Annotated in this window: 51 protein-coding genes and 1 pseudogene (2 of these 52 cut by a window edge); 22 read left to right on the top strand and 30 right to left on the bottom strand. The window is 71.1% G+C overall.

Features of this window, described 5'->3' with window-relative positions:
* Positions 1-29, top strand: the 3' end of a protein-coding gene (selB, locus tag ACFVWW_RS06490) for a selenocysteine-specific translation elongation factor (RefSeq protein WP_384186919.1). Its footprint begins 1,759 nt before the window's first position; the window shows 29 of its 1,788 coding nt (coding positions 1,760-1,788); its start codon lies off the left edge, out of view; the stop codon is at positions 27-29.
* Between the two features lie 435 nt (positions 30-464).
* Here the strand turns inward: selB and ACFVWW_RS06485 are convergent, their stop codons facing one another.
* The 6 genes and pseudogenes from ACFVWW_RS06485 to ACFVWW_RS06460 form a co-directional block, all read right to left on the bottom strand.
* Positions 465-1,430 carry a ScbA/BarX family gamma-butyrolactone biosynthesis protein gene (locus ACFVWW_RS06485; protein WP_386876259.1) on the bottom strand — a complete coding sequence of 322 codons (966 nt, stop codon included), beginning with the start codon at positions 1,428-1,430 and terminating at the stop codon, positions 465-467.
* Positions 1,431-1,584: 154 nt separating this feature from the next.
* The gene (locus ACFVWW_RS06480) at positions 1,585-3,228 is read right to left on the bottom strand and encodes an FAD-dependent monooxygenase (RefSeq protein WP_384186913.1); all 1,644 of its coding nucleotides are present in this window, start codon (positions 3,226-3,228) and stop codon (positions 1,585-1,587) included.
* Positions 3,225-3,902: an HAD family hydrolase gene (locus ACFVWW_RS06475; RefSeq protein WP_384186910.1), complete on the bottom strand. Its 678-nt coding sequence runs from the start codon at positions 3,900-3,902 to the stop codon at positions 3,225-3,227. Before ACFVWW_RS06475 ends, ACFVWW_RS06480 begins: the two co-directional genes overlap by 4 nt.
* A 264-nt stretch (positions 3,903-4,166) precedes the next feature.
* On the bottom strand, positions 4,167-6,518 hold the full coding sequence (locus ACFVWW_RS06470; protein WP_384186908.1) for an MMPL family transporter: 2,352 nt from the start codon (positions 6,516-6,518) through the stop codon (positions 4,167-4,169).
* A gap of 159 nt (positions 6,519-6,677) precedes the next feature.
* A complete protein-coding gene (locus ACFVWW_RS06465) occupies positions 6,678-7,715 on the bottom strand; it encodes an SMP-30/gluconolactonase/LRE family protein (protein ID WP_384186905.1) in 1,038 nt (345 codons plus the stop codon).
* Between the two features lie 250 nt (positions 7,716-7,965).
* A pseudogene (locus tag ACFVWW_RS06460) lies at positions 7,966-8,052 on the bottom strand (IS5/IS1182 family transposase); the annotation flags it as partial.
* Between the two features lie 205 nt (positions 8,053-8,257).
* Here ACFVWW_RS06460 and ACFVWW_RS06455 point away from each other — a divergent pair.
* Both ACFVWW_RS06455 and ACFVWW_RS06450 read left to right on the top strand, forming a co-directional pair.
* A complete protein-coding gene (locus ACFVWW_RS06455; protein ID WP_384329146.1) occupies positions 8,258-8,521 on the top strand; it encodes a hypothetical protein in 264 nt (87 codons plus the stop codon).
* A gap of 53 nt (positions 8,522-8,574) precedes the next feature.
* Positions 8,575-8,931: a helix-turn-helix domain-containing protein gene (locus ACFVWW_RS06450; protein ID WP_384187082.1), complete on the top strand. Its 357-nt coding sequence runs from the start codon at positions 8,575-8,577 to the stop codon at positions 8,929-8,931.
* A gap of 141 nt (positions 8,932-9,072) precedes the next feature.
* On the opposite strand, the gene ACFVWW_RS06445 is transcribed toward ACFVWW_RS06450, so the two are convergent.
* The 16 genes from ACFVWW_RS06445 to ACFVWW_RS06370 all read right to left on the bottom strand — a co-directional run bounded on the left by ACFVWW_RS06445 (position 9,073) and on the right by ACFVWW_RS06370 (position 28,436).
* On the bottom strand, positions 9,073-12,267 hold the full coding sequence (locus ACFVWW_RS06445) for an amidohydrolase family protein (protein ID WP_386876256.1): 3,195 nt from the start codon (positions 12,265-12,267) through the stop codon (positions 9,073-9,075).
* An 86-nt stretch (positions 12,268-12,353) separates the two neighbouring features.
* Entirely contained in the window at positions 12,354-13,196 is an 843-nt protein-coding gene (locus tag ACFVWW_RS06440) for an amino acid ABC transporter ATP-binding protein (protein ID WP_384192073.1), read from the bottom strand.
* A 4-nt stretch (positions 13,197-13,200) separates the two neighbouring features.
* Positions 13,201-14,004, bottom strand: coding sequence for an amino acid ABC transporter permease (locus tag ACFVWW_RS06435; protein WP_384192126.1), 804 nt, complete (start codon positions 14,002-14,004; stop codon positions 13,201-13,203).
* A 41-nt stretch (positions 14,005-14,045) separates the two neighbouring features.
* The gene (locus ACFVWW_RS06430) at positions 14,046-14,873 is read right to left on the bottom strand and encodes a transporter substrate-binding domain-containing protein (protein ID WP_384329137.1); all 828 of its coding nucleotides are present in this window, start codon (positions 14,871-14,873) and stop codon (positions 14,046-14,048) included.
* A gap of 80 nt (positions 14,874-14,953) precedes the next feature.
* Entirely contained in the window at positions 14,954-15,805 is an 852-nt protein-coding gene (locus ACFVWW_RS06425) for a 2,3,4,5-tetrahydropyridine-2,6-dicarboxylate N-succinyltransferase (protein ID WP_384192077.1), read from the bottom strand.
* 41 nt (positions 15,806-15,846) lie between these two features.
* Complete coding sequence (locus ACFVWW_RS06420; RefSeq protein WP_386876253.1) at positions 15,847-17,310, bottom strand: metallopeptidase TldD-related protein; 1,464 nt, start codon at positions 17,308-17,310, stop codon at positions 15,847-15,849.
* Positions 17,307-18,815, bottom strand: a complete 1,509-nt coding sequence (locus tag ACFVWW_RS06415; protein WP_386876251.1) for a TldD/PmbA family protein — start codon at positions 18,813-18,815, stop codon at positions 17,307-17,309. Before ACFVWW_RS06415 ends, ACFVWW_RS06420 begins: the two co-directional genes overlap by 4 nt.
* Positions 18,808-20,100, bottom strand: a complete 1,293-nt coding sequence (locus tag ACFVWW_RS06410) for an MFS transporter (RefSeq protein ID WP_386876249.1) — start codon at positions 20,098-20,100, stop codon at positions 18,808-18,810. The genes ACFVWW_RS06415 and ACFVWW_RS06410 overlap by 8 nt, the downstream gene beginning before the upstream one ends.
* Positions 20,097-21,080 (bottom strand): GNAT family N-acetyltransferase, encoded by a 984-nt coding sequence (locus ACFVWW_RS06405; RefSeq protein ID WP_384329125.1) that lies wholly within the window; start codon positions 21,078-21,080, stop codon positions 20,097-20,099. Before ACFVWW_RS06405 ends, ACFVWW_RS06410 begins: the two co-directional genes overlap by 4 nt.
* A 7-nt stretch (positions 21,081-21,087) precedes the next feature.
* Positions 21,088-22,191, bottom strand: coding sequence for a GNAT family N-acetyltransferase (locus ACFVWW_RS06400; protein ID WP_386876780.1), 1,104 nt, complete (start codon positions 22,189-22,191; stop codon positions 21,088-21,090).
* A 74-nt stretch (positions 22,192-22,265) separates the two neighbouring features.
* Positions 22,266-23,447, bottom strand: a complete 1,182-nt coding sequence (locus tag ACFVWW_RS06395; RefSeq protein WP_386876779.1) for an aminotransferase class I/II-fold pyridoxal phosphate-dependent enzyme — start codon at positions 23,445-23,447, stop codon at positions 22,266-22,268.
* A 67-nt stretch (positions 23,448-23,514) separates the two neighbouring features.
* Positions 23,515-24,789 (bottom strand): ATP-grasp domain-containing protein, encoded by a 1,275-nt coding sequence (locus ACFVWW_RS06390; RefSeq protein ID WP_384329123.1) that lies wholly within the window; start codon positions 24,787-24,789, stop codon positions 23,515-23,517.
* The gene (gene lysA, locus ACFVWW_RS06385; protein WP_386876247.1) at positions 24,786-26,114 is read right to left on the bottom strand and encodes a diaminopimelate decarboxylase; all 1,329 of its coding nucleotides are present in this window, start codon (positions 26,112-26,114) and stop codon (positions 24,786-24,788) included. The genes ACFVWW_RS06390 and lysA overlap by 4 nt, the downstream gene beginning before the upstream one ends.
* A 133-nt stretch (positions 26,115-26,247) precedes the next feature.
* The gene (locus ACFVWW_RS06380; RefSeq protein WP_384192096.1) at positions 26,248-26,967 is read right to left on the bottom strand and encodes a class I SAM-dependent methyltransferase; all 720 of its coding nucleotides are present in this window, start codon (positions 26,965-26,967) and stop codon (positions 26,248-26,250) included.
* 21 nt (positions 26,968-26,988) lie between these two features.
* A complete protein-coding gene (locus ACFVWW_RS06375) occupies positions 26,989-27,666 on the bottom strand; it encodes a class I SAM-dependent methyltransferase (RefSeq protein WP_384329114.1) in 678 nt (225 codons plus the stop codon).
* A 20-nt stretch (positions 27,667-27,686) separates the two neighbouring features.
* Positions 27,687-28,436, bottom strand: coding sequence for a hypothetical protein (locus ACFVWW_RS06370; RefSeq protein WP_384329111.1), 750 nt, complete (start codon positions 28,434-28,436; stop codon positions 27,687-27,689).
* Positions 28,437-28,999: 563 nt separating this feature from the next.
* Between ACFVWW_RS06370 and uraD the strand changes: the two genes are divergently transcribed.
* From uraD to ACFVWW_RS06350, 4 genes are all read left to right on the top strand, one after another.
* Complete coding sequence (gene uraD, locus ACFVWW_RS06365) at positions 29,000-29,554, top strand: 2-oxo-4-hydroxy-4-carboxy-5-ureidoimidazoline decarboxylase (RefSeq protein ID WP_384329108.1); 555 nt, start codon at positions 29,000-29,002, stop codon at positions 29,552-29,554.
* On the top strand, positions 29,551-29,940 hold the full coding sequence (uraH, locus tag ACFVWW_RS06360; protein WP_386876244.1) for a hydroxyisourate hydrolase: 390 nt from the start codon (positions 29,551-29,553) through the stop codon (positions 29,938-29,940). Before uraD ends, uraH begins: the two co-directional genes overlap by 4 nt.
* 5 nt (positions 29,941-29,945) lie before the next feature.
* Entirely contained in the window at positions 29,946-30,869 is a 924-nt protein-coding gene (gene pucL, locus ACFVWW_RS06355; protein WP_386876242.1) for a factor-independent urate hydroxylase, read from the top strand.
* Between the two features lie 89 nt (positions 30,870-30,958).
* Positions 30,959-32,335 (top strand): 8-oxoguanine deaminase, encoded by a 1,377-nt coding sequence (locus ACFVWW_RS06350; RefSeq protein WP_386876240.1) that lies wholly within the window; start codon positions 30,959-30,961, stop codon positions 32,333-32,335.
* Between the two features lie 102 nt (positions 32,336-32,437).
* On the opposite strand, the gene ACFVWW_RS06345 is transcribed toward ACFVWW_RS06350, so the two are convergent.
* From ACFVWW_RS06345 to ACFVWW_RS06335, 3 genes are all read right to left on the bottom strand, one after another.
* Complete coding sequence (locus tag ACFVWW_RS06345) at positions 32,438-33,280, bottom strand: chitosanase (RefSeq protein ID WP_386876238.1); 843 nt, start codon at positions 33,278-33,280, stop codon at positions 32,438-32,440.
* Between the two features lie 39 nt (positions 33,281-33,319).
* A complete protein-coding gene (locus ACFVWW_RS06340) occupies positions 33,320-34,228 on the bottom strand; it encodes a chitosanase (RefSeq protein WP_386876236.1) in 909 nt (302 codons plus the stop codon).
* Between the two features lie 81 nt (positions 34,229-34,309).
* On the bottom strand, positions 34,310-35,752 hold the full coding sequence (locus ACFVWW_RS06335; RefSeq protein ID WP_386876777.1) for an MFS transporter: 1,443 nt from the start codon (positions 35,750-35,752) through the stop codon (positions 34,310-34,312).
* 153 nt (positions 35,753-35,905) lie between these two features.
* Here ACFVWW_RS06335 and ACFVWW_RS06330 point away from each other — a divergent pair, with 153 nt between their 5' ends.
* Both ACFVWW_RS06330 and ACFVWW_RS06325 read left to right on the top strand, forming a co-directional pair.
* Positions 35,906-36,307 carry a winged helix-turn-helix transcriptional regulator gene (locus ACFVWW_RS06330; RefSeq protein ID WP_384192120.1) on the top strand — a complete coding sequence of 134 codons (402 nt, stop codon included), beginning with the start codon at positions 35,906-35,908 and terminating at the stop codon, positions 36,305-36,307.
* Positions 36,308-36,360: 53 nt separating this feature from the next.
* Positions 36,361-38,511, top strand: coding sequence for a hypothetical protein (locus ACFVWW_RS06325; RefSeq protein ID WP_384192123.1), 2,151 nt, complete (start codon positions 36,361-36,363; stop codon positions 38,509-38,511).
* Between the two features lie 121 nt (positions 38,512-38,632).
* Here the strand turns inward: ACFVWW_RS06325 and ACFVWW_RS06320 are convergent, their stop codons facing one another.
* The 3 genes from ACFVWW_RS06320 to ACFVWW_RS06310 all read right to left on the bottom strand — a co-directional run bounded on the left by ACFVWW_RS06320 (position 38,633) and on the right by ACFVWW_RS06310 (position 41,842).
* The gene (locus tag ACFVWW_RS06320; protein WP_386876234.1) at positions 38,633-39,247 is read right to left on the bottom strand and encodes a TIGR03086 family metal-binding protein; all 615 of its coding nucleotides are present in this window, start codon (positions 39,245-39,247) and stop codon (positions 38,633-38,635) included.
* Between the two features lie 119 nt (positions 39,248-39,366).
* On the bottom strand, positions 39,367-40,998 hold the full coding sequence (gene aceB / locus ACFVWW_RS06315) for a malate synthase A (RefSeq protein WP_386876232.1): 1,632 nt from the start codon (positions 40,996-40,998) through the stop codon (positions 39,367-39,369).
* A gap of 232 nt (positions 40,999-41,230) precedes the next feature.
* On the bottom strand, positions 41,231-41,842 hold the full coding sequence (locus ACFVWW_RS06310; RefSeq protein ID WP_384337441.1) for an NTP transferase domain-containing protein: 612 nt from the start codon (positions 41,840-41,842) through the stop codon (positions 41,231-41,233).
* A gap of 249 nt (positions 41,843-42,091) precedes the next feature.
* On the opposite strand from ACFVWW_RS06310, the gene ACFVWW_RS06305 reads away from it, so the two are divergent.
* Entirely contained in the window at positions 42,092-42,412 is a 321-nt protein-coding gene (locus tag ACFVWW_RS06305; protein WP_384191015.1) for a DUF5955 family protein, read from the top strand.
* A gap of 34 nt (positions 42,413-42,446) precedes the next feature.
* On the opposite strand, the gene ACFVWW_RS06300 is transcribed toward ACFVWW_RS06305, so the two are convergent.
* Positions 42,447-43,250, bottom strand: coding sequence for an IclR family transcriptional regulator (locus ACFVWW_RS06300; RefSeq protein WP_384191012.1), 804 nt, complete (start codon positions 43,248-43,250; stop codon positions 42,447-42,449).
* Positions 43,251-43,640: 390 nt separating this feature from the next.
* Between ACFVWW_RS06300 and allB the strand changes: the two genes are divergently transcribed.
* The 5 genes from allB to ACFVWW_RS06275 all read left to right on the top strand — a co-directional run bounded on the left by allB (position 43,641) and on the right by ACFVWW_RS06275 (position 49,396).
* The gene (allB, locus tag ACFVWW_RS06295; protein ID WP_386876230.1) at positions 43,641-44,978 is read left to right on the top strand and encodes an allantoinase AllB; all 1,338 of its coding nucleotides are present in this window, start codon (positions 43,641-43,643) and stop codon (positions 44,976-44,978) included.
* 2 nt (positions 44,979-44,980) lie between these two features.
* Positions 44,981-46,108: an allantoicase gene (gene alc / locus ACFVWW_RS06290; protein ID WP_386876228.1), complete on the top strand. Its 1,128-nt coding sequence runs from the start codon at positions 44,981-44,983 to the stop codon at positions 46,106-46,108.
* 180 nt (positions 46,109-46,288) lie between these two features.
* Positions 46,289-47,512, top strand: coding sequence for a sensor histidine kinase (locus ACFVWW_RS06285; RefSeq protein ID WP_384191004.1), 1,224 nt, complete (start codon positions 46,289-46,291; stop codon positions 47,510-47,512).
* Positions 47,509-48,198, top strand: a complete 690-nt coding sequence (locus tag ACFVWW_RS06280; protein ID WP_386876226.1) for a response regulator — start codon at positions 47,509-47,511, stop codon at positions 48,196-48,198. The genes ACFVWW_RS06285 and ACFVWW_RS06280 overlap by 4 nt, the downstream gene beginning before the upstream one ends.
* Before the next feature lie 4 nt (positions 48,199-48,202).
* On the top strand, positions 48,203-49,396 hold the full coding sequence (locus ACFVWW_RS06275) for a cytochrome P450 (RefSeq protein WP_384337433.1): 1,194 nt from the start codon (positions 48,203-48,205) through the stop codon (positions 49,394-49,396).
* 85 nt (positions 49,397-49,481) lie between these two features.
* On the opposite strand, the gene ACFVWW_RS06270 is transcribed toward ACFVWW_RS06275, so the two are convergent.
* Entirely contained in the window at positions 49,482-50,486 is a 1,005-nt protein-coding gene (locus tag ACFVWW_RS06270) for a Gfo/Idh/MocA family oxidoreductase (protein WP_384190995.1), read from the bottom strand.
* Positions 50,487-50,656: 170 nt separating this feature from the next.
* On the opposite strand from ACFVWW_RS06270, the gene ACFVWW_RS06265 reads away from it, so the two are divergent.
* The 7 genes from ACFVWW_RS06265 to ACFVWW_RS06235 all read left to right on the top strand — a co-directional run.
* Entirely contained in the window at positions 50,657-51,394 is a 738-nt protein-coding gene (locus ACFVWW_RS06265) for a GntR family transcriptional regulator (RefSeq protein ID WP_384191027.1), read from the top strand.
* A gap of 113 nt (positions 51,395-51,507) precedes the next feature.
* Positions 51,508-52,506 carry a substrate-binding domain-containing protein gene (locus ACFVWW_RS06260; protein ID WP_384337431.1) on the top strand — a complete coding sequence of 333 codons (999 nt, stop codon included), beginning with the start codon at positions 51,508-51,510 and terminating at the stop codon, positions 52,504-52,506.
* A gap of 176 nt (positions 52,507-52,682) precedes the next feature.
* Positions 52,683-53,669, top strand: coding sequence for a sugar ABC transporter substrate-binding protein (locus ACFVWW_RS06255; RefSeq protein WP_384191024.1), 987 nt, complete (start codon positions 52,683-52,685; stop codon positions 53,667-53,669).
* Positions 53,666-54,733 carry an ABC transporter permease gene (locus ACFVWW_RS06250; protein ID WP_384190990.1) on the top strand — a complete coding sequence of 356 codons (1,068 nt, stop codon included), beginning with the start codon at positions 53,666-53,668 and terminating at the stop codon, positions 54,731-54,733. The genes ACFVWW_RS06255 and ACFVWW_RS06250 overlap by 4 nt, the downstream gene beginning before the upstream one ends.
* The gene (locus tag ACFVWW_RS06245; protein WP_386876224.1) at positions 54,730-55,545 is read left to right on the top strand and encodes an ATP-binding cassette domain-containing protein; all 816 of its coding nucleotides are present in this window, start codon (positions 54,730-54,732) and stop codon (positions 55,543-55,545) included. Before ACFVWW_RS06250 ends, ACFVWW_RS06245 begins: the two co-directional genes overlap by 4 nt.
* 229 nt (positions 55,546-55,774) lie before the next feature.
* Positions 55,775-56,932: an ROK family glucokinase gene (locus tag ACFVWW_RS06240; RefSeq protein WP_384190986.1), complete on the top strand. Its 1,158-nt coding sequence runs from the start codon at positions 55,775-55,777 to the stop codon at positions 56,930-56,932.
* On the top strand, positions 56,929-57,360 hold the 5' portion of the coding sequence (locus ACFVWW_RS06235; RefSeq protein WP_386876222.1) for a hypothetical protein. It continues 147 nt past the right edge of the window; the window shows 432 of its 579 coding nt (coding positions 1-432); the start codon lies at positions 56,929-56,931; the stop codon falls past the right edge of the window. Before ACFVWW_RS06240 ends, ACFVWW_RS06235 begins: the two co-directional genes overlap by 4 nt.

Genomic DNA, 57,360 nt, shown 5'->3' with positions numbered 1-57,360 from the left:
GGCCGGCGCCGGTCACCACACCGCCCTGAACCGAGCTGTCGCCAAGACGGGAAGCTTGGCCACATCTGGCTTCAGGAACTCACCGAGGACCACGTCGAGACGTGGATGACGGGCGCTCCAGGCGGGGCGCGTCCGTTCACCGCGACTTCGCCAAGGCATGCCAGTCGCGGGGCGCTCTCGGGTCACTGCCCAGGGCTTCGGCGTAGTCGGGCCTGTCTCGTTGCTTCGACGTGCTGAGCGCCACGTGGTCACGCCCAACCAGGAGGAACCCGCAGTCTCCGGCACCGCGGAACCCGCCACGCCAGCCGCCGCGCACCCCTGACCAGCACCGCCCTCGGACAGGGAACAACGCGACATCACGGGCACAAGATCGATCTACCCGACCCCGAGACACCGGCCGGACAGCATCACCGCAGGCCGGAACAGCCCCAGACACTCACCCGAGTTTCCAGCGTCCGAGTAATTCAGACCCACTGTGCCACCTCGAGCCGCATGGCCGTGCTGATGGTGTCCTCCTGCACGGCCTCCACCACGACGGGAGTGGTGAAGGTGCACAGGTCTTCGTCCCAGCGGAATCCGTCGACGGTCGCTCGCAACCTGGTGAGGCGGTCGAGCTCCACGTAGTCGGCGAAGTCGGAGGTGATGGAGGCGACCGACAGGCTGTAGGGGTCCAGGGCGTGCAGCCGGGCGACGGCGGCGACGGCCAGCTGACGCGCGGCCTCCATCTGCAGATGGCCCGGCACGTGGTCCAGCGGATGGTCGAAGACGTGCGGGTGGCTGGTGTCCACCACCAACTGGCAACTGAACCGTCCCGCGTCGGCGACGGGCTCGGTGACGAACACGTTCCGGGAGTCTCGCCGTCCCACGTGGGAGGGCTCGGCCGCCGTGAACCGCGGCAGCAGGAAGCCGGGGTGGTCGGGCGACAGCCGTCTGCTGCGCATGGACCGGTAGGCGGCCTTGGACAGGATCAGCAGCCCGCCCTCTCCCTTCATCGCGGGCCGTCCGTCGACCTCGATGTCCCCGATGAAGCTGAACCCCTGCAGGCGGCCGGCCCTGTTGCGCCGGGTCCGCACGCTCACGGTGATCCGCGCGTTGGCGGGTCGCGAGCCGATGCGCAGGGATTCGAAGGCGGTGGTACGGAGTGTCAGGTTCCGGAAGATGAACGCGGAGCCCAGTTGCACTTCCAGGTGGCGGTGGGCGATCAGGACCCCGGCCTGACGCACCACTTCGACCATCAGGCTGAAGTCGTACAGCGGGAAGCTCTCCCCGATCATATGGGCGCGCGGGAGCTGTGCGGCGACGACGAAGGTGTCCTCGCCCGTCTCGGTCGAGTCGGTGACGAACACCTCGGCTATCGAGGATCTGTGGACCAGGGCGCGTGGAACGGTCGCGTCGTAGCTCAGCTCCACATGGTCATTCCCGGGTGGCATGGGGGCCGTCCCGGACGCGGGGGTGGAGGCGGGTACGGCCATGGGGATTGGCGTGGGCGCATGCGAGGAAAGGGACGGGGACGCGGACATGGGGATGGTCATGGTCGGGGTCGATCCTTCCAGGGGGATAGCACGAGCGGTGTGCTGAACCTCGTCAAGGCCCTACGGCCGGTACCGGGGTGATGCGAGGCGGCCGGGACGGGAGCCGGGAGAGGAGCGCGTCGAGGTCGGCCGGGCCCGAGCGGGCCGCGACGACCCCGTCGGGCCGCAGGTACGCGCACCACGGGGTACCGGCTCCGCCCAGCGCGTCGTCCGTCTCCCGCGCCACGGCGAACCCGGCGCCGTCCTGCGGGAGATCGGCGGGAGCCGTGTCGGCAGGCTGGATCCACAGCACCCGCACGATGTCCCCGGTACCCCGTTCCCCCACGGTCGCCGCGGCTCGCGCGGCGAGTTCCCCGGCGGCCAGGTCGCCGTGAACCAGCACGGTGTGCCGGCCGGCCGACAGGTGGGCGTGGAGCGACTCCGCCTCAGTGCCGTGCACCGGGGCGAGCGCCAGGTCGGGGGCGCGTCGGCCGAGCCGCAGTGCGCGCGGTACGGACGGGGCACCGTCGAGATCGGCCACCGCCGGGCTCCCGGAGTGGTCCAGGTCGAGCTGGGCGAGCAGGGGGATCACTTTCTTCTCCAGCAGGCCGGTGGCGGACAGCAGCCGCAGCACCGTGTTCCGCAGGAGCCGCGCCGCGGGATTGCGCAGCAGCCACATCCGGGTCTGCTGATCACCGTTCGCGACCGCCCTGACGGACGCCGGGCGGCGTTCCGCCTCGAAGCTGTCGAGCAGCGCCGGATCAGTGCCGCGTACGACGCTCGCGAGTTTCCAGCCCACGTCGTAGCCGTCCTGGACACCCGTGTTGAGTCCCTGGCCGCCGGCGGTGGTGTGGGCGTGCACCGCGTCGCCCGCCAGCAGCACCGGGCCCTCCCGGAACCGGGGGGCGACCTTGGCGTGCACAAAGAAGCGGCTGGCCCACCAGGTGCCGTGCAGGCGCAGCCCGCCCGGGCCGCGTTCGTCGAGGAGCCGCTGCAGCATCTCCTCGGAGGGCGGTTCGGTCTGCCCGTCCGGCTCCATGTCGAAGAAGACGCGGTGGCCGTCGGGCTGGGGGACGATGACCAGTACGCCGTCCGGTGCGACGTGGTGCTGCACCTCGGCCTCGGCGGGCATGCCCTCCAGCCGGCCGTCCCCGATCAGGAACATACGGTCGAAGGTGTGGCCCTCGAAGGGGATGCCGACGCTGTCGCGCACCAGGCTGCGGGCGCCGTCGGCGGCGATCAGCCAGGGCACCGTGAGGGTCTCCTCGCCACGGGCCGAGCGCAGCGTCACTGTCGCCGACTCCGCGGGGCCGCCACGGTTCACGGTGACCGCCGTGACCTCGGTCTCCCACTCGACGGTGCCGCCCAGTTCCGTCAGCCGGGCGTGCAGCGCCCGCTCGGTCACCGGCTGCGGTACGCAGAGGGGGCCGGGGAAGGCGGTACCCGTCAGCCCGCCGAAGCGCGCCCCGGCGAGGCGCCGGCCGTTCGACCAGTACGACGCCCCGGTCAGCGGCAGCGCCGTCTCGGCGATTTTCTCGGCGACGCCGAGGCGGTGCAGGCACTCCAGGGCGCCGCTCCACAGCACCAGCCCCTTGGGGGCGATGCCGGGCCCCGGGCGCCGGTCGACGACGCGGCAGGGCACGCCGAGGTCCCGCAACACGGCGGCGGCGGTGAGCCCGGTGGGCCCGGCGCCGACGACCAGAACCGGAACAGTCAATTCAGCTCACCTCTCCCGGCGTCGGCGGCCATGGCCAGGGGGCGGTCGAGCAACGCGGAGATCTCGCGGACGGCGCCGTCGGTGTCGGCGAACCGCACCGAGCGGATGCCGAGTTCCGCCGCGGCCACGCAGTTCTCCTCCGTGTCGTCGACGAACAGGCAGCGCTGCGGGGTGGTGCCGAGCCGTTCGAGCAGGATCCGGTAGATGGCCGGGTCGGGCTTGCGTACGCCTTCCCGGTGCGAGTCCACGACGACATCGAAGAGTTCGTCGACGGGGAGCTGGGCGCGCCACAGCGGTTCCCACTCGCGGACGTTGTTGGTGAGCAGGGCGAGCCGGAACCCGTCGCCGCGCAGGCCGCGCAGGAACTCCAGGAACGGCTCGTTGGGGCGCCGGCCGCGGAACCACAGCTCGCCGAAGCTCCGCCCGTCCGCCAGGATGCGGCCCGCGTCCTCGGGGAGTTCGGCCAGGATCCGGTCCACCATCTGGCGCTCCGTGATCGCGCCGGTCTCCAGTGCCGCCATCGGCATCTCCCCGTGGCGTTCCGTCGACGCGAGGAGCGCCTGGGCGAGGTCGCCCGCGTCGATCCCGGCCAGTTCGGCGAAAGCGACGAAGGTCTCCACGAGCGGGTTCGTCAGCACGCCCCCGTAGTCGACGACGATCGTGTCGAAGGTCATGTCGTTCCCTTCTCCCAACACGACGCGGCGTACCGACCGCGACCGTGGCCCGAACGGTTGAGTGGCTGTCATCGAACCCCCTTGCTCAGGGGTGCTCCGGGTTGCTCCGGCGTCCGCCCGATGTGGTGCTCCGGACGCTAACAACGAGGACTTGCGCCGTGCCAAAGCCGCTGCGCCCCGCCAGGACGAGTGCACCCCGCCAAAGCAAGTGCGGGAGGACCTGTTGGGGTCCTCCCGCATCCCGAACTCGCCTCGCCGCAGTCGTCAGTCGGCCGGCTTTCCGACCACCGCGCCGACCGCGGGCGCGGGTTCCTCCCGCCTCGCCGCTGCCGCGTCCGGCGTGCCGGTCGCGTCCGCCACGGGCGCAGGGCGTTCCGAGCCGCCCTCTCTGATGCCGAACCGCGCGTGCAGTCGGCGCAGCGGCCCGGGTGCCCACCAGGCCGCCCGGCCGGTGAGCGCCAGCACCGCGGGCACGAGCAGTGTGCGGATCACCATCGCGTCCATGAGGATCGCCAGGGCGACCCCCAGTCCGAGCATCTTCGTGTTGGTGATCCGGGACGTGCCGATGGCCACCATGACGACGGAGAGGACAAGTGCGGCGGCGGTGATGACGCCCCCGGTGCTGCGGATGCCCTGCACCACGGCGGCCTTGTGGTCGAGGACGCGCTCGTGCTCCTCCTTGATCCGGGAGAGCAGGAAGACCCCGTAGTCCATGGAGAGCCCGAAGGCGAGGCAGAACATCAGCACAGGCAGCGCCGTCTCGATGCTCCCGGTCGGGGTGAAGCCCAGCAGCCCCGACAGGTTCCCGTCCTGGAAGACCCACACCACGGCCCCCAGCATCGCGGTCAGGCTGAGCGCGTTGAGCAGCACCGCCTGGACCGGCACCAGCACACTGCCGGTGAGCAGGAACACCAGCACCAGCGTGGCGAGCACGATGATGCCGAGGGCCCACGGCAGGCCTCGTCCGATGGCCGCCTGGCTGTCGATCATGGCCGCGGTCGTACCGGAGGTGTACGTGGGGAACGCCGCGTCCACCGCCCGTACGTCCCGTACCAGGTCCTTGCCCTCGTCGGAGACCGCCTCCGCGGCGGGCACCACCGTGAGGTACGAGACGGCGCCGGAGGTGAGGCCGGGCTGCGCGGGCCCGGCGGCCTTGCCCTCGGTGTAGCGACCCGTCGGGGCGTCCACCCGCAGCACCCCGGGAAGCCGGGACAACTCCTCGGCGTAGCTGCCGAGTTCAGCGGGGGACGCCTGCTTGGTGACGACCTCGATCACTCCGGTGGGGTTGCCCTGGAAGCCGTCCTTGATGTGCTGCTGCACCACCCGGGGCTCGGCCGACGCGGGGAGCTGCCGGTAGTCGGCGGTGCCGAAGTCGACGTTCAGGAAGGGCGCGCCGAGCAACAGCAGGACTGCGAGGGTGCCGGTGGCCACCAGGGGCGCGCGCCGCATCACCCACCGCGCCAGCCGGGCCCAGCCCGCCCCGGCCTCGGTGGCCCGCCGCTGCTCGCGGGAGCGGCGCCGGAACAGCTTGCGGACGTCCAGCGCGTCGATCCGGCGGCCCAGGACGGCGAGCAGCGCGGGCAGGACGACCAGGGCCGCCACGGCCGCCAGGACCACCACGCTGATCCCCGCGTACGCGAGGGAGCGCAGGAAGTACAGCGGGAAGACCAGCATCGCGGCGAGCGAGACGGCGACCGTGGCGGCCGAGAACAGCACGGTCCGCCCTGCGGTGTTGAGGGTGACAGCCAGCGCGCCGGGCATGTCCCGGCCGTTCGCGAGTTCCTCCCGGTAGCGGCGCACGATCAGCAGCGCGTAGTCGATGGCCAGGCCGAGGCCCAGTGCGGTGGTGAGGTTGGTGGCGAAGACGGAGACGTCGGTGAAGGACGTCAGGACGCGCAGCACCGCGTTGGTGCCGAGGATCGCGATGATGCCGATGCCCAGCGGGAGCAGGGCGGCGACGGCGCTGCCGAACACGATCATGAGGATGATCAGCGTGATCGGCAGCGCGATGGCCTCGGCGCGCAGCAGGTCCTCGCTGATGAGGGTCTGCTGCTCGTGCTGGACGGCGACGCTGCCCCCGATCCGGACGGTGAGGTCGCCCTGCCGTCCGTCGAAGTGTCCGGTGATCCGCTCCTCCAGCGTGCGCTCGGCCTCCAGGTCGCCCCCGGTGAGCCGGGCCACCACCAGGGCCCCCTGGCCGTCCTCGGAGCGCAGCGCCGGTGCCCCGGTGTCCCAGTAGGAGGTGACCCCGGTGATGCCCTTCTCGTCGGCGAGGCGGGCGGCGAGTTCCCTTCCCTGACGTGCTGTGTCGGCGTCGTCGACCCCGCTGCCGGCCCGGGCCAGCAGGACGAGGTTGGGGCGGGCGCCGGGGAACTCCCGCTCCAGGATGTCCGCGGCGTGCGAGGACTCGGAGGCGGGGTCGACGACGCCGCCGCTGCCGCCGCTGCGCAGCCGGTCGGCCACCCCGCTGCCCAGGACGACGGCCCCGGCCAGGAGGATCACGGTGAGGACGAGCAGCAGCCGGGCCCGGGCGCCGGTCAGCCGGGCGAGGGCGCTGAACAGGCCGCGGGGCGGGGCCGTTTCGGGCGGCGGGGTGTCATGGGCTACGGGTGACATGGGGACTCCCGGGAGGTCTGAGCTGGTGAGGTGCGTACGGAGCCGTACGCGGCGAGCGCCGCAGGCAGGGCCGTATGTGCCGTAGATACAGAGCCGTGCGTACGGAGCACCGCGTGCAGAGCCGTGCACGCGGACTCCGGTCGAGGCGCCGGCGCGCCGTCAGAAGCGACGCAGGTGGAACTGGCCCGGCGTGGTGGAGGGGACGCCGGTCAGGATTTCGCGGAGCCCGCCGCTGACCACGTAGTCGCCGTACGGAGTCACGGCGATGGTCGTGGGGTCCTCGATCGGCCAGGTCTGGTCCTTCACCGTGCGCGCGGTACGCCAGTTGTCGGTGGACCGCAACACCACGACCGCGTCCCTGCCCGTGCGTCCACCGGACAGCGACAGGTCGTTGGCCGCGGCGACCAGAGAGCCGTCCTTGCGCAACGCGAGACCGTCGAGGGAGAGCGGCGCGCGGTCGAGCCGTACCTCGCTGACCACCGGCCGCGCCGACCGGGGACGGTCGATGCGGAAGAGCCGGCCGCCGTCGTACTTGCCCATGAGGAGGAAGCCCGCGGGGTGGGCGACGATCCCGTTCGGTCCCGTTTCGGAGGTGACGAAGCGGTCGTCCTGGATCACCTGGATCACCTTGCCGGCGCTGCTCACCACGCTGACGGTGTCGACCCCGGTGTCGGTGACGTAGATGGTGCCGTCGTCGTCGACGGTGACGTCGTTGGCGCGCGGCTCGGCCTGACCGGCGGACAGGTCGACCAGGTGCTGTACGGCACCGGTGGTCAGGTCGAAGACACCGACCCCGGACACCGGGGGCAGCGAGGGGTCCACCATGCCGAGCAGCCGGAGGAAGTAGTCGGTGTAGGCGGCCAGCACCCGGTTACGGGCGGCGTCCACCGTGATGCCGAGCACCGAGACCTGGGCGAACGGGGCGACCAGCGGAGTCACCGAACCGTCCGCCCTGACCACCGAGATCGTGCCCTGCGCGCTCGACCCGACGAGGAACGCCTTCCTCCGCGGATCCCAGGCGACGCCCTCCGGGTACACGCCCGGGGCGGTGACGGAGAGGGTGCGCGGCAGCGGGCAGCCTGCGGACCGGGACACCGCGAACGCCGGCAGGGGGGTGGCGGCGAGTGTGCCACCCACGGCACCCGCGGCGGCGAGTCTGAGCAGAGTACGGCGGGAGGCCGGAACTGGCGCGTTCAATGTGTGTTCCTTCAGGCGGTGGTTACGACCCTGCGGTGGCAAGGCCGGAGGTCGGGTGATCGGCTGGCCGACATAGGGCACGGCAGAAGAGCCGGGCGGCCGCCCGGCGCCGGGCGAAACCACCGAGCCAGGCTGCCTGACGGCTTGAAAGAGCCTCTCAATACGCGCTGAAGAACCGCTGAAACGGTGCTGTGCTTGGGGAACACCGTCCTGGGCGGGAGCGGGAGCGGCCGAAGAGTGCGCTGTGGTCGGCTGCCGACTTCGACACCCCGGACACTGGTGCCAGTTGGCGCAGCGTCAGGTTGCCGCGCCAGTACGCGGCGACCAGGAGCACGCGTCCTCCGGCGGCCAGCAGTACGCATCTCTGCTGATCGCCGCGGGAGAGTCCGTTAAGGTCGTGCCGGAGCGACTGGGGCACACCAGCGCTGCGATGACCCTGAACGGGCGTTCGGTGCCCTGAAGGGGGAATGTGCCCCGGATGTGCCCTCTCAGCCGGAGGGCTGAGAGAACGCGCAGGTCAGAGCCGACGCCAGGGGCACACAGTGCGATTGAGAGTGGAGTTCACGACCGAGCCCTTCGATCTCGACGAGGCACCCGCTCACGCGGTCGTGGCCCGCGAGGTCGTCCAGGGCGCCGCGCTGGACGCCGTCGACGTCGGCCCGTTCGGCAATACGGCGGAGGGCGGCGCCGACGCCGTGCTGACCACGGTGGACGCACTGCTGCGCGCCTCGCTGGCCGCCGGCGCGACGCGGGTCTCCCTCCAGGTCAGTGTGATCGGCGACGCGGACGGGGAGGGCGGCCGGTGACCGAGCCGCGCGACCACCCCTTCGTCGCGGCGGTCAAGCCGTTGGTCGACGCCATGGGCGGCGAACTGATGGCGCCCCACGAGGCACAGCCCGACGATGTCGTCCTCACCTGGGAGGGCGAGGACCTGCTGGCCGTACGGCTGCCGCAGCTGTCGGACTCCCTGGATCACATCCTGGCGGCGCTGGAGCGCCAACACGGCATGCCGCTCGCCGCACTGGACCGCAAGGTCAAGCAGTCGGTCGTACGAACACTGGAAGCGCGCGGCGCCTTCTCCGTACGGCACGGCGTGGAGACGGTGGCGAGCGCCCTCGGCGTCAGCCGCTTCACCGTCTACAACTACATCAATTACGCCAACGAGCGCCGAGCCGAGGCGCGAGGCGGCGCCGAACAGCCGCAGCAGGACGGCTGACCGGCCGCACCACGGCCACGCTGCCGTCAGACCGCGGCGTGCACGGCCGCCGGCCCCCGGTCAGGTGCCTCGCGGACGAGCCGCCGGCCGGTCACCGGCGGGGAGACCGATGGGCCTGCCCGCCGGTGACCGGCCGGCCGGTCAGCCGGCGCAGCAGGTGTCCTCGCGCATCCGACGAGAGACCGCGAGCCAGCGCTCCCGGTCGTCATGGCCGGCCGCGGGCCGGGCGGCCACCAGGTCCGTGCGCCGCACGAGCGTCCCGGCGGTGAGTACCGCGTGGGTGCGTACGAGCGAGTCGAAGTCGGTGAAGGGATCTCCGTCAACGATGGTCAGGTCGGCGATCTTGCCCGGCTCCACCGTGCCCAGGTCTCTGTCCAGGCCCAGGACACGGGCGGGCAGGACCGTGGCCGTGCGCAGTGCTTCGACGGGTGAGAGGCCGTAGCGGTGCAGGGCACGCAGGGCCATGTGGAGCTGGAGTCCCACCGGCGTCAGCGGCGAGTCCGTCCCCAGGGCCACCAGCCCGCCACCGGCCAGAACACGCCGGTAGGTGGCCACCTCGGTACTCATCAGGGTCAGCTCGGCCGGGCTCGGCGGCCGGGACGCGAGCTGACGGACCATCTCGATGTCCCAAGGGGGCATGAGACGGGTGACCCGGTCGTCGGCGGCCAGGGCGGGATCCGCTCCGATCAGCGGCGACGCCGAGAAGGGAGTGGCGATCATGGTGAAGTCGCCGGCCGTGTAGATCTCCGTGAGGTCCTGGTAGGAGTGACCGGTCGCGGAGATCGCATGCCCGAACTCCGCGCGTTGGGTGGCGTGCAGATGCGTCGTCAGGTCCTGGCCCGTCTGGATCCCGGGTGCGCAGAGGTGGCTGCCCGCGCGCACGCCGAGTTCATGGGCGGAGCGGGCGGCTTCCGCCATGAATCCGGCGGAGGCGCGGACATAGGTCTTGACGAAGTCCCATTCCAGCGCGGCGCCCCGTGCCAGGGAACGCCGAAGCCCCTCGGAGGTCCGGTGGGCACGGCCCATGGTGTACGCGACGCGTGACCCGTCGAGCAGCTCCCCGGTGGTGAGCAGCCGGGGCCCCGCCATGCGTCCGGCGACGACGGACTCGCGGATACGGGCCTGTTCGTAGGCGAATCCGCCGAGCGAGACGGCGGTGGTGATTCCGTAGGCGAGCTGGAGGAGGGTCTGCCGGCCACCGTAGGTGTACTGCCAGGGATGGGTGTGGGCGTCCCAGAGGCCGGGGATCACCGTACGGTCCGAGGCGTCGACGGTCCGGCCGGTCCCGCGCCGGGGGCGGTGGCGTTCGATGCCCGTCACCCGGCCGTCGCGCACGATGATGTCCACGTCGTCCTGGCGGGTTTCCCCCGTGCCCGTCCAGAGCTGCCCCGCGTGCACGACGGTGTCGGCCGGCGCGGGCCGGTGGTAACCGAGGGACAGGGGTACGGTGCGGGGCTTGCCGTCCGTCTCCTCACCCACATCGAGCAGTCGCAGCCGTCCCGAGGAGAGATACAGGACGGTGCGCGAGTCCCCGGACCAGGAGGGGTGGTCGGCGGGCTCGTCGGTGACGCGCCGTGCGACGCCGTCCGGCGTTCCGTCGGACCGTACGGGGAGAAGCCACAGCGCGGACTCGCAGATGAGGGCCATCGTCGCGCCGTCCGGGGACCAGACGGGGCCGGAGTCGTAGCGGTCGGAGATCGACGCGTGCGGTGCGACGGCGTGCAGCCGGTCCGCACCGGTGGTCGCGTCCACCACCCGCACGACGTTGTATCCCTCGCGGAATCGGTGGTTGAGACGGTTGCGGTCGCACAGGGCGAGATGCCGGCCGTCCGGCGCCCAGGTGGGCCTGCCGGGCAGTCCGCCGCCGCCCAGAGGCGCGGCGAGGGTGTGGTCCGTGCCGGTCGCGAGATCGCGGACGATCAGGTTGCCCGAGATGTCGAGGTGGGCGAGCCGGCTGCCGTCGGGCGAGAGCGCGGGGTGAATCCGGCCGCCGGTGGCGAGCACGCTCTCCTGGTGGGTGGCCAGTTCGTGCCGTCGGATCGCGTACTGCCCGTCGCGGTCGTCGGCGTACAGGACGGCGCTGCCGTCCGGCGTCCATACCGGGGCCTGGACGTAGTGGGTGGGCGCGGCCTGGACGAGTCTGCGCGGGGCGCCGCCACCGGAAGTACCGGCGGTCCACAGGGCGTTGAGCGCGGCGAAGACCACCTGCCGGCCGTCCGGGGAGAGCGCCGGCAGATGGATGCCCCGGACAGGCCGGGTGCGGGTGGAGTCCAGGTCGTGGCGCTTCACGCGGTAACGGGGGCGGCTCACCGGGAGCCGCGCGCTGAAGGGGATTACCTTACGGTCGCCGCTTGCCGGCTCCAGCAGCACGAAGGCGCCGGCGACATTGAGCAGGAGTTGCCCCGAGGGGGTCCAGCGCGGCGGCACCGGCAGCACGTCCCCGGACACGGCGACGTCCTCGCCGTCGATCACCAGCGTGCTCGACGAGTTGGGTTCGTCCGACTCCGAGGTGGTGCGCAGATACGCGAGCCGGTGGTCCCGGGAGAGGGCGGGGGCCAGGATCCTGGCCCCCGCCACCGCATCGGTGTGGACGGTCCGCACCGCGCCGGCGCCGTCGGCGAGCACCGAGGCGATGGTGCGGGCCTGGAAGGCGCCGTCGGTGAACCGGCCGCGCACGAAGAGCACACGCGTGCCGTCCGGTGACCACACGGGATCGAAGTCCTCCACGGGGCCGCCGTCGCCGGGACCGTCCTGACCGGTGAGGCCGGTGATACGGGCGAGTGCGCCGGTGCGGATGTCCAGGGTCCAGATGCGGTAGGCGCCGCCCGTCGCCGGGCTGCCGCCGCGCTCGGAGGCGAAGGCGATCCGGCTCCCGTCGGGTGACCACGAGGGGCCCCGGTCGTCCCACGGCCCGTCGGTGAGCTGTCGCAGCTCGGAGCCGTCCGGGCGCAGGGTCCAGATGTGGAACCCGCCGCCGCGGTAGGCGCACACCGCGAGGAGCTTTCCGTCCGGTGAGTGGACCGGACGGACGGGCTCCAGATCGGGCGGCGTGAGGGCGACGCCGTCACCGCCGCGCCGGGGGATGTCCCAGAGCACGCCCTGGATCTCGGCGATGAGCCGGTCACCGGAGGGAGCGAGGCTCGCGGTGCCGTTGGTGGCCGCGGTGAACGTCAGCAGGGTCCGCCGGTCCTGGCCGAGCGCCCGAGCGGCGGGGGTGCTCGCCAGCGGGGTGAGAGCGGCGCCGGCGGTCACTCCGGCGGCCTGCAGGACGCTCCGTCGTGACGGTCCCGCGAGGTGCGGCAACGCCCGGTCACTGTGGGTACCCGTGGGCTCCAACGGTCCTCCTGGAAAAGGGGCTTGGGTGGTGTCGGCGTGGCGGACGGTGGGACCGGGGTGGCGGACCCCGGACACCCCCGGACGGCTCAGGCGGGCTCCGGCTCCCTGGGTACGGCCCGGAGCCCGCCCGCCGGCCGGGCAGGCGCCGCGGTGGTGGCGACGGGGTCGAGGAGACGGCGGAGGAAGCGCCGGGTGCGCTCGTGCCGGGGGGCGTCGAGGACCTGCCGCGGACAGCCTTCCTCGATCACGGCCCCGCCGTCCATGAAGGCCACCCGGTCGGCGACCTGGCGGGCGAAGGACATCTCGTGCGTCACGACCATCATCGTCATGCCGTCCGTCGCCAGCCCGCGCATGACCCCGAGGACCTCGCCGACGAGTTCGGGGTCGAGGGCGGACGTCGGCTCGTCGAAGAGCATCAGCTCCGGTCCCATCGACAGTGAGCGCGCGATGGCCACGCGCTGCTGCTGGCCTCCGGAGAGATGGGCCGGATAGGCGGACGCGCGGTCCGCCAGCCCCACCCGCTCCAGATTCTCCAGGGCGATCCGTCTGGCCTTGTCGCGGCTGTGCCGGAGGACCCTGCGCTGTGCGATGGTCAGGTTCTCCTCCACGGTCAGGTGGGGGAAGAGGTTGAACTGCTGGAAGACCATGCCGATACGGCGGCGGATCCGGTCGATGTCCGCGTCGGGGCCGGTGACCTCCTCACCGCCGATACGGATGCTGCCGGAGGTCGGTGTCTCCAGCATGTTGACGCAGCGCAGCAGCGTCGATTTCCCGGACCCGGAGGGGCCGATGACACAGACGACCTCACCCGCCGCCACGCTGAAGTCGATGGATGTGAGGACGTTCACCGCGCCGAAGGACTTGCTCAGCCCGCGGATCTCGATGGCGGGCCGGCCGTCCGCCGGGGTGTGGTCTGACGGTGTGCGCATGGTGTCACCGGGCCTTGCGTGTGTGTGTTTCGAGCCTGCGGACCAGGATTCCCAGCGGTATCGTGATGAGCAGGTAGCAGAGTCCGGCGACCAGGATCGGTGTGGTGTTGGCCGCCGAACTCGCCGCGTCCTGACCGAATTTGGTCAGCTCGCGGTCCTGCAGAGTGACGCCGAGGAAGAGAACCAGCGAGGAGTCCTTGAAGAGCAGGACGAGTTCGTTGGTCAGCGGCGGGATGATGATCCGGAACGCCTGCGGGACGACGATGGACCGCAGGGCGTGCGACTGCCGCATGCCCAGGGAGCGGGCGGCCTCCCACTGCCCGCGCGGCACCGCCTCGATACCGGCTCTGATGGTCTCCGCCATGTAGGCGGCCGCCACCAGGCCGAGGGCGAAAGCCGTCTGGCCGTAGATGCCGCCGGGGAACCGCACGCCGGGGAACGCGAGCGGGATGCCCACACCGGTGAACACGAAGATCAGCAGTGCGGGCAGCCCGCGGAACACCTCGATGTAGGCCACGGCCAGGTAGCGGCACAGCGGCACGTCGGACCGCCGCATCAGCGCGACCACCATGCCGAGGACAAGCCCGAAGAGGAAGCCGCCGACCGTGAAGAGGACCGTGTTGCGCAGGGCGACGGTGATCACTTCGGGGAACATCTGCCGGGCGACGGACACCCGGCCGAACTGGTCGGCCAGCCGGTTCCAGTCGGCGAGCGCGACGACGAGGAGCGCGGCCAGCACGAGCAACCCGTACTGGGCCGCGCGTGCGAGGCGCCGGCGGCGTCGGCGGTGCACCGCGGGAGACGCCAGGGCCCTCGGCGCGGTGACATCGGCCGCCTTCCGGAGTCCGGTCAAGATGGCGATCCCCCGGGCGCGGCGCCGAACCACGTGGCGTACAGCTTCTTGTACGTGCCGTCCGCCTTGGCGTCGGCGAGCGCGGTGTTGACCGCCTTGAGCAACGCGCCGTCGCCGCCCTTGCGTACGGCGAATCCGTACTGTTCGCCGGTCCTGACCGACAGGGCGATCCGGAACTTCGCGTTCGAGGGATCCTTCAGCCACTCGGTCACCACGGGCGAGTCCTGCATGATGGCGTCCACCTGCCCGGTCCTGAGCGCGTTGAGCTGGGCGTCGACGCTCACGAACGACTGGGGGTCCAGGCCCTTGCCGCGCAGGTAATCCTCCCCCGTGGTGGAGGACATCGAGCCGAGCTTGTGCCCCTTGAGGTCGTCCGCCGTGGAGATCCCGGTCCCCGCGCGCGCGAGGACGGCCTGGTCGGCGTCGAAGTACGGAGCGGAGAAGTCCAGGTTCTTCTTGCGTTCCTCGGTGATGGTCATACCGACGGCGGCGATGTCGCACTGCCGGGCGTTCAGGGCGGCGCCCGTCTTGATCGTCTCGAACGGGCCGTCGACGATGACCTGCTTCACCCCGAGATCCGCCGCCACCAGGTCGATCAGGTCGACATCGAATCCCACCACCTCGCCGTCCCGTTCGGACTGGAAGGGCGGATCGGGCAGATGGGTGCAGACGGTCAGCTGACCGGGCTTGACCAGCGTGACGCCCCCCTTCACGGTCGTCGTCCCGGAGGCGTCCCCCGATCCGCATCCGGCGAGGAGCAGGGCGGCAGCCGTCGCCGTCGCCGCGATGGCGACGCGCGAACGGCCACGGGAAACATGGGACATGGAGAGCTCCCGGAAGAGAGGGCGGGGCAGCGTGGTCCCGGCGGGCCCGCCGCGACGGCGTGACATGGGGGTAGGGGGTCTCATACGGCGGCTCCGTGCTCCCGGAAGAGGCTGTCCAGCAGCAGCTTGTCGTGCGTACCGCCCTCGGGGAGACGCTTGATCACCAGCAGGCAGGGCATGCCGAACTCGCCGCCGGGGAACCGTTTGGCGCGGGTGGCGCCGATACAGACCGACCAGGCGGGTGCCTCGCCCGGGGGGAGTTCCTCGCCCGTCTCCGCGTCGAAGACCCGGGTGCTGGCGGTGAGCAGGACGCCGGCCCCGAGCTTGGCACCCCGGCGGACCCTGGCCCCCTCGACCACCATCGAGCGCGATCCGATGAACGCGTCGTCCTCGACGACCACAGGGACGGCGGTCGCGGGTTCCAGCACCCCGCCGATGCCGACGCCTCCGGAGAGGTGCACGTTCTTGCCGATCTGCCCGCAGGAACCCACGGTGGCCCAGGTGTCGACCATGGTCCCCGAGTCCACGAACGCGCCGATGTTGGTGTACGACGGCATGAGGACGACGCCGGGGGCATGATGGCTGCCCCAGCGGGCCACGGCCCCCGGCACGACCCGTACACCACGGAAATCGGTCTTGAGCGGCAGCCGGTCGTGGTATTCGAACGGGCCCGCCGAGGTCTCGCGCATGTCCAGGACCTTGAAACAGAGCATGATGGCGCGTCTGGCCCGCTCGTCCACGATGACCTCGTCGGTCTCGGGATCCACGGCGGCGACACGGGCGCGTCCTTCGTCCAGCAGGCCGACGGCCTCGACGACGGTGGCACGGGCATCGCCGTCGGCAGGCGTCAGCTCCGCGCGACGCTCCCACAGCGCGTCGATCTCGGGATTGATCGGCCCGCCGAGGACAGCGGGAACCGTAGGGCTGTTCATGATGCTGCGACTCTCCTTGACACGGTCGAGGGGCATACAGGTCATGTGCTGCGGCTGACTGAGGAGAGGTTGAAGTCCGACACCCGCAGCGGCGGCGCGGCGAGCGGCATCGCGTACGGATCCCACTCGCGCGACAGCGCAGGCGAGGTCGCCCCGGCCTCGGTGACGCGCCCCAGCATCGCCACCGGGCTCTCGTTGAAACGGAAGTTGTTGACCTCGGCCACGATCTCGCCGTGCTCCACCAGATACACGCCGTCGCGGGTGACCCCGGTGAGCAACCCGCTGTTCGGGTCGACGGTGCGGACGTACCACAAGCTGGTGATGAGCAGCCCGCGCGCGGTGCGGGCGACCATGTCGTCCAGGGTCGCCCGGCCGGGGCCCTCCAGGATCAGGTTGCCCGCGGCCGGGGTGCACGGCAGGCCCGTCAGCACGGCGGACTCGCGGGTCTGCACCAGCGCGCGCAGCGTGCCGTCCCTGATCCAGTCCGTGGCTGTCAGCGGCAGGCCGTTGTCGAAGACGGAGCTGTCCCGTCCGGAGGACGGCACGACCAGGAACGGCGGGCAGGGCAGGTCCGGGTGGTGGGGATCGCTGCGCAGGTTCAGTGGGTACGGAGTCAGCCGCTCGCCGACCCGGTTGGTGCCGCCGGGACCGGTGAACGGGCCGCGTCCGTCGTGCGCGGCGCGGGCGCCGGCCGCCCGGTACAGGTTGAGCGCCATTTCCCCCGCCGCCGAGGGGGAGAGCAGCACGTCGTAGCGCCCCGGGGGCAGTTCACGGCGCTCGTCGCCGCGGGACATCCTGCGCAGCAGGTCGTCCGCCATGCCGGTGAGGCCGTCGGCCCGCAGGGTCCGGACGGGAGCGGCCGTCCAGGCCGACCGCGTGAGGTCCGCGGACTTCGCCGTGAGCTCGACCCGTCCGAAGGGATGGTCGCCGCGGAGACGGAGCCCGCTGGAGGTGGCCATCCAGGTGGTCAGAGAGCCCTCTTCGGCGAAACCGAACAGCAGCCGGTCGTGCGCCCGCGCGGCCTCGAAGGCCCGGCCGAGGGCGGGCACGAACCGGGCCGCCCTCTCACGGGCCCGGTGCTCAGGGCCGGTCCGCTCCTGGGCCGGAGCGGGCCAGTCGACCGGTCCGCCGGCCGGCGCGGGCAGGGGCAGCGCGCCCGGCACCGGCGTCGCCGCCCGCGCCGCGGCCTCGGCGGCCGCGACCGCCTGGGCGATCCGGTCACGGCTGGTGCCTGAGCAGCGGACCACACCGACCGAGGTGCCACCGGACTCCCGGTGTTCGACGGCGATGACGGTCAGCAGCCGTCCGCGCGCCGACCCGCTGGTCGTGACCGTACTCTCCGACCAGCGCAGATGGACGCTGTCCCGGTCCTCGACCACGACCACGCACGCGTCGGCGCGGCAGAGCCCGAGCGCGTACTCGGCGAGATCCTCGGCGGAGAGCCGCTCCGGGCCGGCCGGAGGGCCGTCGGAGACCGGCCGTGTGGGGATCGTCGGGCGGATCACAGTCCTCCCTCCTGTCCGGTGTCCAGGACCCGGATGCCGGCGAAGACGGCGGCCGGCGCGCCGTGGCTGACGGGGGCGAGCTGTCCCGGCTGTCCTTTCCCGCAGTCGAGGGCGCCGTTGAGCACATAGGTCTCCGGGCCTCCGACGGCTTCCATGGCTCGCCAGAACTCCAGGGTGTCCGCCTGGTAGGCGACACCGTCCAGCGGCTCGGCGAGCCGGCCGCGGTGGATACGGCGGGCCCGGTCGGCGGTGAACTGGAAGTTACGGCGTTGCATGTCGATCGAGTAGCTCCCCTCTCCGGCCAGATAGATTCCGTCGTCGATCCCCGCGATCAGCTCGTCGAGGCCCGGTCCGTCCGGCGCCGGGGTCAACGACACATTGGGCATGCGCTGCATCGGGGCGAACCTGGCGGACTCGGCGAACGCGCATCCGTTGGAGCGTCGGAGACCGATCCGCCCGGCCGTGTGCCGGTCCGTCTGACAGCCCGTCAGGATTCCGTCGCTGATCAGGGACCAGGACTGGGCGCGCACGCCCTCGTCGTCGTAGCCGACGGTCGCCAGCCCGTACGGGTCCGTCCGGTCGCCGGTGACATTCAGCAGAGGGGAGCCGTAGCGCAACGTGCCGATCAGGTCGGGGGTGGCGAAGGTGCCGCCGGCGAAAGCGGCCTCGTCGCCGAGCGCCCGGTCGAGTTCGGTGGCGTGGCCGATCGACTCGTGCAGGGGCATCCACAGATGGGTGGAGTCGACCAGGAGGTCGTACCGCCCCGGGCGCACCGGGCGCGCGGCCCGCTTCTCGGCGAGGAGTCCGGGCAGCGCACGCAGTTCGGCGTCGAAGTCCCAGCCGTCGCCCCGCAGATACTCCCAGCCCCTGGCGGTCGGCGGTGCGGTCATCCGTACGCCGACATGGCGCCGTCCCGTGGACATGGCGGTCAGCTCGGGATGGATCCGCACGCGCCGCTGGAAGGTGGTCGTCCCCGCGCTGTCCGCGTAGAACTTCTCCTCCCTGACCTGAGTGACGCTCGCCTCGACATGGTCGACACCGGGCTGGGCCAGCAAGGTCCTTGACCAGTCGGCGAGCAGCCCGATCCGCTCGGCCACCGGGACGGTGAAGGGGTCCACGCGGCAGGGCGAGGCCCACTCCAGGTCGTGGTGGACGGGTTCCTCGACGAGGGCGACGGGCCTCCGGTTCGCGGTGGACAGTGTCTCGGCGAGGCTCACGGCGTCCCGTACCGCGCGGTCGACCGCGGCGACGGTCAGCTCGCAGTCCCCGGCCCAGCCCCAGGTGCCGTGCCGGACGACGCGTACGGCGAAGCCCGTGTCCTCGCTCTCGCCGATGTCCTCCAGCTCGCCGTCCGACAGGCTCAGCCGGTGGGTGCGCACGCACTCGGCCCGGAAGTCGAGCGAGGTGGCGCCGAGCGCCGCCCCGCGCAGCTTCGCCGTGTCGGCCAGTTCCCGCAGGGCCACGGGGTCGAGTCCCCCTCCGCTGACGCGGCCGGTGTCAGGCATGGGCGAGGCCCTGGTCGCTCATGGTCCGCAGCGAGGAGAGCCAGATCGGCACAGCCGCCAGCAGCAGTCCGGCGAGACAGACGGTCAGCGCGGCCCGGACACCGAACAGGGAGCCCAGCGCGCCGCCGAGGATGCCGCCGAACGGCATGACCCCCCACATCACGAACCGCATCGTGGCATTCATACGGCCCAGCAGGTGCTCCGGGCAGGCGAGTTGGCGAATGCCGATCTGGGTGACGTTGTAGATGGCCGAGGCTCCCATGCCGAGAAACGTGCCGATGCCGTAGAGGACCGTCTGCCAGCCGGGAGCCGCGAACGGCAGCAGCAGGAACGGGAAGGTCATCAGCAGCGAGATTCTGAGTGTGCGTACGGTGCCGAACCGCCGGCAGATCGGCGGGGTGAGCACCGCTCCGAGCAGCCCGCCGATCGCGCCGGCCGCCAGCAGGACGCCGTATCCGCCGGAGGAGAGACCGATCTGGCGGATCAGGAAGATGGGCTGAAGGGCCAGCCAGCCCGTTTCGAAGAGCTGCACGACGGCGCCGCAGAGCGCGATCGGCCGGAGGACGGGGTCACGCAGGACGACGGCGAGTCCTGCCTTGATGTCCGGCCACATGCGCGACGGCTCCCCGGGCGCCGCGTCGGCCCGGGGGCTCTTCCCGTCGTCCCGGATCCTGCTGAGGAAGAGTGCGGACACCGCGTAGCTGAAGGCGTTGACGAGGAGGGTGAAGGGCGCCGTGAGGTACTGGACGAGCAGCCCCGCCGCCGCGGGTCCGCCGGCGGTCGCGGAGAACTCTACGACCTCCAGCCGGGTGGCTGCCTCGACCACCCGCTTCCTGCCGACCAGTTGGGGGACGTAGCTCATATGGGCGACGTCGAAGAGGACCGTGCCGAAGCCGACGAGGAGGGCGACCACATAGAGGTGGGGCAGCGACAGGACACCGAGGAACGAGGCGACGGGGAGGCTCAGGATGACCAGGCCCCGGGCGATGTCCGCGGCGATCAGGATCCGCCGCCGCCGGAACCGGTCGGCCCAGACTCCGGCGGGGAGCCCGATCAGGAGGAACGCGGCGGTCTCGGCGGCGGTCAGCAGACCGCTCTGGAAGGGGGTGACATGGAAGGTCGTCACGGCGATGAGGGGGAGGGCCACCAGCCGTATCTGGGTGCCGATGTGGCTGGCCCCCGCCCCGGCCAGCAGGTACTGGAAGCCGCGGTGCCGTAAGACCGGGCCCGGTGGCGGTACAGCGGTCTCCGGGGTGGAGCCAGGACTCCGCGGTGTGGTGGTCACGGCGCGATCACCCGGCTGTCGACCCGGCTGAGGAAGCCCGCGGTGTACAGCGACGGGTCCGGGACTCCCGCGGCGGAAAGGATCTCCATGCGCAGCGGTACGGGGAGGACGGCGGTGTCCTCCGGGGGCGCGGACATCCAGCTCTCGCCCTTCGTGGGGTCGGTGGGCCGCTCCGTGTCGTAGGCGACGACCAGGGAGGGGTCCGTGAGGGCCCGAAGACTGACGACGAGATCCGCTTCGTCCGAGCCGTCCTCGGGGTCCAGCAGCTGGGACGGCACGGGCACACAGCCGAACTGGCTCTTGAAGACGAAGAGTCCGGGCTGTGCCACATGTCCGTACAGGCTCGGATCGCTGCCCAGCGAGAGCCACCGGTGGCCGCGCTCCCGCGCCTCTTGGCAGGCCATCAGATACATGGCGCGTACCAGCTGCCCGTTGCGCTCCTCGGCCGCCATGGCGCTGAACCGGATGCGCACCACCGAGTCGGCGGTGTCGAGGGCACAGACGCAGCCCCCGATCAGCACGCCTTCGGCATCGGTGGCGCGGACGAGGAAGTAGCCGTCGGCCTGTTCCAGGAACTGCTCCCGCATCCCGACCGCGTAGGGAACGCCGTTGCGCAGCCGGGACATGTGCGCGTCGTACACGACGAGGAACGCGTCCAGGGCCGGGGCGTCCAGCGGGTGCACGCCGACGCGGACACCCCGGTCGCGGAGGGTGCGGAGTGAGTGGCGGGCGTTCTTGCGTGCCCGGCGTCCCAGCCGGCCGAGGAAGTCCTCCTCGCTCGCGCGGACGGGCGCCAGCCAGGTGAGCCAGCTCGGTTTGACGGCGAATCCGGCCTTCCGCAGCAGCGGCCGGTCCGCCGCCTCGGGGTCACGCACCCTGATCACGTCGGCGTCCTGACGGTACGCCGGCCAGTCGCGGCCGAGCGCCTCGTCGGTGTCCACGTGCGCGATGCGCAGCCCGCTGTCGTTCGTCATCTCCATGGCGTACTCACTTTCTGGTGCCCGCCCATCCGGCCTCGACGGCTTCGGGAGCCGGTTGTCCCAGGGCCTCGTACCACTGCGGCGGGCAGTCACCGGGGGGCCGGACCGCGGACCACAGCGGCTGGATCGCGGCCCCGCGCAGGGTCTTGCCCCGGTAGGCGCCGGTGCCCAGGTCGACCGCGGTCAGCCCGTTCTCCATGGCGAGGCGGAGGGGGGCGTACACGGCCAGGTTGAAGTAGGCGAACGGCGGCTGCTCCAGGTCCTCCTGGAAGCCGGCGGCGCGCACGTACAGGGTGTTCTCATGGATGTAGGAGAGAGTGAAGCCACGGAGCCCGCCGTCATCCGTCTCGTCGGCGAGGACGACGCTCCTCGCGCCGAGATGCCTCTCCTGCGAGGCGACGTAGGCGGTCATCTCGTGGTCGGTCACGGGGTCGCCGTACCGACGCTGAAGCTGGCCGAGCAACGGTCCGACACGGTCGACGAGGTCACCCAGCGCGTAGCGCGTCGTCGTCCCGCCGGCCGCCCGGAACGCCGTGATCTCCTTCTTGAACTTGGAGCGCCGGGCGCTGGGGAAGCGGGCGAGGTAGTCGTCGAGGTCCCGGTCCTCCGCGGTCACCGGGATCACCGCCTCGGCCGAGGTGGGGACCGGTGCGACGGGCCCGCCGAGGACCGCTCCGGCCTCCAGCGCCGCCGCTTCCGGCGCGTACATCATCGCCGTGCCGCGGGCGGCGGAGCGACCGGCGAGGTCGAGGCATCCGCTCAGCAGCGCGCGGGCCACGGCCCGCCGGTCCCGGCCCGGCCGTACGAGGATCTCGCTGTGGTAGCCGCTGGCCGAGCCCACGAGCAGCAGCGGAAACCACCGGTCCGTCGCGTCCGTGGTGTCGCAGTGCGGGGCGAGGAAGACGCGTACCGGGTCGTACCAGGTGGTGAAGCGGTCCGGTGCCGAGGAGAGCAGATAGGTGGGTACGGCGCCCACCAGGACACCGTCGCCGCCGTGCGCCAGCACGTACTCCGGGCGTGCCCCGCTGGACGACTCCGCCCAGTGCAGCCACGGATAGCTCTGGTAGAGGCCGGTGCCTTCGGCCAGCCGGCCCCACTCCTCGGAGCCGATCGCCGTGATCGTGGCGACGGTGGAAACACGGATCGGCTCGTCACACGTGTGCGTGCCCGCCGGGAACGTCGTGGCTATGGCAGTGCTCCTTCTCGGTTCCTGGCCCGCGGTGGCTTCGTGGCACCGGCGGTCGCGGGGCCGGGCGGTGTGTCTCCGGGCGACGGTGGAGCGGGCGCCCGGTCGAGGGCCGTCGCCAGCAGTCCGATCCGCGGCTCGACCGTTTCCTGTTCCTCCGTCGCCGCGATCCGTACGTACGGATGTCCGGCGGGGCCGTACTGCGCCCCCGGGGCCAGGACGAGACCGGCCGTCCGCGCGGCGAGCCGGGCGAACGCCGCGCCGTCCCCGCCGGGCGTCCTCAGCCAGACGAACATGGCGCCCTCGGGCCGGGCGCAGCGCAGGCCCGCCCCATTGAGCAGGTCCACGAGCCCGGTCAGCCGGCGCAGGGTGCGCGCGCGCTGTCCGGCGACCCGCCGGTCGTCGCCCAGCAGCCGGGCGGCCACGACCTGTGCGGGTGCGGCGGCCATCAGCCCGGCGTCGCGGCGGCGGACGACCAACGGCGCCACCAGGCGTGGATCACCGGCGTAGAAGCCGACCCGGAGCCCCGGGGCGTGCGAAGCCTTGGACATGCTGTGGACCGCCAGCACCCCGTCGAGGCCGCTGGAGAGAATCGTCCCCGGGCTGCCGTCCCAGGTGAGATCGGTGTACGCCTCGTCCGAGAGGACGATCACACCGTGCTCGCGCCCCCAGCGGGCGATGGCAGCCAGCGGCTCGACGACTCCGGTGGGATTGGCCGGGCTGTTGACCCACAGGCACAGCGCGCGCCGGACGTCGGAGGCGGGCAGCAGGTCGAGCCGCATCCTGAACGCGTCGTCCGTAGGCACCTCCACGGTCCGCATCCCCGCCAGCGCGGCGCCCACCGCGTAGGTGGGATAGCGCAGCCGGGGAATCAGGACCGTGTCGCGTCCGCCACCCCGCTCCTGGCGCAGGAACAGGGCAGCCGACCCGATGAACTCCTTGCTCCCGGCGCAGGCCGCGACCGCGTCGGGCGGTACGGACACGCCGTAGCGGCGGCGCAGGGCCGCGGCGGCCGCCGAGCGCAGGACGGCGAAGCCCCGGCTCTTCGGATAGCCGGGCTCCCCTCCCTCAGCGGCCCACGCGTCGGCCGCGTCGGGCTCGGGGTCGCAGGCCACACCGAGGGAGAGATCGACAGGGGCGAAACCCGAGTCCCGCGCGGTGGCGAGCAGTTCCTCCCTCATACGGGACACGTCCGTCCCCGCGGGGGCCGGCCGCCGTCGCCGCGGTGGCCGAGCGGCCTTGGGCCGGTCATCCGTACAGCCCCTCGGCCTCGAAGGCGCGGATGGCCGCCCGGTCCCGCGCCACCTGCTCGTCGTCGCCCAGCAGGTACACGATGCCGGGGGAAGTGAACAGATCGACCGTAGGCTGTACCGGCACTCCCTGGCTCAGATCGCCGATCAGACCGCTGAAGCTCGGCAGAGCGGCGAGCCGGGCCGCCACGTCAGGGGCACGGATGACCCCGTCGCGGTGCGCGATCAGCGACAACACGCTGAGCCCCTGGGTCAGTTCGTAGGGGCGCTCCGCCCGCGCGTCGAAGCGGTCCGGGTCGGTCACCGCCTCCACGGTCAGACTCACCTGGCTGGTACCGGTCGCCTGCTCCACCGGTCCGGTCAGGATGGTGCCCTGCATGCGTGCGGCGGTCTCGATCAGCACCGGGCCGCTCGCGGTGAGCATCAGCTCGCTGTGCGCGGGGCCCCAGGCGATGCCGAGGGCGTCGAGCACACCGGTGATGTACGCGCCCAGCCGGTCCTGCACATCGCCGCGTGCGGGCAGCAGGCTCTCGCAGTCGCACACCAGGCCCGCGCCCGGTATCCGGCGCCGGTCGTCGCGCCAGATCTCCGCGATGTGGTGGCGTCCGGCGCGGCTGACCGTGTTGACGAAGTACTGCTGGCCGACGAGGAGTTCCTGGATGAGTACCTTGTGGTTGGCCAGGCCCATACGGTTGGTCTCGCCGTGCAGCTTGGTGAAGGTCTGGCGGACCGCTTCGGGCGAGTCGCAGAAGGTCACGCCGTCGGATCCCGCGCTGTCGGCGGGCTTGACGACCACGGGCCACCGGCCGAGGCTCAACGCCTGCTCCACTGCTTCGGCCTCGCTCCTGGCCTCGAAGGTGCGGACGTGCCGCAGGCCTTTCTCGCGGAGCCGGGCGGCCATGGCCGCCTTGTCCCTGCGGGCTTCGCTCAGCGCGGTGCCGTTGCCTTCGAGGGAGAGCGACTCGGCCAGCTCGTCGGCGAACCGGACACCGATCTCGGTGCCGGCGACCACCGCGCGCAGCGGGACACGTGCGAGTTCGGCGGCGGTCGCGGCGGCGTCTCCCTGCCCGAACACGACCTGGTCGAACTCCTCGGGGCGCAGGCTTCCGGCGTAGATGTCGGGCAGCGGCCACTGGCTGGTGACGGCCACGACCCGCCACCCGCGAGCGGTGAAGGCGTCCTTGAGGTAAGCCCCGGTGGAGAAGGGGTCGACGATCCCGACCGCGGGCCTGTCCGCTGCCCTCGTGAGTGCCCCGGGTATGGGTCCGTTCATGGTGCGGTGACCTCACTTAGCGTGCCTGTGACGGGGCGGGCGGGAGACGGAGCGGCCATCCGGTCCGGTGAGAACCGCAGGGTCGCGAAGTGATCGAGCTCCTGCTCCTCGGCCCGGCGGATGAGTTCCACCGTGCCGTCCGGCCGTAGCAGCAGCTCCTTGGGGCGCAGCCGCCCGTTGTAGGTGAAGCCCATGGAGTGGCCGTGCGCGCCGGTGTCGTGTACCAGCAGGAGGTCTCCCTCGACCAGCTCGGGCAGTTCGCGGTCCGTGCCGAACTTGTCGCTGTTCTCACAGAGCGACCCGACGACGTCGACGGTCCGGGAGGGCCGGCCCCGCGCCTCGGGCGCCGTGATGTGGTGGTAGGCCGAGCTGTACATGCCCGGTCGCATGAGGGAGCTCATACTCGCGTCGACGCCCACGTACTCACGCCACTTGCTCATCCGGTTGAGGACGCTGGTGACGAGCACGCCGTGCGGGCCGGTGATGTACCGGCCGCTCTCGAAGCAGAGCCGTGGAAGCACGACGTTCCGCTCGCCCGCCCAGCCCGTCAGCCTGTCCCGGAGAGCCCGGCCCAGCGCCGGCAGGTCGAAGGTCTGCTCCCCGGGCCGGTAGGGGATGCCGATACCACCACCGAGATTGAGGAACTCGACCTCGACGCCGGTCCGTTCGCGGATGTCCGTCGCGAGCCCCAGCAGGATGTCGAGCGTACGCACGAGCGGCGCCGTCGTCAGTACGTTCGACGCCACCATCATGTGCAGGCCGAAGTGACGTACGCCCAGCTCGCGGGCGCTGTTGACCGCCTCGGTCAACCGGCTCGGGGGAATGCCGAACTTGGCGTTCTGCGGGCTGCCGAGGAACTGGTCCGAACTCTCCGTCGCCCCCGGGTTGACGCGCAGGCAGAGGGTGTCGACCAGGCCGGAGCCGCCCAGATGGTCCGCCAGCTTGGCCAGCACGGCCGGGTCATCGATGTTGATCAGTGCTGACTGCCCTACGGCCGCGGCCAGTTCCTCCCGGCTGGTGTTGTTGGAGGTGAAGAACACATCGGCGCCCCTGGCTCCGACGCTGTGGGCCAGGGCCAGTTCGGGCAGGGAGCTGCAGTCGAAGCCGAAGCCGTGACGCCGCATGATCTCCATGACCGCCGGGTTCGGCAGGGCCTTGACCGCGAAGTATTCGCGATAGGGCAGACCGGAGAACGCCTCGTTGAACCGGGTGCAGGTGGCGGCGATGCCCTGCTCGTCGTACAGGTGAAAGGGGGTTCCGAAGTGTTCGGCGGCTTCGCGGAGCACCGGCGTCACGCGGCGGCTGAACCCTGCGCTCATCGGCATGGGCGGTGACGTTCCTTCCTGGGAACAGCGGGGGCGGGAGGCACGCTCGGATCCGGGAGGCGGATGTCTCGCCTCCCGGACCTCATGACGAGCCGGCGGTGTACCAGCGGACGAGCTATTCCCGGGAGGGGTACTAGCGGTGTGCCACCAGGACCAGTCGGTCGTCGGGCGACTTCGCCCGGCCGTCGAATCCGCCGAAGCAGTCGACGTCGGTGAAGCCGGCCGTACGAAGGGATTCCAGCAACTGGTCACGGCTGTAGACCCGGGTCCTGCAGTCGAGTCGCCGGCCGTCCAGGAGGTAGCTGACATGCAGCATCTGCTGCTCCCAGTCCATCCGGATCTCTTCCTGTACTCCGTTGGTGCTGCGGTGCACGGTCCCGGCCCCGGGGCCGAGGCGCTTCTGCGCGCGTTCGAGATCGGAGAGCTCCAGCAGGAGCCGCCCACCGGGGCGCAGCGCTCGCCACCACGTACGCAGGACGGCGGTGTCCTCCTCGGCCGTCTCGCAGTAGCCGAAGCTCGAATAGACGTTGACCAGCGCGTCCGCGCTGCCGGGCGCCAGGTCGGCCATGTCCATGACCCGGTAGTCCGGGCCGGGATGCCGTCGCTCGGCGATGGCGATGACTTCCGGGGAGATGTCCACCCCGATCACGGGAAAGCCGTGCGCGGCCAGTGCCTGGGCGAATCTCCCCGGGCCGCATCCGGCCTCCACGACGGTCTCTCCGCTACGCAGCCCCAGTAGCCGTACGGTGCCGGCGGCCTCGGCCTCAGTGAATTCGTACCGGCCCAGCAGCTCCGACGCGTTGACGAAACTCTCGCCGAATGTGTTGACGGTGTTCAAGAGCGCGCTGCCCACGTGCTGTCTCCCGGTCGTGTGTCACTCGTGAACCTGGGCGATCAGAACCGCCCGGTGCCGCTCTCCAGAAATGGGGCGCGCATAGGTGAAGGTCTCGCACGTCGCGTAGGAAAAGCCGGCGGCATAAGCCTGCTCGACCAGATATTCCCCGGACAGCCAGTAGAACGCGTCGACACCGGGGGCCGCCTCGACGGCCCCTCCCGATCTGGGGCTGTCGTTCGACACCACCAGCGTCCCGCCGCCCGTGAACCAGGACCGAATACGGCCGAGGACGGGCAAGCTCTCCGTAGCGGAGTCGTACAGATGGCCCAGCAGGCCGTCCGCGTAGACCACGGGCCAGGCTCCCGCTTCCGGAGCCCATGACTCCACATCCGCCCGCAGGCTGGTCAGCCCTTTCTTTCTGGCGAGCTCCACCGCTTCCGGCATCGCGTCGACCGCGAGAATGTCATACCCCTGGGAAGCCAGCTCCGCCTCTATCATGGCGTTTCCACAGCCAAGACTGAGGAGCTTCTTGGAATCGTGTGCGGAAAGAGCCTTGACCAGCGTCTCCAGCATCAAGGAACGGTATTCACCGGAATATGTGGACGGTGTGACCGAGTCTCCTCGGGCATCCCCCCGCTCCCATACGTCGAATATCGACGAGGTATTGTTTCCCTGTGCGGAGTAGAAATTTTTGAGATCTTCCAGCGTTGCGCTCACGATTTCCCCCCTGCGTTGAGTCAGACGCTTGAGTGGTCTTCCGGGTAGAGCTCTTCCATCGTCTCGTGCGAGACATCGCGCTCCAGGTCGGCGAGCGTGGCGTACGAGAAGCAGAGGATGACGCGACGCGCACCGTCCCGTGTCAGCGGCGCGACGCGGTGCATGGCGGTGTCCGCCTTGAGCAGGTAGACAGAGCCGGTGGCCGGCTGACGGCGCTCGATGACGCCGTCCCGCAGGTACTCGTCGATCCGCGGGTTCTCCTTGTCCCACTCGGTGTCGCGCACGTATTCGAGCGCACCGCCGTCGTCGGATCCCGGCGCCTCGATGATCCAGATGAGCGAGTAGGAGTAGTCGTCCCAGTGCCAGCCGTGCGAGTCACCGGTCTGCGTCATGCGCGTGATGACGATCTCCTCCGGCTGCCACGGAACCGGTACGATCTCCGGCTCCCCGGTCAGCTCCGCCAGGAATCCCAGCAGCGCCGGCGAACGGTAGGCGGCCGGAATGATCTCGGCGTTCTCCACGATGGCATTGCGGCCCACCGCCTCGTAGTAGCGGGGTGAATTACCCGTACTGGCGATCTGGAGCCGGCGGCGCTGCGCGTGCTTCTCCAGAAGGGTGTCCACCTCGGAGAGGAGCTGCGCCTTCAGGCCGGTGGGACCGAATTCGGTGATCTCGATGTAGCCGTCCTCGGCGAATGCGTCCTGGAGGCTCTTCATGTCCCCCTGGAATCCTTCGAGGTATGCGCCGATCGCCGTCTCGGTGTTACTCATCCTTGACTCCCCCTCTGCGATTCGCTGAAACGAGTAACCGGAATTCTATTCAATCCGGCCCGATTTGCCGAACACTTTCACGCGTCTTTCGGCGCCAGCAAGCTCTGTCTCACGATCTGGTACATACCTTTCCGGCCAGCCGCCGCCCGTTGATGCGCTTCGAAGGTGTTTATATATGGATAAAAGAGACGTGACATCACCCCTAGTTACGACTGATCAAGGCAGGGTCACCACGTAGCCCCAGGTAGCGGCGTCGCTACTGGGTCGCGTGGTGTTCAATTTCCAAATGGCTGGAACGCGCGTGCTTTCCCTCTCGATACCTTCCGCGCGGCGCTATTGACACGGGCTGCCGAAATCAATGCGTGTGTTTGGAATTCATCATTCCGTAAAACTCCCGTGATCATGCCGCGAAGTCATGGCAGCGGCGGCCCGGGGGTGCGGGCGCCCGGGGCCGCGTGGGGGTGGCGGGTCCTCCGTATACGAGATTTCAACAAAGTGTTGACGCGGTGTGGTGGAGGGCGTTAGCTAGGCGAAGCCCGCTCACGACGGCCACGGAGGCTCCCGTGACTTCGACATCGACACCGGGCCTGGTCCGGTTCAACACCCTCTCCGACCGGGCGGCCCTGGCCGCGTTGCACGAGGTGTGTGCCAGTGCGGCGTGGGGGAGTGAACTGCTCGCCCGGCGGCCGTACGCCACCGCCGAAGCCCTCTTCGCCGCCAGTGACACCGCCATGGGTGAACTGGGCCCCGGGGATCTGGCCGAGGCGATGGCGGGGCATCCGCCGATCGGCCGGCCGAAACCCGGAGACCCGGTCTCCTCCCGCGAACAGCGGGGGATGGCCGGCGCCTCCGAGGAACTCAGGGCCGAGATGCTCGAACTGAACCTGGCCTACCAGGACACGTTCGGACATGTCTTCCTGATCTGCGCCACCGGCGCGACCGGTGAGCAGATGCGTGACGCGCTGAAGGCCCGGATCGGCCATACGCCCGAGCAGGAGCGCGCGATCGTGCGCACCGAACTGGGCAAGATCAACCGCATCCGGCTGACCCGTCTCGTGGAAGAACCCCCGGAAGAACTCGTGGAAGAACCCGCGGAAGAAGGAGAGCGACGGTCTTGAGCACCGACACCACGGCCTCGGTGTCCACGCACATCCTGGACACCAGCCTCGGACGCCCCGCCCAGGGTGTCGCCGTCTCGCTCGCGGCCCGGAGCGGCTCCGACGCGCGGTGGGCGGCCCTCGGCGGTTCGAGGACCGACGTGGACGGGCGCTGCAAGGACCTGCCGGCGCTGCCGGAGGGCACCACCCACGTACGTCTCGGCTTCGAGACCGAGGCGTACTTCTCGCAGAATGAAGCCGAGGCGCAGCAGGACGCCCCCCGCCCGAGGGACAGCGGTGCGTTCTTTCCGGAGGTGGCGATCACGTTCAGCGTCAGCTCCGGCGAGCACTATCACGTACCGCTGCTGCTCAACCCGTTCGGCTACTCCGTTTACCGAGGGAGCTAGCAGACATGCCCACGATTCTCGGCCAGAACCAGTACGGCAAAGCGGAGAACCGCGTCGTCAGGATCACGCGGGACGGCGGTACCCACCACATCAAGGACCTGAACGTCTCCGTCGCGCTCTCCGGCGACATGGACGACGTCCACTATTCCGGCTCCAACGCGCATGTCCTGCCGACCGACACCACCAAGAACACGGTGTACGCGTTCGCCAAGGAGCACGGCATCGAGTCGGCCGAGCAGTTCGGCATCCATCTGGCCAGGCACTTCGTCACCAGTCAGGAGCCGATCCGGCAGGCGCGCATACGCGTCGAGGAGTACGCCTGGGAGCGCATCGAGACCTCGGAAGGCACCGCGGGGCCCGTCGGCGCGGACCGGCCCAGGCACTCCTTCGTCCGCAAGGGCCAGGAGACCCGCGTCAGCCAGATCAGCTACGACGGCGCGACGTGGCAGGTCATCTCGGGTCTGAAGGACCTGGTCGTGATGAACTCGACGGACTCCGAGTTCTGGGGTTACGCCAAGGACACATACACGACGCTCCAGGAGGCGTACGACCGCATCCTCGCGACCCAGGTGTCCGCCCGATGGCGCTACGGCTGGTCGAGCGACGACGAGCGGATGCCCGACTGGGAGCAGTCCTACGAGCAGGCGCGCACGCATCTGCTCCGGGCCTTCGCCGAGACGTACTCCCTCTCGCTCCAGCAGACCCTCTTCCAGATGGGCTCGCGGATCATCGACAGCCGCGACGAGATCGACGAGATCCGCTTCTCGCTGCCGAACAAGCACCACTTCCTGGTCGACCTGGAGCCCTTCGGGCTCAAGAACGACAACGAGGTCTACTTCGCGGCCGACCGCCCGTACGGCCTGATCGAGGCCACCGTCCTGCGGGACGGCAAAGAGCCACGGATCCCGCTGGACATGACCACCCTCTGACCCCGCGCGGCCCCCGGGTCCGTACACATCCGGGCGCGAGCCCACATCCGGGCGCGAGCCCGACGGCAGGAACAGGAAGAGGAACCACCATGGCGGCTTCGCGCATCGTCATCGAGAACTGCGCCGTCGCGACGGTCGACGCGTACGACACCGAGTACGCCTCGGGATACGTCGTCGTCGCGGGCAACCGGATCGAGTCGGCCGGCGCGGGCAGGGCCCCCGCGAACCTGGAGCATGTGGTCCGCCGTATCGACGGCACCGGCCACCTCGTCACCCCCGGCCTGGTCAACACGCACCACCACTTCTACCAGTGGATCACCCGCGGACTCGCCACCGACCACAACCTCTTCGACTGGCTGGTCGCGCTGTACCCGACCTGGGCCCGCCTCGACGAGCCGATGGTCCGCGCGGCCGCACAGGGCTCGCTCGCGATGATGGCCCGCGGTGGTGTCACCACCGCGATGGACCACCACTACGTCTATCCGCGCGGCACGGGCGATCTGTCGGGCGCGATCATCGGGGCCGCCGCCGAGACGGGCGTACGGTTCACCCTCGCCCGTGGCTCCATGGACCGGGGAAAGTCGGACGGCGGTCTGCCGCCGGACTTCGCCGTCGAGTCCCTCGAAGGCGCGCTCGCCGCGACCGAGGAGACCATCGACCGGCACCACGACGCCTCGTTCGACGCGATGACCCAGATCGCGGTCGCGCCGTGCTCGCCGTTCTCCGTATCCACCGAACTGCTCAAGCAGGGCGCGGAGCTGGCCCGCCGCAAGGGCGTGCGGCTGCACACCCACGGCAGCGAGACCGTGGAGGAGGAGCAGTTCTGCAAGGAGCTGTTCGGCATGGGCCCGACGGACTACTTCGAGTCGACGGGCTGGCTCGGCTCCGACGTGTGGATGGCCCATTGCGTCCATATGAACGACTCCGACATCGCCGCCTTCGGCCGTACGGGCACGGGCGTCGCCCACTGTCCCTCCTCCAACGCCCGGCTGGCCGCCGGTATCGCCCGCGTCCCCGACATGCTCAAGGCCGGCGTGCCGGTCGGCCTCGGCGTCGATGGCACCGCCTCCAACGAGTCGGGCGAACTCCACACCGAGCTGCGCAACGCGCTCCTCATCAACCGCCTCGGCGCGCACCGCGAGGCCGCGCTGAACGCCCGTCAGGCACTGCGGCTGGGTACGTACGGTGGCGCCCAAGTGCTGGGCCGCGCCGGCCAGATCGGCTCCATCGAGGCCGGCAAGCTCGCCGACCTCGTGCTCTGGAAGCTGGACACGCTGGCCCACGCCTCCATCGCCGACCCGGTCACCGCGCTGGTCTTCGGCGCCGCCGCGCCGATCACGCTCTCCCTCGTCAATGGCAGGACCGTTGTCGAGGACAGCCACCTGACCACGGTGGACGAGGACGCCATCGCCCGCTCCACCCGGAGCGAGGCGCGGCGCCTCGCACGGATCGCCGCACAGGGCTGATCGCGCGCGGATGTCCGGTCGAGGGGGACGGCCCTCGACCGGCGGGTACGGCACCGAGCAACCGGTGCCGTACCTGCCGTACCCGCCCTGCTGTCGCCGTGCTCAGCCGATGTGGAAGCTGTCGCCGTACACCTTCCAGTCGAGCGGCGGATCCAGGTTCAGATTGCCCTCGTCGAGGAAGACCCGCTGCGCGGTGTCCACCCGGCTGGTGTCCTCGTGCGCCTCCTCCTGCTTCATCGCCCAGACCCGGGCGTCGAGATAGGCGTTCAGATAGCGCGTCTCGTCGCCGCCCTGGGCCGGCGTCGTCGCGTTGGCCAGGGCCCGCTCGCGGATGCTGCCGAAGCTGGTGCTGTCGCCGCCGTCGCCGTGCATCACGATGGCGTCGTAGTAGATGAACTGCCCGAGCGTGGACAGGCCGTCCTGCTTGGCGCGGTTCACGGCCGGGTTGAAGTACACCCGGTCGCGTTCGTCGTTCTGCGCCGTCTTGAACGCCGCGTCCTGGGCGGCCTGCTTCCAGGCGGCGGTGAAGCCCGGGTCGAGCCCCTCGTGCGAGTCCGTGCCGTCGACCTCCCGCAGCGCGGGCAGATACCGGGCGAGCGGATTGCCCGGCGCGCGGTCGGTGTACAGCTCGACGAGGTCCAGCATGTCGCCCGTACCGGAACAGAAGCCGATGATGCCGGCGGTGTAGCCGCGGCCGTCGCCGATGTCCTCGATGTAGCCGTACTGCGCCTTCCAGTCCAGCGAGGAGTTCTCCGCGCTGGAGACGAGCTGCATGGCGATGTCCTTCTTCGCCGGATCGTCCAGTCCCGCCGCCGCGGCCGGGGCCGCCGCGACGGTGGTGGCGGCCCCGACGGGCTCCGGCGCCGCGTGCGACACGGTGGCGGTGGCGGAAGCGGCGACCAGTGCCAGCGCGAGCAGAGCGGTGCGTATGTGGGGGGTGGGCACCCTGACCTCCAAGGGAGAGCGTGTGGCTGCGCTTATCTGTTAGGAAGCTTTCCTACCAAAGGAGGAGGGTGGCGTACAGCCATACGGAGGTGAAGAAGGGGTGAGGGCCGGACAGTTGTCCCGTTTCCCCGCTACTCGTCGGACAGGGCCTAGGTGATAGCTGTCGCCGTAGACTTTCCAGTCGAGCGGCGGGTCGAGGGTCAGATTGCCCCGGTCGAGGAAGACCCGCTGGGCCGTGTCGATACGGCTGGTGTCGGAGTGCGACGGCTCGCGGCGGATCGCGGCGGCCCGTGCGTCCAGGAACGCGTGGAGATAGCGGGTCTCGTCGCCCCCGCGGCCGGGGGATTCGGCCGTGCGCAGGGCCTGTTCGCGGATCGTGCGGAAACCGACCGAGCCCCGGGAGTCCCCGTAGCCGTGCATCACATAGGCGTCGTAGTAGATGAACTGCCCCAGTGTGCCCAGCCCGTCGGTCTTCGCCCGGCTGACGGCGGGGTCGAAGTACAGCCGGTCGCGCTCCGCGTCCTGGGCCTTGCGCATGGCGGGATCCCCGGCCGCCGTCTTCCACGCGTCGGTGAACGCGCGGCCCAGCCCCTGGTGGGAGTCGCCGCCCCTGACCGCGCGCAGCGCGGGGAGGAAGGCCGCCAGCGGATTGTCCGGCCGCGCGTCCGTGTACCGCTGGACGACCTGGAGGAGATCGCCGCAGCCGGTGCAGAATCCGACGATGCCGGCGGTGTAGCCGCGGCCGTCGCCGATGTCCTCGATGTAGCCGTACTGCGCCTTCCAGTCCAGCGAGGAGTTCTCCGCGCTGGAGACCAGGCGCATCGCGATCTCCTTCTTCGCCGGCTCGTCCAGCCCCGCGGACGCGCCCGAGGCGGAGGTGCACGCGGCGCAGGCGATGAGCGCCAACAGCAGCGGAACGAGCGGTAGTCGGCGGAGCGCGTGGATCACGAATCGGCCCTTTCCCGCGAGATGCGCCGGTCCTCGCGGTACGGGCCGGCCGGCTCCCGAGATTACGTGAGTTCTCCCGGATCATCCCGTATGGGTGGTGGACGGTGTGTGAACCGTGCCGGTCGCGGCTGGGGCTCCGGGGGCAGGAGTGGTGCCCGGCTCCGGCGGGCTCCCCTTCTTCTTCGCCTTCTTCGTACGCGGCAGAGTCGCCGCCACGACCAGCGCCACCGCCACCACCACGGCCGCCGTACGGAACGCGAGCCGGTAGCCGTCGCTGAGCGCCTGGACCGCGCCGTCGCCCGCGGCGAGCACCTCGCGCGTACGTCCCGAGGCGAGGGTCGAGTGCACCGCCAGGCCGAGCGCGCCGCCCACCACCTGGGTCGTGTTGAAGAGGCCCGAGGCCACACCGGCGTCCTCCTGGCGTACACCCGCCATCGCCAGACCTGTCAGCGCCGGCATGGCAAGCCCGAAGCCGACCCCGAGCAGCACCATGACCGGCAGGACGTCGACGGCGTACGTCCCCTCCGCGGGCGCCCGTCCGAACAGTCCGAGCCCGACGACGATCAGTGCGAGCCCGGCGAGCAGCACGGGGCGCTGTCCGAAGCGGGTGCTCAGCCGCGCGGAGAAGCCCAGCATCATGATGCCGATGACGACGGGAGCGGGCAGGAACGCGATCCCGGTCAGCAACTCGTCGAGGCCCAGCACCCGCTGAAGGTAGAGCGCGCCGAGATACTGGAAGGTGAACATCCCCGCGACCATCAGCATCTGTACGAGATTCGCGCCGGACAGGGTCCGGGAGCGCAGCAGCCCCAGTCGCAGCAGGGGATCGGCGGCGTACGACTGCCGTACGGCGAAGGCCGCCAGCAGCAGTACGGAGAGCGCGCCGAAGCCGAGGGTGTGGGCCGAGGACCAGCCGTGGTCGGCGGCCTTGACGATGGTGTAGACGCCGAGCATCAGCGCCGCGGTGACCAGCACCGCGCCCACGTAGTCGGCGCCCCTGCCGAGGCCCAGCCCGGCGTCGGCCACCAGCACGCGCCGGGCGGCGATCAGGGCGGCCACCCCGATCGGCAGATTGATCAGGAAGATCGAGTGCCAGCCGAGAGTCGAGGTGAGGGCCCCGCCGAGAAAGGTGCCGAGCGCGCCGCCCGCGGCCGCGACCGCGCTGAACACCGCGATGGCCCTGGCCCGGTCACGGCCCTCGGGAAAGAGCGCCACCAGCATGCCCAGCACGACCGCGGAGGTCATCGCGCCGCCGATGCCTTGCAGGAAGCGCGCGGCGATCAGCGCGCCGGAGCCGGTGGAGACCCCGCACAGCAGCGAGGCAGTGGTGAAGACGGCGAGCCCGGCGACGAACATCCGCCGCCGGCCGATGAGATCGCCGAGCCGCCCGGCGAGCAGCAGCAGCCCGCCGAACGCGATGAGATACGCGTTGACGACCCAGGCGAGCCCGGCCGGCGAGAAGCCGAGATCGGACTGGATCGCGGGCATGGCCACGGTCACGATGCTGCCGTCGAGAACGGTCATCAGCGTCCCCGCGCACAGCACGATCAGGGCCGTCCAGCGCGAATGATGAGAGGGTGTGACGATCCTGTCCACGGTCCGGACCTCCAAAGGTGCACGACTTGTAACAGAGGCAATCGTGGGTGACCATGGAGTCCGCTGTAAGGAGGCACCTCGATGTCCCAGGGGAACACGCGGGTAACCCCGCAGGTCGTGCACGCGCAGGCGTGCCCGGTCCGCGAAGTTCTTGACAGGGTCGCCGGCAAATGGAGCGTCCTGATCATCATCGCCGCCGCCCATGGACCCATCCGCTTCACGGAGTTGGAGCGCTCCATCGAGGGCATCAGCCGCCGGATGCTCACGCTGACGCTGCGCAATCTGGAGCGCGACGGGCTGCTGATCCGTACGGTGCACGCGACCGTCCCGCCCAAGGTCGAGTACGAACTCACGGAGGTCGCACGCGAGTTGCACGCGTCGCTGCTCGGGCTCACGGACTGGGCCGAGCGTCATCGCGTGACCATCGCCGAGTCGCGGGCGGCGTACGACGAGGCGCGCGGACGCGGGCTCAACGCGGTCTGAGGCGGTTCCCCGGTCGCCGGGCGTTGTCAGACCCCCGTGGCAGCATTCCGGCCATGGATCTCGTACAGGTATTCGCCGATCTGGACACACGGCCGTGGGCGGCCCTTGAGCATGCCTACGGCAGCGCCGCCGATGTGCCCGACGCGCTGCGGGCGCTGGCGAGTGAGGACGAGGAGGAGGCGGCAGCGGCTCTGAGCGAGCTGTACGGCAGCATCCTGCACCAGGGCTCGGTGTACGAAGCCTCCGCGGCGGCCGTGCCCTATCTCGCCGGACTGGCCGCCGCCGGGGTTCTCGCCGACGAGCTGCTGGTCTTCCTCGGCGGGGTGGCCGAGAGCGAGGGTGTGTACGACGGCACCCCGCCCGGCGACTGCCAGGCCGCTGTCGTCGCCCAACTGCCCCTGATCCTGCCGCTGATCGACGCCGACGACTCCGGGGTGCGGCAGGCGGCGGTCTGGGCGGCGGCCTGTGCCGGAGCCGCGCGGCCGGTCCTTCCCGTGCTGCTGCGGCGCTGGGAGCAGGAGCAGGATCCTGTCGTACGGGCCGAACTGCTGGCCGGGATCGTACGGCTGGACGGCGCGGTCACGCCGGGCACGTCCGGCGCGGCGGCACTCGCGACGGCGGCGCTCGACGCGGCCGAGCCCGCGGAGCTGCGGATCGCGGCGGTTCTCGGCTGTCTGGACCTGGAGCTGCCCTGGACCGGCACGCACCATGAGGCGATGCTGTCGCTCCTTCCCGCCGATGAACTGGTCACCGGCCGCTTCGACCTGGAGCGCATGGAGCCCCTGCAGTGGGTCGTCGACGCCCTGCTGCACCGCGAGACGTCCGCGGACCGCGAGGCGGCGTTCGCGCTGCTCGACGCCGCACTCCGGTCGGGAGACGCCGCAGTCGGCGCGGAAGCCCTGTGGGCGGCCGAGCAGGCGTGCGTGTTCTCGCGCAGCGCGCCGGCCAGGCTCGCGGCCCCGGTGACCGCCCTGCTGGACGAGCCGGCCTCGGCGCTGTCCGCCATCGGCGTCCTCACCAAGCTCGGCGCTCACGCGGCTCCCGCCGCCCCGGCTCTGACCGCGCTCGCCTCCGGGGCCGACGGCCTCGCGGACCACGCGCTCCAGGCCCTGGTCGGGGTGGATCCCGAGGGGGCCGCCCCGCTGCTCGCCCGTGACCTGCCCGAGCGCCCCCGGGCCCTCGGTGCGGCGGTCGGCTTCCCGGGCGGCCGGTCCCCTGTGTCGTTCCCGTACCACCCGGAGCTGCTGGCGGCGGTACGCGCCCGGCTGACCGCCCCGGATCTCGACGGGAACGAGCCGATCCACCTCACGCGGTTGCTCAGCTGCTGGGGCGAGCGGGCCGCGTCGGCCTTCCCCGAAGTGGCCGCACTCCTCGGGAAGTTCCCCGTCTTCGTGCCCCGCGCGATGGCGGCCGTCTGCCCCGCGCGGGCCGTCGGGCCACTGGGCGAGGCCGCCGTCTCGGGGCCGGAAGAAGGCCGGTTCGCCGCGGCGCGTGCGCTGCACGGCCTGACCGGCGACCCCGAGCCGCTGCTGACCGTCCTCACCGCCGAACTGGCGGCGGAGGACACCTACCGGATACGGGACGCCGCCGGTGCCACGGCCGAGCTGGGCGAGGCCGCCGCCGTACTGCTTCCGCATCTCCGGGCGGCCCTCGGCAAGGACGACGAGCGCCGTACGACCCCGCGGATGGACGCCGATCTGGAGATCGCGCTCGCCCTGTGGCGGCTGACGGGCGATCCCGACGACGCGCTGCCGGTGATCGCCGGCGTCCTGGCGGCGACGGCCGCCGACTGGATGCGGTGGACCGCTGTACGCGCGGCGCGGGCCGCCGCCCTCCTCGGCCCGGCCGCCGCCGCGTTGCGCCCCGCTCTGGAGCGCGGTCTGGAGCAACCGGACCAGACGCCGTCCATGGCCCTGGCCCTGCTCGCGACAGTGCCCGCCACCCAGAACCGGACCCGCCTGGCGGACCTGGTCCTGACCTCGGCCGAGGACGACGCGGACCCGATGGGCGCCGTGGAGGCGCTCGCGGCGCTGGGCCCCGAGCAGCTGTCGGAGGCCCACCTCCACCGCCTGACCGCCCTGGCGGAACGGGACCGCCGCGTATGGATCACGGGCATCGAACCGGAGCTGACCAGGGCGGACGCCCGCTTCCAGGAAGCGGCCCGAGCGCTCCTGCGTACGACCCGCGAGGCCGCGAAGGACTGACGCGAAGGACTGACACCCCTGCCACCGGCCGACACTCCTGCCCCGGCCGGCCGGCGACCGGGGCGTCAGCGGTGAGCTGCCCAGCCGTAAGGCCCCCCGGCCTCCGGTTGGGCAGCCCGGTTCACTCCCCGGGCTTCCAGGCCGGGCGGCGGCCGCTGCGGCCGATCACCCGGTCCAGCAGCGGGGCGTCCTCGGGGACCTCGACCGGCGGGCCGAAGAGGTTCGACGAGGCCGAATCGGCGTCCGCGGGTTCGGGCGGCGGGGCGAGCAGCGCGTACGACGCCTGGAGGCTCGCCTCGTCGGGGGCGTACGGCTGGTCGGTGCTGCGCGCCAGGTCCCAGCCGTGGATCTGGACCTCATTGAGACCCACGAGGCCCGTCACGGAGCCCGGCAGATCGACCCCGCCGACGCGGGTGTGGCCCTGCCAGGCATCGGGTGAGCGCCAGGCGGCGGCCATCTCGTCGAGCTGCCGCGGCAGCGCCTCACGCCAGTCGGCGGGCAGCACGGGCAGCCCCCCGTCCGGCGAGGAATCCGTCGTCGGGCCCAGTTCCTTTTTCGCCGCGTCGCGAAACGCCGTGGTCAGCCCGACGAGATGCGCCAGCACGTCCCGTACCGCGTAGCCGGGACAGGGCGTCGGGCCCGTGAGGTGCTCATCGGTGACGCCGTCCAGCAGCCCGGCCACCTCGCGGCACACGGGCCCGAGGTCGAGCATCTCCGCTTTCGTTTCTGTGTCCATGAGGGGTGGACCGGCCCGGTCGGTGAAACTCATCGCTCCCGCCGCACAGATCTCCGCCCCCGGCGCCGTGCGGGGCCGGGGGCGGAGATCTGTGCGACGGGAGCAGGCGGGGTCCGGGGTCAGCCGCGGAGCTGTTCGTACGCCGGCAGCGTGAGGAAGTCCGTGTAGTTCTCGTCCAGCGCGACCGTCAGCAGCAGGTCGTGGGCCCGCTGCCACGCGCCGGACGCGAAGGCCTCCTCGCCCACCTCCGCCCGGATCGCGGCGAGTTCCTCGGCGGCGACCTGGCGGGCCAGTTCCGGCGTGGCCCGCAGGGTCCGGCCGTCGTGCTCGAACTCGACGCCCGCGTTGATCCACTGCCAGATCTGCGAGCGGGAGATCTCCGCGGTGGCCGCGTCCTCCATCAGGTTGAAGATGGCGACGGCGCCGAGGCCCCGCAGCCAGGCCTCGATGTAGCGGATCCCCACCTGGACGGCGTTGCGCAGGCCCTCGTACGTGGGCCTGGCGTCGAGGGAGTCGACGGCGATCAGATCGCCAGCGGCCACGGACACGTCCTCGCGGAGGCGGTCCTTCTGATGGGGCCGGTCGCCGAGGACCGCGTCGAAGGAGGCCATGGCGATCGGCACCAGGTCCGGGTGGGCGACCCAGGAGCCGTCGAAGCCGTCGCCCGCCTCACGGTCCTTGTCGGCCTTGACCTTCTCGAAGGCGACCTTGTTTACCTCGGCGTCGCGCCGGGACGGGATGAAGGCTGCCATACCGCCGATGGCGTGCGCGCCGCGCTTGTGGCAGGTGCGGACGAGCAGTTCGGTGTAGGCGCGCATGAACGGCGCTGTCATCGTGATGGCGTTGCGGTCCGGCAGCACGAACTTGGCGCCGCCGTCACGGAAGTTCTTGATGATCGAGAAGAGATAGTCCCAGCGGCCCGCGTTGAGCCCGGAGGCGTGGTCGCGCAGCTCGTAGAGGATCTCCTCCATCTCGTACGCCGCGGTGATCGTCTCGATCAGCACGGTCGCGCGGACGGTGCCCTGCGGAATGCCGGTGTAGTCCTGGGCGAAGACGAAGATGTCGTTCCAGAGGCGGGCCTCCAGGTGCGATTCCGTCTTCGGGAGATAGAAGTACGGGCCCTTGCCCAGCTCGATGAGGCGCTTGGCGTTGTGGAAGAAGTACAGCCCGAAGTCCACCAGCGCGCCGGGCACCGGCACGCCGTCCAGCTGGAGGTGACGCTCCGCCAGATGCCAGCCGCGCGGGCGCGTCACGACGGTCGCGAGCTGGTTTTCGGCCTTGAGGGCGTACGACTTGCCGGAGCGCGGGTCGGTGAAGTCGATACGGCGCTCATAGGCGTCCATCAGATTGAGCTGACCGACGATCACGTTCTCCCAGGTGGGAGCGGAGGCGTCCTCGAAGTCGGCGAGCCAGATCTTCGCGCCCGAGTTGAGGGCGTTGATGGTCATCTTGCGGTCGGTCGGACCGGTGATCTCCACCCGGCGGTCGTTCAGCGCGGCCGGCGCCGGGGCGACCCGCCAGCTCTCGTCCTCGCGGATGGACGCGGTCTCCGGCAGGAAGTCCAGGCTGGAGGTGCGGGCGATCGAGGCGCGGCGCTCGGCGCGGAGGGCCAGCAGCTCGTCACGACGGGGGGTGAACCGCCGGTGCAGCTCGGCCACGAACGTGAGGGCCGCATCGGTGAGGACCTCGTCCTGCCGGGGCAGGGGCTCGGCATCGACGACGGCCAGCGGGGAGGGCGCTGGTGCGGACATGAGCTGTCACTCCTTCGCGGGCGGCACCTGACGGCCGCCGGGTCGCCTCGGACGGCACGGGGTGCCGTGGCGTGGGGAAGCGGTCGCGGGCACCGTCCGAGGTGTCGGGCGCTTCTGACCAGTGGATGCTAGTTTCCTCATGGTGGAAGTTCAATGGTTTGTTGATGTCGAGACTCTCCGGGTCGACAGATCACGACGCGCGGTGCCACGGCCCCGCGCGCGGGGTGCGGCCCTATTCGAGGTGGGACAGATCTTCCTCCGTGTCGATGTCGTACGCCTGCGCGACATCCCCGCACTCGACGAGAACGATGTCGCTCTCCTGGACCCTCAGATAATCGCGTGCCCCCTGATCGCCCCGCGCATCCGCCGCGATGTCCGCCCAGCGGCGGGCGCCGAACAGCACCGGATGGCCGCGCCTCCCCTCGTACGAGGCCGACGCGAGCGAGTCCGGGGTGCGGTACGCGGCCACCACCCTGGCCACCGCCGCCGCGCCGATCCCCGGTTGGTCCACCAGGAGGACCAGGGCCGCCCGTGCGTCCGTACCGGCCAGTGAGGCGAGACCCGCGCGCAGGGAGGACCCCATGCCGTCCGCCCACCGGGGGTTGTCGACCAGGACGCACCCCGGCAGCTCGGCCCGGTTCCGTACCTCCTCGGCGGCCGCGCCCAGCACCACATGCACCGGGCCGCAGCCCCCCTCGCGCAGTGTGCGCGCGGCGTGCTCGACCAGCGGCCGGCCGCGGTGCGGCAGCAGCGCCTTCGGGCGTCCGCCCAGCCTGCGCCCGCCGCCCGCGGCGAGCAGCAGCCCGGCGACGGGCGGGTTCGTCTCGTTGCGTGTGCCTGCCATGGGGCCTGCTTACCTCATCCGGGGGCGGTGCGTCGGATGCCCGGTGTACGGCGGCTGCCGGTACGGGGGCTACCGAGAGTTCCGTTCTCATTCCCGTCGCATTCGGCCCGCGGAGTGGCGCGTACCGCACGGAATGGCGTTAACTTGCCCACGAACCTAGGCGCTTGACCACCGTCCGGGGAGACGTACAGGCGCAGAGGCATGCCCGGCACAAGGACGTGCGCGGGGCGAGGGGCGAGGGGGAGAGCTTTGTTGCGGAGCGTGGGACAGACGCCGGTGACAGAGAAGCGCGAGGATCCGAGGGTGACGGAGCTACGTGCTGCCGTCTTCCGGCTCCGGCGCGAACTGGCCGGACACCCGGCCGAGTTCAGGGACCGGGCCATCGCCGAGGACGAGCTGGGCGCGCTTGCCGCGATGGTGGCGGGCGGCGATCCCGAGGTTTCCCGTATGCGCCGCTCGCTGCTGCTGATCGTGGGCTCGATCGGTTCGGTGAGCGCGCTCGCGCCCGCGCTGATGGGCGTACGGAACGCCGTCGACCTCTTCGGTGGCCTCTCCAGCCGGTTCCGCTAGGTCCGATCCGCCGGGCAGGACCCAGGACAGTCCCTCAGCCCTGCGTCGTCGTGTTCGCGAGCGCCTCGGAGAGATCCCGCGCGACCTCCTGGAGTACCGGGACGATCCTCTCCATGGCCTCCTCCGTCACCCGGCCCGCCGGACCGGAGATGGAAATCGCCGCGGCCGTGGGGGAGTTGGGCACCGGAACCGCCAGGCAGCGGACCCCGATCTCCTGCTCGTTGTCGTCGATCGCGAACCCGGCCGTGCGCACCTGTTCCAGGGCCTCCAGGAAGCCGTCCGGCGTGGTGATCGTCTTTTCCGTGGCGGCCGGCATGCCCGTACGGGCGAGCAGGGCGCGGACCTCCTCCGGCGGGGTGTGCGCGAGCAGCGCCTTGCCCACGCCCGTGGAGTGGGGGAGGACCCGGCGGCCCACCTCGGTGAACATCCGCATCGAGTGCTTGGACGGGACCTGCGCGACGTACACGATCTCGTCGCCGTCGAGCAGCGCCATGTTCGCGGTCTCGCCGGTCTCCTCGACCAGCCGGGCCAGATACGGCCTGGCCCAGGTGCCGAGCAGCCGGGACGCCGATTCGCCGAGGCGGATCAGGCGCGGCCCGAGCGCGTACCGCCGGTTGGACTGCTGGCGCACATAGCCGCAGGCGACCAGCGTGCGCATCAGCCGGTGGATGGTCGGCAGCGGCAGACCGCTGCTGGCGGAGAGCTCGCTCAGCCCGACCTCGCCGCCCGCGTCCGCCATCCGTTCCAGCAGATCGAAGGCGCGCTCGAGGGACTGGACGCCGCCGCTGGCGGAGGCGGATTTGGTGGCGTCGGTGGTGCTGGCGCTGGACGACGGCACGGCAACGGTCCTTTCGGGGCGGGCGGGGCCAGAAAGCAGCGTACCGGGCCATGCGCCGGGGCACAGGGCCGCCGGTGCGGCGTCTCTGCCGGTCAGGGCGTGTTTGTCCGATGTCCGTGGTCACCCGTGGTGATCTTTTTATGCTGGAGAGGGGCAAAGATACATTCTGCTCGCTGAAATATTGGTTCCGCTCTGTGGAAATAAGCAAGTCTAGCGCGCCGGTGTCCATGGCGGGAGCGGTGCGGGAAGTGTGGTCTTGACGGGCCGGGGCCCGGAGTGAAGACTCCTTCAACAGTTCGTTGAATTTCGCTCGGTGGGAGCTCACGCGAAGCTCCGCGAAAGCGCCGTGGGAGTGAGCGCACGGGAAGCGCACGGGAAGTGAGGTCACGGGTGTCCGAAGTGAGCCTGGTACTGCGTTCGACGCGCGTCATCACCCCCGAGGGGACACGGGCCGCCTCGATCGCCGTCGCCGACGGAAAGATCACGGCCGTCCTGCCGTACGACTGCGCGGTGCCGCCCGGCGCCCGGCTGGAGGACGCCGGGGACGATGCCGTGCTCCCCGGTCTTGTCGACACCCATGTCCATGTGAACGACCCCGGCCGCACCGAGTGGGAAGGTTTCTGGACCGCCACCCGCGCTGCCGCGGCCGGTGGGATCACCACGCTGCTCGACATGCCGCTCAACTCCCTGCCGCCCACCACGACGGCCGCCCATCTGCGCACCAAGCGGGAGGTGGCCCGTACGAAGGCCCATGTCGACGTCGGCTTCTGGGGCGGCGCCGTCCCGGACAATGTCAAGGATCTCCGGCCGCTGTACGACGCCGGGGTATTCGGCTTCAAATGCTTCCTGTCGCCCTCCGGCGTGGAGGAGTTCCCCGAGCTGGACCAGGAGCAGCTCGGCCGCTCGCTCGCCGAGATCACCGGCTTCGGCGGACTGCTGATCGTGCACGCCGAGGACCCGGGCGAGCTGGCCTCCGCGCCGCAGCGCGGAGGTCCTGCCTACGCCGACTTCCTGGCGTCCCGGCCGCGCGACGCCGAGAACGCGGCGATCCGGGGCCTCATCGCCCAGGCGAAGCGGCTCGGCGCCCGGGTGCATGTGCTGCACCTGTCCTCGTCGGACGCGCTGCCGCTGATCGCCGAGGCCAAGCGGGAGGGGGTGCGGATCACCGTCGAGTCCTGTCCGCACTTCCTGACCCTCACCGCCGAGGAAGTCCCCGACGGGGCAACGGAGTTCAAGTGCTGCCCGCCCATCCGCGAGACCGCGAACCAGGACGCGCTCTGGCAGGGACTGGCCGACGGCACGATCGACTGCGTCGTCTCCGACCACTCGCCCTGCACCACCGACCTCAAGACCCCTGACTTCGCCTCCGCCTGGGGCGGTATCTCCTCGCTCCAGCTGGGCCTTCCGGCGATCTGGACCGAGGCGCGCAGGCGCGGCCACTCCCTGGAGGACGTCGTCCGCTGGATGTCGGCGGCCCCCGCCGCCCTGGCCGGACTGGCCGGCAAGGGCGCCATCGAGGCCGGCCGGGACGCCGACTTCGCGGTCCTCGCGCCCGACGAGACCTTCACCGTGGACCCGGCCGAGCTGCACCACCGCAATCAGGTGACGGCGTACGCGGGCAAGACCCTTCAAGGAGTCGTCAGGTCGACCTGGCTGCGCGGCGTCCCCGTCGCCCGCGACGGCGCCCCCACCGAACCCACAGGACGACTGCTGGAAAGGAACAACTGACCGTGTCCGAAGCCCCGTTGTCCGCACCCTCCTTCACCGGTGACGCGGCCCCGTACGGCGGCGGCGACCCGTACGCCGACTACCGCACCGCCGACTTCCCCTTCACGCACCTCGCCGACCTCGCCGACCGGCGGCTCGGGGCCGGGGTCATCGCCGCCAACGACGAGTTCTTCGCCGAGCGCGAGAACCTGCTGAAGCCCGGGGCGGCGGAGTTCGACCCGGAGCGTTTCGGCCACAAGGGCAAGATCATGGACGGCTGGGAGACGCGGCGCAGGCGCGGCGCCGGCGCGGAGCGGCCGCACCCCACCGACGAGGACCACGACTGGGCGCTGGTCAGGCTCGGCGCACCCGGAGTGATCCGCGGGATCGTCGTGGACACCGCCCACTTCCGCGGCAACTACCCGCGGGCGGTCTCCGTCGAGGGCGTCTCGCTGCCCGGCTCCCCGTCCCCCGAGGACCTGCTCGGCGACCAGGTGAAGTGGACCACGCTCGTACCCCGCACGGATGTTGGCGGCCACGCTGCCAACGGCTTCACGGTCGACGCCGAACAGCGCTTCACCCATCTGCGGGTCAATCAGCATCCCGACGGCGGGATCGCCCGGCTGCGGGTGTACGGCGAGGTCGCGCCCGACCCGGCATGGCTCGGCGTCCTCGGTACGTTCGACCTCGTCGCGCTGGAGAACGGCGGCCGGGTCGAGGACGCCTCCGACCGCTTCTACTCGCCCGCCACCAACACCATCCAGCCGGGCCGCTCCCGCAAGATGGACGACGGCTGGGAGACCAGGAGGCGCCGCGACCGGGGCAACGACTGGATCCGCTACCAGCTGGTGGAGCAGGCCGAGATCCGCGCCGTCGAGATCGACACGGCGTATCTGAAGGGCAACGCGGCCGGCTGGGCGGCGCTGTCCGGCCGGGACGGTGGGACGGGCGACTGGACCGGGATCCTGCCCAGGACCCGGCTCCAGCCCGATACGAACCACCGGTTCGTGCTGCCGGCGGGCGTGGTCGCCACCGACGTACGGATCGACATCTTCCCCGACGGCGGGATCTCGCGGCTGCGGCTCTTCGGCTCCCTCACCGAGCAGGGCGCGGCCCGGCTGTCCGCCCGCCACCAGGAGCTGGGCGGCTGACCCCGGCCGCCCGTACGCGTGGGGGCGGCCGAAGTCGGTGGCCGCCCGTACCCATGGGGGTGGACTGACCCCGGCCGCCCGTACCCGTCGGGGTGGCCGAAGTCGGTGCCTGCGCGACTTTGGTATCTCTCCTCCGCCACCGGGGTCCGCACCGGCCTCCGCCTGCGTAAATTCATGGCTATGACGCGCACGGAGTACCCCTGGCTGCTCCCCTCGGAGATGGTCGGTCCGAGGGGCCCCGCGCTGCCCGGCGACCGGGGCGGGGCCCGGCCGCGCCGTACCGTGCGCGACTGGGTCGTGGACACCCTGATGTTCCTCAGCGCCGCCACCATCGGCCTGGTCGCCCTCGACGCCGCCGAGCGGGCGGGCAACCCGGATCCCGTCGTCTTCGCCGATCTGATGGTGGGCGTGGTGGCCTGCTGCGCCGTCTGGGCGCGGCGGCGCCGGCCGGTGGGGCTCGCCGTCGCGCTGGCCGTGCTCAGTTCGGTGGCGCCGGTCTCCGGCGGGGCGGCGCTGGTGGGCCTGTTCAGCGTGGCCGTGCACCGTCCTTTCAGGCCCGTCGCGATCGTCGGAGGACTGTCCATGGTGGCCGGGGCCGTCCTGGCCGTCGTCCGCCCCGATCCGGACACCTCGGTGCCGGCCGGGATCATCGCCACCGTGCTCCTGGTCCTGCTGGTCATCGGCTGGGGCATGCTCGTACGGGCCAGGCGCCAGCTGGTCGCCGCGCTGCGCGAGCGCGCGGTGCGCGCGGAGACCGAGGCCGGACTCCGCGCCGAGCAGGCGCAGCGGCTGGCCCGCGAGGCCATCGCCCGGGAGATGCACGACGTGCTCGCCCACCGGCTGACCCTGCTCAGCGTCCACGCGGGCGCCCTCGAATTCCGGCCCGACGCGCCGCCGCCCGAGGTCGCCAGAGCCGCCGGGGTGATCCGGGACAGCGCGCACGAAGCCCTCCAGGACCTGCGCGCGATCATCGGCGTCCTGCGCACGCCCGGTGACGAGGGCGACCGCCCGCAGCCCACCCTCGTCACCCTCGACGCCCTGGTCGCCGAGTCCCGTCAGGCCGGTATGAACGTCACCCTCGACAGCAGGATCGACGACCCGTCAGCCGTCTCCGCGGCCACCGGCCGCACCGCCTACCGCATCGCCCAGGAAGGCCTGACCAACGCGCGGAAGCACGCGCCGGGCACCGAGACCACCGTCGAGGTGAGCGGCGGACCGGGGGACGGGCTCACCGTGGCCGTGCGCAACGACGCCCCGGTGGGCGAGGTCCCCGAGGTCCCGGGCTCCGGCCAGGGACTGATCGGACTGACCGAACGCGCCACGCTGGCCGGCGGCCGCTTCGAGCACGGACCGACGGGTGAGGGCGGTTTCGCCGTCCGGGCGTGGCTACCGTGGACCTCATGACCATCCGGCTGATCATCGTCGACGACGACCCGCTCGTCCGCGCGGGGCTGACCTTCATGCTCGGCGGCGCCGACGACATCGAGATCGTGGGGGAGGCTGCCGACGGCAGCGAGGTCGCGGCCCTCGTCGAACGGAGCGCGCCCGATGTGGTGCTGATGGACATCCGGATGCCGGTCATGGACGGGCTCACCGCCACGGAGACGCTGCGCCGCCGCCCGGACGCCCCCGAAGTCCTCGTCCTGACCACCTTCCACGCCGATGAACAGGTGCTCAGGGCGTTGCGCGCCGGAGCAGCCGGCTTTGTCCTCAAGGACACCGCGCCCGCCGAGATCGTCACCGCCGTACGGCGGGTGGCGGCCGGTGATCCGGTGCTCTCACCGGCGGTTACCCGCCAGCTGATGACCCATGTGGCGGGGGCGGCGACGGGCACCCGCCGGGACTCCGCGGCGGACCGGCTCGCCTCCCTCGCCGAGCGGGAGCGGGAGGTGGCGCTCGCTGTCGGCCGCGGCCGGTCCAACGCGGAGATCGCCGCCGGTCTCTATCTGAGCGTCCCCACCGTCAAGGCCCATGTCTCGCGCATCCTGGCCAAGCTCGGGCTCAACAACCGGGTCCAGATCGCCCTGTTGGTGCATGACGCGGATCCGGCCACGGGTGACGGCGGTGGACGGACCGGCGACGTACGCTGACCCGATGTCGGTCATCGAACTGGAAGAATACGGGCCGGACTTCAACACCGACCCCTATCCGTACTATGCCAAGCTGCGCGAGGCGGGCCCCGTCCATCAGGTGAGGGCGGCGGACGGCAACCGCTTCTGGCTGGTCGTCGGATACGAGGAGGGGCGGGCCGCGCTGGCCGACCCACGGCTGATCAAGTCACTCGCCGCCGTGGGCTACGAGTCGGCCGACGAGGCGATCATGGGCCCGCATGTGCTGACCCTCGATCCGCCCGACCACACCCGGCTGCGGAAGCTGGTCGCCCCCGAGTTCACGGCGCGCCGCGTGGAGCATCTGCGCCCGCGCATCCAGCGGATCACCGATGACCTGCTGGACGCCATGGTCCCGGCGGGACACGGCGATCTGGTCGACGCGCTGGCCTTTCCGCTGCCCATCACCGTCATCAGCGAACTGCTCGGCGTGCCGCACGCGGACCGTGACACCTTCCGCGCCTGGACCAACGAGATCGTCGCACCCACCACTCCGACCGGTCCCCGGGACTGCACCATCGAGCTGTGCGCCTATCTCGACTCCCTCATCGAGGACAAGCGCGCCTCCCGGCCCGCCGACGATCTGCTCTCCACCCTGCTGCGCACCCGGGCGGAGGACGGCGACCGGCTGTCCGCGGCCGAACTGCGCGCGTGGGCCTATGTGCTGCTGATCGCCGGACATGAGACGACCGTCAACCTGATCTCCAACGCGGTCCGTTCCCTGCTCTCCCACCCCGCCCAACTGGCCGCGCTGCGGGCCGACTTCTCGCTGCTCGACGGTGCGATCGAGGAGACGCTGCGGTACGAGGGGCCGGTGGAGACCAGCACCGTACGGTTCACCAAGGAGCCGGTCCCGTACGGCGACACGGTGATTCCGGCCCGCGAGACGGTCCTGATCGGGCTGGCCTCGGCGGACCGCGACCCGGCCCGCTTCCCCGACCCGGACACCTTCGACATCCGGCGCTCCACGACGGAGGGCCGGGGCCACGGCCATCTCGCCTTCGGCCACGGCATCCACTTCTGCATCGGCGCCCCGCTGGCCCGGCTGGAGGGCCGCATCGCGCTCCGTACGCTGCTGGAACGCTGCCCCGAGCTGGCGCTCGACCCGGCGGCGGGCCCGTACGACTGGCTGCCCGGCCTGCTGATCCGCGGCGTACGCCGGCTGCCGGTGCGCTGGTAGGAACAACGGCACGGTGTCCCCGCTCGGCCGAGCGGGGACACCGCGTCCGGACCTCGTGCGCCGGGGATCTCGGCGTCGGCCGAGCTCAGCCGCCGGGGATCTCCGCCAGCGGCACCGGGCGCCGCTCGCGCCGGGACAGCTCGCACGCCTCCGCGATCCGCAGCGCGTGCAGCGCCTCCCGCCCGTCGCACGGATTGTCCAGCTCGCCGGTGACGACCCTGAGGAAGGCGTCCAGCTCGGCCTCGTACGCCGGGGCGAACCGCTCCAGGAAGCCCGGCCACGGGTTGTCGCAGGGCGGCGGGCCCTTCGGCTCGGTCGAGGTGATCGGCGTACGGTCGTCGAGACCGACCGCGAACTGGTCCAGTTCGCCCGCCAGTTCCATCCGTACGTCATAGCCCGCGCCGTTGCAGCGGGTGGCGGTGGCGGTGGCGAGCGTCCCGTCATCGAGGGTGAGCACCACGGCCGCGGTGTCGACGTCCCCGGCGTCGCGGAACATCCCGGGCCCGGCGTCCGAGCCCGTCGCGTACACCTCCACGACCTCGCGGCCGGTGACCCAGCGCATGATGTCGAAGTCATGGACCAGACAGTCGCGGTACAGGCCGCCGGACAGCGGCAGATACGCCGCGGGCGGCGGCGCCGGGTCCGAGGTGATCGCCCGTACGGTGTGCAGCCGGCCGAGCCGGCCCGACCGTACGAGCTCGCGCGCCGCGCCGTACCCCGCGTCGAAGCGGCGCATGAAGCCCAGCTGCAGCACCGTGCCCGCCGACTCGACCTCGCTCAGCGCGCCCAGCGTGCCCGGCAGGTCCAGGGCGATCGGCTTCTCGCAGAACGCCGGCAGGCCGGCCCGCGCGGCCCGGCTGATCAGATCGGCGTGGGCCGAGGTGGCGGAGGCGATCACCACGGCGTCCACGCCCCAGGTGAAGACCTCGTCGACGGAGGGGGCGGCGGTCGATCCCGTCCGGTCGGCGACCCACGCCGCCCGTGCCGAGTCGGTGTCCGCGACAACCAGGGAGCCGACCTCGCGATGGCGGCTGAGCACGCCCGCGTGGAAAGTACCGATACGGCCCGTGCCGATGAGTCCGATGCGCATGGCCCCAAGGTGGCCATACGCCCCATGCCATGTCAAGCATTTGTCCTGACAATCGAACTTCACGACTTCCCGTCAACATTCCATGCGACTACGCTCGACCCGTGCCCAATCAGCCGAGATCAGCGCAGCCCGGACAGGAGAAGCAGCCCGGACAGGAGAAGGAGCACGCCCTGCCGCTCCAGCTCAGCGTGGACCGCACCAGCCCGGTCCCGCTCTACTTCCAGCTGTCGCAGCAGCTGGAGGCGGCCATCGAACGGGGCCGGCTGGCACCGGGCAGCCTTCTCGGCAACGAGATCGAGCTGGCCGGCCGGCTCGGACTGTCCCGGCCCACCGTCCGGCAGGCCATCCAGTCCCTGGTCGACAAGGGACTGCTGGTGCGCCGCCGGGGTGTCGGCACCCAGGTGGTGCACAGCCAGGTCAAGCGCCCGCTGGAGCTGAGCAGTCTCTACGACGATCTGGAGGCGGCCGGCCAGCGCCCGGCCACCCGCGTCCTGCGCAACACGGTCGAGCCCGCCACCGCCGAGGTCGCGGCCGCGCTCGGCATGGCGGAGGGCGCGGAGGTACGGCTCATCGAGCGGCTGCGGTACGCGCACGACGAGCCCATGGCGTATCTGCGCAACCATCTGCCGACCGGGCTGTTCGACTGCGACACCGGCCATCTCGAGGCCACCGGTCTGTACCGGATGATGCGGTCCGCCGGGATCACCCTGCACAGCGCCCGGCAGACGGTCGGGGCGCGGGCCGCCACCGCCGAGGAGGCCGAGCGGCTGACGGAGCCGGCCGGGGCTCCGCTGCTCACGATGGAGCGGATCACTTTCGACGACACCGGCCGGGCCGTCGAGTTCGGCTCGCACATCTACCGCGCCTCGCGGTACGCCTTCGAATTCCAGCTGCTCGTCCGGCCGTAGCCCCGCCACTCCTCGTAAGAATGTACTGACAAAGTTATTGACGGGGCCGCGTGAGGGCCGCTAGAACTCCCCCCAGCCGCAACGGGGCGGCCGGGAGAGAAGGCGGAACCATCATGCGAACCACTCGCACGGCCACGGCCCTGCTCGCCGTATGCGCACTGGCCGTTGTCGCCGGATGCAGCGGTTCCGGCGGCAAGGGCTCCGAGGACAAGGCCGACGGGAGCGGGGGCGGCGGCAAGACCGTCACCACCGCCCGGATGAAGATCGCGATGGTCACCCACTCGGGCGAGGGCGACACGTTCTGGGACATCGTCCAGAGCGGCGCCAAGGTCGCGGCGGCCAAGGACAACGTCGAGTTCCTCTACGCGGCCAACAAGGAGGGCAAGGAGCAGGCCCAGCTCGTCCAGACCTACATCGACCAGAAGGTCGACGGGCTCGTGGTCACCCTCGCCAAGCCGGAAGCGGTCAAGGCCGTCGTCGCGAAGGCCGTCGCCGCCGGTATCCCCGTGGTCACGATCAACTCCGGCGCCGAGTTCTCCGAGGAGATCGGCGCGCTCAGCCATATCGGCCAGGACGAGGCCATAGCCGGTGAGGCCGTCGGCGAGGAGCTGAACAAGCGCGGCAAGAAGAAGGCCCTCTGCGTTATTCACGAGCAGGGCAATGTCTCGCTGGAGGCGCGCTGCGCGGGGGTCAAGAAGACCTTCGACGGGACCGTCGAGAACCTCAACATCGAGGGTACGAACATGCCCGCCTCCACCTCCTCCATCGAGGCGAAGCTGCAGAGTGGCAAGGACATCGACGCCGTCGTCACCCTGGGCGCCCCCTTCGCGGCCGCCTCCGTCCAGGCCAAGCAGGGCGCCGGATCCACGGCCGAGATCGACACCTTCGACCTCAACGCCGAAGTGGTCAAGCAGCTCAAGTCCAAGGAGATCGGCTTCGCGGTGGACCAGCAGCCCTATCTCCAGGGCTATCTCGCCATCGACGAGCTGTGGCTCAACAAGGACAACGGCAATGTCATCGGCGGCGGCAAGCCGGTGCTCACCGGACCGGCACTGGTCACCGAGAAGGACGTGCCGGCGCTGGAGAAGTTCACCAGCCGCGGCACCCGGTGAAGCATCCGGTGATATATCCGATGAAACATCCGGACGCCCACCCGATGACCGTCCGCCGAACGGCCATGACCGATACTTGGGCGGCCGGGCCGGGCCTGAACGGGCCCCGGCCGCACCGAGGAGTACAGCAAGAAGGGCACGGCGTCGTGGCAACGGTTCGGACAGGGGTACGCGCGATGGGCGCCGTGCTCGCGGCAGTACTCGGGGCTTCGGCCCTCGCGGGATGCAGCAGCACGGGCGGCAAGCGCGCCGAGGAGCGGGCCAGGCAGGCCGAGGCCCAGGGACGGGCCGCGGTGAACACGCCCGAATGGACCGTGGCCATGGTCACCCACTCGGGCGACGGTGACACCTTCTGGGACATCGTCCAGAGCGGCGCCGAGCAGGCGGCCGTCAAGGACAACATCAAGTTCCTGTACGCGAACAGCGACGAGGGCCAGCAGCAGGCCCAGCTCGTCCAGTCCTACATCGACAAGAAGGTCGACGGACTGATCGTCACGCTCGCCAAGCCCGACGCCATGAAGGCCGTCGTCGCCAAGGCCGTCAAGGCCGGCATCCCGGTGATCACCGTGAACTCCGGCACCGAGCAGTCCAAGCAGTTCGGCGCGCTCAGCCATATCGGCCAGGACGAGTCCATAGCCGGTGAGGCCGTCGGCGAGGAGCTGGCCGAGCGGGGCAGGAAGAAGGCCCTCTGCGTCATTCATGAGCAGGGCAACGTCGGCCACGAGCAGCGCTGCGCCGGAGCGAAGAAGACCTTCGACGGCTCCCTGCAGAACCTCTACGTCGACGGAACGAACATGCCGGACGTCCAGGCGTCCATCGAGGCGAAGCTCCAGACCGACCGGAGCATCGACGCCGTCGTCACCCTGGGCGCCCCCTTCGCGGACGCCGCCGTCAAGGCGAAGGAGTCCGCGGACAGCGAGGCCGAGATCGACACCTTCGACCTCAACGCCAAGGTCGCCGCCTCGCTCAGCGCGGGCACCCTCGGCTTCGCCGTCGACCAGCAGCCCTACCTCCAGGGGTACGAGGCCGTGGACCTGCTCTGGCTCTACCGGTACAACGCCGATGTGCTCGGCGGCGGCCGCCCCGTCCTCACCGGACCGCAGATCATCACGCGCGAGGACGCCGGGGCGCTGGCCGACTACACGAAGCGGGGTACCCGATGACCGCGACCGCACCACCGGTGGACGACAGGCCGGACAAGCCGGCGGGCGACGACGAGCGGCTGCTCCGCGCCTCGCCGCTGCGCGCGCTGCTCGGCCGGCCCGAGCTGGGCTCGGTCGTCGGCGCCGTGGCGGTGTTCCTCTTCTTCGCGGTCGTGGCGGACTCGTTCCTGCGGGCCGCCAGCTTCGGCACCGTCCTGTACGCGGCCTCGACGATCGGGATCATGGCGGTCCCGGTGGCGCTGCTGATGATCGGCGGCGAGTTCGACCTCTCCGCCGGGGTGATGGTGACCAGCTCCGCGCTGATCTCCTCGATGATCAGCTACCAGATGACGGCGAACGTCTGGGTCGGCGTCCTGGTGTCGCTGCTGGTCACGCTGGCCTTCGGAGCCTTCAACGGCGTCCTGCTGACCCGTACGAAACTGCCGAGCTTCATCATCACGCTCGGCACCTTCCTGATGCTCACCGGCCTCAATCTCGGCCTCACGAAGCTGATCAGCGGCACGGTCTCGACCAAGAGCATCGGCGACATGGAGGGCTTCTCCTCCGCCAGGAAGCTCTTCGCCTCGCAGCTGACCATCGGTGACGTCGATCTGAAGGTCACCATCCTGTGGTGGGCCGCGCTGGTCGCGCTGGCCACCTGGATCCTGCTGCGGACCCGCTTCGGCAACTGGATCTTCGCGGCCGGCGGCAACGCCGAGGCCGCCCGCGCGGTCGGCGTCCCGGTACGCAAGACCAAGATCGGGCTGTACATGGGCGTGGCCTTCTGCGCCTGGGTCTCCGGACAGCATCTGCTCTTCTCGTTCGATGTCGTCCAGTCCGGCGAGGGCGTCGGCAACGAGCTGATCTACATCATCGCGGCCGTGATCGGCGGCTGCCTGATCACCGGCGGCTACGGCTCCGCGATCGGCTCCGCGGTCGGCGCGTTCATCTTCGGCATGACCAGCAAGGGCATCGTGTACGCGGAGTGGAACCCGGACTGGTTCAAGTTCTTCCTCGGAGCGATGCTCCTTCTGGCCACTCTGCTCAACGCATGGGTGCGCAAGCGCGCGGAGGCTTCCCGATGACGGCACTGGTCGCACTCGACAACGTCAGTAAGTACTACGGCAATGTCCGCGCCCTGGAGGGCGTCTCGCTGGAGGTCCACGCCGGCGAGATCAGCTGTGTGCTCGGCGACAACGGAGCCGGGAAGTCCACCCTGATCAAGATCATCGCAGGGCTGCACCGGCATGACGCGGGCGACTTCCTGATCGAGGGCGAGAAGACCGCCCTGTCCTCGCCCCGCGAAGCCCTGGACCTGGGCATCGCCACGGTCTACCAGGACCTCGCCGTCGTACCGCTGATGCCGGTCTGGCGGAACTTCTTCCTCGGCTCCGAGCCGACCCGGGGCAGCGGGCCCTTCAAACGGCTCGACGTGGAGCTGATGCGCAGGACCACCCGGGCGGAGCTGCTGCGGATGGGCATCGACCTGCGCGATGTCGACCAGCCCATCGGCACCCTCTCCGGCGGCGAGCGCCAGTGTGTGGCCATCGCCCGCGCCGTCCACTTCGGCGCCAAGGTCCTCGTCCTGGACGAGCCGACCGCGGCTCTCGGGGTGAAGCAGTCCGGCGTGGTGCTCAAGTACATAGCCGCCGCACGTGACGCCGGACTCGGCGTGGTGCTCATCACCCACAACCCGCACCACGCCTTCCTGGTCGGCGACCGTTTCGTGCTGCTCAAGCGCGGAGTCATGTCGGCCGCCCACACGAAGGACTCGATCACTCTGGACGAGCTGACCCGTCAGATGGCGGGCGGTTCCGAGCTGGAGGAGCTGAGCCACGAACTGGAGCGCGCCCCCGTCCCCACCCACCTCGGCGGACCTCCGGTGGACGAGGCCTGATCCGGGCCGGACCGAGCGGTCAGGGGCGCTCGGCGCCCCTGACCGCCCGCACAGCGCCCCCGCCGTCCCGGATGGCAGAATCGGCCACAGCGGACGCCGTCCGCCGCGGCTGCCCGACCGGGCCGGCCGGCCCCGACCCCGCAGGGACGACACGACTCGTGCGAGTACCCAGTTGCCGACTCACTCGGCACGGCAGCCCTGAGCCGATGCGCGCGAGGGGACGGCGCCGATGAGCACGTACCGCGACTTCGCGCACCGCGGCTCCGCCCGCGCCACCGTCCTGCGGACCGTCGGCACCCGTGAGCGCCGCTCCCTGCTCACCGCGCCCCGTGTCCCGACCGTCGGCATCGACATCGGCGGTACGAAGGTGATGGCAGGCGTCGTCGACCCGGACGGCAACATCCTGGAGAAGCTCCGTACCGAGACCCCGGACAAGTCCAAGAGCCCCCGGGTCGTCGAGGACACCATCGTCGAGCTGGTGCTCGATCTCTCCGACCGCCACGATGTGCACGCCGTCGGCATCGGCGCGGCCGGCTGGGTCGACGCCGACCGCTCCAAAGTGCTGTTCGCGCCGCATCTCGCCTGGCGCGACGAACCCCTCAGAGACGCCCTCTCCAGCCGGCTCGCCGTCCCCGTGATGGTCGACAACGACGCCAACACCGCGGCCTGGGCGGAGTGGCGCTTCGGCGCCGGGCGCGGCGAGGACCACCTCGTCATGATCACGCTCGGCACCGGCATCGGCGGCGCCATCCTGGAGGACGGGCAGGTCAAGCGCGGCAAGTTCGGTGTCGCCGGCGAGTTCGGCCATATGCAGGTCGTGCCCGGCGGTCACCGCTGCCCGTGCGGCAACCGCGGCTGCTGGGAGCAGTACAGCTCGGGCAACGCCCTCGTACGGGAAGCCAGGGAGCTGGCCGTGGCCGACTCCCCGGTCGCGTACAACATCATCGACCGCGTCAAGGGCAACGTCCAGGAGATCACCGGACCGCTGATCACCGAGCTGGCCCGCGAGGGCGACGCCATGTGCATCGAGCTGTTCCAGGACATCGGACAGTGGCTCGGTGTCGGCATCGCCAATCTGGCCGCGGCCCTCGACCCGTCCTGCTTCGTCATCGGCGGTGGCGTCAGCGCCGCCGACGATCTGCTGATCGGCCCGGCCCGCGACGCCTTCCGCCGCCATCTCACCGGCCGCGGCTACCGCCCCGAGGCCCGGATCGTCAAGGCACAGCTCGGCCCCGAGGCGGGCATGGTCGGCGCCGCCGATCTCTCCCGGCTGGTGGCCCGGCGCTTCCGCCGTGCCAACCGCCGCCGCGCGGAACGCCACGAGCGGTACGAGCGCTACGCCCAGGCCATCCGCACCGTCCGTACGACCCAGGAACCGCCCTCATGACCGTGTCCCTGCCGTCGCTGTCCTCGGCGGAGGGCGGCAAGCCGCCGGAGGACCGCCGTCACCGCATCCGCCGGCGCTGGCTGACCGCCGTCGTCATCGTGCTGCTCATCGGCATCCCGGCCGGCTATCTGGTGATCTCGGCCGGACAGAGCCGCGACAGCGGCCGGGACAAGGAGACCGAGTCCTCGGCCACCGGCCTCCAGCATCTGCGCCCCTCCAAGATGAAGCGCCGTATCTTCGAGGTGCCGATCCCGCCCGGGGCCACCCGGGTGCGCTACTACGAGACGAGCAACTGGAAGTCCAGCCGGCTGTACGTCCAGTTCGACGTCACCTCCGGGCGGCTCGACACCTTCCTGAGCGAGATGGGTACCAGCCGGTCCGCGCTCAAGGACGGCGCCATCACGATCGCCCCCCGCGACCGGCGTACC

The organism is Streptomyces sp. NPDC058198 (assembly GCF_042882605.1).
Classification (GTDB): domain Bacteria; phylum Actinomycetota; class Actinomycetes; order Streptomycetales; family Streptomycetaceae; genus Streptomyces.
The sequence above is the reverse complement of the archived record's forward strand: the minus strand, read 5'-3'. Positions and strand labels throughout refer to the sequence as shown.

Excerpts from the sequence above, each read along its gene's own strand:
- ACFVWW_RS06350 (WP_386876240.1), top strand. The coding sequence starts at position 30,959 with ATGGCGGCTTCGCGCATCGTCATCGAGAACTGCGCCGTCGCGACGGTC.
- lysA (WP_386876247.1), bottom strand. The coding sequence starts at position 26,114 with ATGCCGATGAGCGCAGGGTTCAGCCGCCGCGTGACGCCGGTGCTCCGC.
- pucL (WP_386876242.1), top strand. The coding sequence starts at position 29,946 with ATGCCCACGATTCTCGGCCAGAACCAGTACGGCAAAGCGGAGAACCGC.
- ACFVWW_RS06395 (WP_386876779.1), bottom strand. The coding sequence starts at position 23,447 with ATGAGGGAGGAACTGCTCGCCACCGCGCGGGACTCGGGTTTCGCCCCT.
- ACFVWW_RS06325 (WP_384192123.1), top strand. The coding sequence starts at position 36,361 with ATGGATCTCGTACAGGTATTCGCCGATCTGGACACACGGCCGTGGGCG.
- ACFVWW_RS06245 (WP_386876224.1), top strand. The coding sequence starts at position 54,730 with ATGACGGCACTGGTCGCACTCGACAACGTCAGTAAGTACTACGGCAAT.
- ACFVWW_RS06275 (WP_384337433.1), top strand. The coding sequence starts at position 48,203 with ATGTCGGTCATCGAACTGGAAGAATACGGGCCGGACTTCAACACCGAC.
- ACFVWW_RS06440 (WP_384192073.1), bottom strand. The coding sequence starts at position 13,196 with ATGCGCACACCGTCAGACCACACCCCGGCGGACGGCCGGCCCGCCATC.
- ACFVWW_RS06320 (WP_386876234.1), bottom strand. The coding sequence starts at position 39,247 with ATGGACACAGAAACGAAAGCGGAGATGCTCGACCTCGGGCCCGTGTGC.
- ACFVWW_RS06485 (WP_386876259.1), bottom strand. The coding sequence starts at position 1,430 with ATGCCACCCGGGAATGACCATGTGGAGCTGAGCTACGACGCGACCGTT.
- aceB (WP_386876232.1), bottom strand. The coding sequence starts at position 40,998 with ATGTCCGCACCAGCGCCCTCCCCGCTGGCCGTCGTCGATGCCGAGCCC.
- ACFVWW_RS06330 (WP_384192120.1), top strand. The coding sequence starts at position 35,906 with ATGTCCCAGGGGAACACGCGGGTAACCCCGCAGGTCGTGCACGCGCAG.
- ACFVWW_RS06450 (WP_384187082.1), top strand. The coding sequence starts at position 8,575 with ATGGGCGGCGAACTGATGGCGCCCCACGAGGCACAGCCCGACGATGTC.
- ACFVWW_RS06250 (WP_384190990.1), top strand. The coding sequence starts at position 53,666 with ATGACCGCGACCGCACCACCGGTGGACGACAGGCCGGACAAGCCGGCG.
- ACFVWW_RS06390 (WP_384329123.1), bottom strand. The coding sequence starts at position 24,789 with ATGAACGGACCCATACCCGGGGCACTCACGAGGGCAGCGGACAGGCCC.
- ACFVWW_RS06260 (WP_384337431.1), top strand. The coding sequence starts at position 51,508 with ATGCGAACCACTCGCACGGCCACGGCCCTGCTCGCCGTATGCGCACTG.
- ACFVWW_RS06280 (WP_386876226.1), top strand. The coding sequence starts at position 47,509 with ATGACCATCCGGCTGATCATCGTCGACGACGACCCGCTCGTCCGCGCG.
- ACFVWW_RS06430 (WP_384329137.1), bottom strand. The coding sequence starts at position 14,873 with ATGTCCCATGTTTCCCGTGGCCGTTCGCGCGTCGCCATCGCGGCGACG.
- ACFVWW_RS06370 (WP_384329111.1), bottom strand. The coding sequence starts at position 28,436 with ATGAGTAACACCGAGACGGCGATCGGCGCATACCTCGAAGGATTCCAG.
- ACFVWW_RS06475 (WP_384186910.1), bottom strand. The coding sequence starts at position 3,902 with ATGACCTTCGACACGATCGTCGTCGACTACGGGGGCGTGCTGACGAAC.
- ACFVWW_RS06425 (WP_384192077.1), bottom strand. The coding sequence starts at position 15,805 with ATGAACAGCCCTACGGTTCCCGCTGTCCTCGGCGGGCCGATCAATCCC.
- ACFVWW_RS06240 (WP_384190986.1), top strand. The coding sequence starts at position 55,775 with ATGAGCACGTACCGCGACTTCGCGCACCGCGGCTCCGCCCGCGCCACC.
- ACFVWW_RS06270 (WP_384190995.1), bottom strand. The coding sequence starts at position 50,486 with ATGCGCATCGGACTCATCGGCACGGGCCGTATCGGTACTTTCCACGCG.
- ACFVWW_RS06405 (WP_384329125.1), bottom strand. The coding sequence starts at position 21,080 with ATGGAGATGACGAACGACAGCGGGCTGCGCATCGCGCACGTGGACACC.
- ACFVWW_RS06415 (WP_386876251.1), bottom strand. The coding sequence starts at position 18,815 with ATGCCTGACACCGGCCGCGTCAGCGGAGGGGGACTCGACCCCGTGGCC.
- ACFVWW_RS06310 (WP_384337441.1), bottom strand. The coding sequence starts at position 41,842 with ATGGCAGGCACACGCAACGAGACGAACCCGCCCGTCGCCGGGCTGCTG.
- ACFVWW_RS06285 (WP_384191004.1), top strand. The coding sequence starts at position 46,289 with ATGACGCGCACGGAGTACCCCTGGCTGCTCCCCTCGGAGATGGTCGGT.
- ACFVWW_RS06470 (WP_384186908.1), bottom strand. The coding sequence starts at position 6,518 with ATGTCACCCGTAGCCCATGACACCCCGCCGCCCGAAACGGCCCCGCCC.
- ACFVWW_RS06335 (WP_386876777.1), bottom strand. The coding sequence starts at position 35,752 with ATGACCGTTCTCGACGGCAGCATCGTGACCGTGGCCATGCCCGCGATC.
- ACFVWW_RS06255 (WP_384191024.1), top strand. The coding sequence starts at position 52,683 with ATGGGCGCCGTGCTCGCGGCAGTACTCGGGGCTTCGGCCCTCGCGGGA.